Origin of the sequence: Comamonas aquatica (assembly GCF_018064205.1) — a bacterium.
In the GTDB taxonomy this organism is placed as follows: Bacteria; Pseudomonadota; Gammaproteobacteria; order Burkholderiales; family Burkholderiaceae_C; genus Comamonas; species Comamonas aquatica.
This window is the reverse complement of record NZ_CP072916.1, coordinates 1,017,604-1,073,417: the sequence shown is the minus strand read 5'-3', so window position 1 is coordinate 1,073,417 and position 55,814 is coordinate 1,017,604. Positions and strand designations below refer to the sequence as shown.

The following is a 55,814-nucleotide window of genomic DNA, read 5'->3' as shown; positions in this document are numbered from 1 at the left end:
TATGTCCGCGTTGGGCCAGCCTGTGAGCCGTGTGAATGCCGGATTGGCCGTGGTCACCCGCCCCTCAGGGTCGAGAATCAGAATGGCATCGGCCGCCGACTCGAACACCACCGCCGCCTGGCGCAAGGCTTCTTCACGCTCCACCTCGCGCGTCACATCCCGGCAGACCCCCACCACTGCCTGCTCGCTGACCACATAGCCCGCATGCACTTCCATCCAGCCCAACTGCTCCTCTCCATCATTGCGCCGCCAGCGCGTCAGCAAGTGCAGGTCTTCACCGTCTTCCAGCAGCTTGTGCACTTTGTTCTGGGAATCAGCAGTGAGGTGTTGCAGGAACTGCTCCACCCCCATCCGCAGCCCGCGCAGCGCCTTGTCGGCAATCGGCGGGAAGTGCCCATCGATTTCCACCAGGTCCGCCCCCTCTGTCAGCGTGACCACCCCCATGCGCGCGTTGTCGAGCGCCAGGCGCAGCCGCCGCTCGGCCTGCAGCCGCTCGCGCGATGCGCGCACCCGCGCCAGCGCCATCTGCACCGTGGCATTCAACTCTCGCTGCTGCACCGGTTTGACCAAGTACCCGTAAGGCGCGACGGCGCTGGCGCGGCGCAAGATTTCATTGTCGGCATACGCGGTCAGGAAGATCACCGGCACATCGGCAAAACGTGTCAGCTCGACGGCCGCATTGATGCCATCGCCCCCAGCTTCGAGGTTGATGTCCATCAGCACCAGATCCGGGCGGTATGACATCGCCATGCGGACCGCATCGGCCTCGGTGGCCACGGTGGACACCACTTCAAAGCCCAAGGCTTCAAGCGTCAGCTTGAGGTCCAGTGCAACGATCCGCTCATCCTCCACGATCAAGAGCCGGGCGGTAGGGCTCAGATAGGATGCGTTCGGGATGCTGTTCATCGTAGGGGGGCACGCAATGGCAGTTGAAGCGTGAAAGTGGCGCCCGGAGCGCCGGATGGGGGCCACTGGATGGTGGCTTGCAACTGCTCGGTCAGCAGGCCAATCAGGCTGAAGCCAGGCTGGAAATCGTGCCCTGGCTGGCGCCATCCGGCAGCCCAACGCCCGTGTCCGAGACGGTAATCGTGATCTGGCCCGCCGCCTCACGCGCACTCACCACCACCTCGCCGGCGCGGCCAGCCGGAAAGCCGTGCTTGAGCGCATTGGTCAGCAACTCATTGACCACCAGGGCCACGGGCACGGCCTGTTGCAAGTCAATGCTGATGCCCGAATCGGGGACGTCCGCACGCATTTGCACACGCCGCAGCAGATCTCCGTGCGCATCGCGCAGGCTGCCCAACAACCGTTTCAGGTACGGGCCGAGCTCCAGGGACGAGTAATCGTTGCGCTCGTACAGGAGCTGGTGCGTCAAAGACATCGCCACGACACGGTTCTGGCTGTCCTGCAAGGCTTGCTGCACTTCGGGCACTGCGGTGCGCGACTGCAGGCGCAGCAGGCTCGCGATGATCTGCAGGTTGTTCTTCACCCGGTGGTGCACTTCCTGCAGCAGCACCGTGCGCTCGCGCAGTGCGGCCTCGATGCGATGCTGATCGGCCAGGCGATCCGAGATGTCGATCGCGGAAGCGATCAGGTGAGTGATGACTTCTTGGTCGTTGCGCATCGGCACCATCATGAAGTCCAGGGTCATGCGCGTATCACCGACCATGCGCACCGTCACATCTTCGCGGACCACCTGGCCCTGCGCGACCCGGTTGATCGCGTTGCGCAGCCAATCCTGTATGTCCGTCGAATAGTTCCACCAAAAAGTGTCCCAGAATGGCCGTCCCAGTACGTCCTGCGCCTGAATGCCCGCGGCATCCAGCGGCGCACGGTTGGCTTCAACCAGGGTGCCGTCCGGCTGCATCACCCCCACGAAGGCAAACAGGCTGTCAAGCACACGGCGCAGGTGCTTTTCGCTGTTGGACAGCGCACGCTCGGCACGCAGCTTGGCGGTCAGATTGACCGCTTGCACATACACCCCGCCCACACTGCCGTCGGGCAAAAAAATGGGCGAATAGCTGGCCTCCCACTCACTCAATCCGCCGGGGGAGTTGGGAGTCTCCACGCTCACATGCAGATTGCCATGCACCACCACTTGATCGAGCACCGTGCGCAACAACGGCTCCAGGGTGGGGAAGGCGTCGGGGAGTACCTCCTGGACAGTGCTACCTATGTGCGACTGTGCCGAGCGCCCGTTGAAATCGGCCAGGGTCTGGTTGATGAAGACGTAGCGCAAATCCCTGTCGAGGACGGCCTTGCCCACGGGCGACTCAGCGCTGAACATGGCACACATGGACGCAAGCCAAAGCGGGTTCGACGCATCAAGTGGTAGCACATATTCACCTGAGTTTTCAATGCTGATGTACTCAGTATGTGTCAAAAATCAAGCGCACCTACAGCGCGTGCGACCAACGGTCAGAGCCGTGAATCCAGGGTTTTCACGGGATTCTCGCGCGGCACCAATCCTGCTTTAAGCCCACCTGCAGACGCTTCGTTTTCTTGTGTCACGGGCCCAGGTTTGGTGGGAGCGAAAACGGCATGTCTGCAGGTTGCAAGACTGACCGTCTCGTGCCCGGCGGAACGGCAGGCCCATGGATAGTGCAGCTTGCTGGCCCCACCCTTTGGATGCGGATGCACGCCACATGCAGCAAGCGCTGCAGCCAGCCGGACTCATCCGCGTTCAAGCGGTCAGTCGGATGATCTCTCTCCCCACCAACGCTTCAGGGCTTAAGCCATGACGTTGATCCACCCTCGAGACGATGGGAGGGTTGCAGCCAATGGCACCATCGACGTGTGCCACGAAAGCGCAAACACGTGCTGCAACAGAGAGCACTGCCGTCAACCATAAAGCCCTGCTTCAGCTGCCCAACACCTCAAACCAGCACGCCGAAGTGCCGAACGCCTGGAAGGGGACTGCGTGCGCTGCGAGCTGCAGCAAGCCATGGCGAAACGCATGGCCAGGATGACAATGGCGACGTTGGCACCACCGACTGGCATGTGCCCCATTTAACACCTACACAAGGCAATCCTCCATGTGTGCAGCGGCATGCCAACGGCGTTGACCACACTGCTCAACCTTTCAGCCACGCACGAATCAGCACAACGTGTCGGCATCCCATGTGCATCTGTTGTGATGCGGTCCCCCCTGCACGCACCCAACAGCTGAACAAACCACCTGCGCACCCAGTGGCACCGCGACACACACAGGCCCAGCACGAACTACCCTTTTTGGACACGCGCGCGACACCAGTAACACTTTGTCGTTGTCACACAGATTTCACACACGTAGTCAACCATTTGCGGACAGAAAACGTTGGATAGAGACGCAGCCCCCCTAACGACTTGAAAGGAAAAGCCATGACTTTCTTCCACTCCGTTATCGAGCTCCAGTCCGCGCAGTATGAAGCCGCGCCGCCCCCCGAGCCGCGCGCGCCTGAAGAGGTGATCAGCCTGCTGACCCAGGAAGCCCCGTTGGGCGAATACAGCGTTGACGCACTTTGATCCTTGCCGCCCACCACCAACCGCCCACTGAGGCGGTTTTTTGTTGCCTGGAAAATGCCCTTAGGGCTGGGGCGGTCCACTTGGATTGCCTCTGACCCACATCGTGCGCAGCCGTACACCGCCCCGGATGCTGTGGGCTCAATGGGCACATGGCCATGCTGTTGTTACAAATATTTGTTTCAGTTTGAAACAAAATGGTCGACAAATGGTAGGTACCCGCCGAAATCAAGGAGACACCCATGAAGCGATGCATCATCAAAGTGGCAGGGGCGTACTACACCGCCCTGTTCCCCAGTACGTTCGCTGCGCTGGAAGATGCCATGAAGCGTTTCCCCAAAGCCGCCGCCATCAGCGTGCGTGCTGCCCGGTACTGCCCAGACGCCCGATAGGCGATTCAGCAGCCCAGCGCCGATGTTGCTGCGGCATTGGTGGCTGACTGCACAACCTGACCAAGCCCGCCTTGCGCGGGCTTTTTCACCCATGCCAGCGCAGCCCCAATTGCTGGATACCGGTCTGGGTATCCAGCGAACGTTTGTAACGGTCTGGTCTGTCACCCTCTAGGTCAGAACGCACGGCGAACTGGCGCCCAGGCTGGCCGAACAGACACCGCGATGCTCTACCCGACCTCCCCGACACTCCCTGGAAGAGTGCCCCAGGCCCCACCCACCGCGTGAGAAAGCCCTGTGACTGATGGATTCGCAAGAATGACTCAAGGATGGATTGCTGCAGTGAACTATGAAGAACATAGCACGCTGCGCCTGCAAATAGATGGTTTTCATTAGAAAACACCATCAAAGCCTTTTTGAATCAACGTCAGATGCTCACGAAATTACCCCAACCCAACATGGAGTTGCGCTGTTGATGCCGCAATCATTGGCCTCGCCAACCCAAAGCCCAGCAGATCTACCGGGCAGGCGGGAGGATCGCAGGCAGACTTAACGAAACAGCCCGTTGAACAGCAGCCACAGCGAGAAACCATAGAGCGTCAGCGCTGCCAGGCGCTGAAACAGGCGTGGCTCCAACCAACGGACTTTGCCCCCCATCAAGGCTGCACCGAATGCTATCCACAGCCCGCCAATGCTGGCCACCAGAATGATGAAACTGCCTATGACACCTGCGTAGTTGGACACGCTCAGCCAGGTTTGGACCGGAAACAACGCCATCGCAAAGATGACGGCCTTGGGGTTGAGCAAGGTGGCCAAAAACAGCTGGGGTGGCCGTACCGACGGCAACTGTGCATCCTCCGGACTCAAGGCCATCTGGTGCCAGAGGTTCCAGCCCAGTCGGGCGATGTACAGGCCGCTGATGATTTTGATGCCATTGATGACGACCGGGTAATCGTCGACCACGGTGTTGAGCACCAGCCCCCAGAGACTGGTGGCACACAGGTAGCCCAGGCACTCAAAAGGCAGCAGGGAAACGGAGCGACGCAGGCCTGCACTGATGCCTGCGGAGGCAAGCAGCGTGTTGGTTGGGCCAGGGGTGAGCAAGATGGTCGAGATGACGAAGAGGAAAGACCAGTCGTTGACGGGCATCCGTATTTTTGATGCTGTGCTTGCGCTACGCAAGCACACAAGTTGTGAAGTGAGGCGCAGGATAACAAATCACTTCCAGCATCTATTTGTCGCCAAAATGTTATTCATTGACACAACCAACGACATCCCTTAACCAAGCTCCGGCATGCCCCTGCGGCGTCCGCCAGCACGGGATCAAGCAATCTGAATGATTTGCACCAGATTGTTTCTTCGCTTCAGAAGCCATTCCTGCGCGCCAGTACAGCCGCAGCGTCAAGCCGAAAGCAGTGCCACCCCAGGGCATGGCGTTTTGCGTGGAAGGCTCCGCAGGGTGTGGCATGGCCGCAGAGCATCCGGCGACTTGACCCCCGATGCCGGCGGCCCATCGTGCTTGCGGCGATCTGCTTGCAACAGACCGAGACAAAGCGCGCAACCCCTGTTGCACACCCCAATTTGCACGCCATCAAGCGTGCGGCTGATAGTCACTAGGGCCGATGTGCACCCGGCCTAGCACGCGCGGCAGGCCACCAACCAAGAACCGCAAACAACACATGCACAGACGCATGCCGAGGATTTCTGAAGGGGGATGGCTTTGCACTGCACGCATTGCCACCGCAGACAGCGCGATGGGCGTGGGGAACCTGCGATTCAGTGCAATGGCCTTGCCCAGCACAGCGGCTGGGCGCAGACAGACAAAAGGGGTTAGCCCGCATGGGCTAACCCCTAGATCCAATGGTCGGAGCGGCGGGATTCGAACTCGCGACCCTCTGCTCCCAAAGCAGATGCGCTACCAGACTGCGCTACGCTCCGACAAGTCTCAGATTATAAGCCCTATTTTTGATGACTTTGACAAAAAATCAGGCTTTGGCGAATCAACGCGATGTGGTCGGCGCAGGCCCGCGGTTGGGCAAGTGGCGGAAGGTGATGCGACCCTTGGTCAGATCGTAGGGCGACATTTCCAGCGAAACCTTGTCGCCCGCAAGAATGCGGATGTGGTGCTTGCGCATCTTGCCGCCGGTATATGCAATCAACTGGTGACCGTTGTCCAGCGTCACGCGAAAACGCGAGTCTGGCAACACTTCGGTCACAGAGCCTTGCATCTCAATCAATTCTTCTTTTGCCATGTTCAATCACTGTGTATCAATAGGAGTCTGTTTGCCGCGCCTTTGTTTCAAACCTGCGTTGACAGGGGCACCCAATCAACGCTGCTGAATGAAAGCTTGCGCACCGCGCAAACTGAACAGAGGGCCAACGGAACCAAAAGCAGCAGGTACGCCGCAAAAAATAGCGCCCAATTGTAGCTGCTGCGGCCTATTTCCATTGCAAACGCTGGTTCTTGTACTTTGGGTCGCACTGCGCGTCAGGCCGGCTGCGCGGTGGGTACGCTGATGGCGGCACTCAAGGCACGGATCAAATCGGTCTGGGTCACGATGCCAACCAGTTTGCGTTGCGTGCTCACCACCGGCAAATGGTGGCAGCCGCCTGCAGAGAACATGGGCACCAAGTCCACCAGCAGGCAATCCTCCTGCACCACGGGCGTGTCCGCATCCATCAAGTCTTCCACGCGGGATTTGCCGGAGCTGCGCCCGGTCACCAGGTGCCGCAGTCGCTGCCCGATGCTCTCCGGTGCATCCAGGGTGGCTTGGCGCACGAAGTCGCTCATGCTCACCATGCCCACCACCATCCCCTCCAGATTCACCACGGGCAGGGCCTTGACGTGCTCCTGGCGCATCAGCGCCCAGGCTTCCTTGTGCGAGACGCCAGGCTCCACCGCGAACACGGGGTGGGACATGATGTCCGCACAGCGCAAATTGCCGAAGCTGCGATTGAAGGCGGCCCGCCCAGCCATGTGCAGCAAGCCTTCCAGATCCGCGCGGCTGATATCCAGGACCTGGTTGTAGTGCTGCAGCGCGGCATCTAGGTCCTCCGCAGCAAACAGGCCCTGCCCTTCGCTGGCAAAGCCAGGTCGCAAACTGTGCTGGGGATGCGGATAGCGCCGTCCCGTGATGGCGTTGTAGATGACCGCACACACCAGCAGCACCGCGACATTGAAAAGGATGGGAAAGAGGACCAGGGTCACGCCATTGATGTGCTCCAGCACCACATAGGCCGCAAACCCCGCGCCCGGCGGATGCATGCAGCGCAAGGGCACCATCAGCATCACCGACAGCCCCACAGCCACGGCACAGGCCACCGCAGTGTCGGGAATCAAGGCCTGGCATGCCGCCCCCACCAGTGCTGACAGCACCGTACCCCCGACCACCGGCCAAGGCTGGGCCAGCGGGCTGGCGGGCATGCCGAACAGCAGCACGGCACTCGCACCCAGGGAGGAAACCATCCACATCGTGGCCGGCACGTCGGCCCACCAGCGCGACAGGATGCCGGTGATCAAGATACCCAGCGCCACACCCACCGACATGCGCAAGGCTTCGGCATAACCGATCCGCACCGAGGCCGGCAGAAAGTTGCGCAACCACAAGCTCCAGCGGCTCAGCGGGGTGCGGCTGGCTTCCAGGGTGGTGGGAGGGGAGTTTTTCAGGGAATCAGGCATGGCACACTTTGGCACGGTCGGCAACAGCCGCCCACACAGAACGCCTCGCCATTGTGCCGGCAGCCTGCGGCACTTGGTGTCACTCCCCATCATTACCGCAGCACTGGCCGATAGAATCCCCCTCTTTCCCCTCTTTATGGTTGCCTGTGTCTGATCGCCTCTCGGTTCTCCCCCAATACCTTCTGCCCAAACAGGCACTCACGCAATTGATGGGGCGCCTCGCCAACCTGCAAGGCGGTACAACCACCACATCCGTGATCCGCTGGTTCATCAAGCGCTACAACGTTGACATGTCCGAGGCGCTCGACCCCAATCCGGCCGCCTACCCCAGCTTCAACGCCTTCTTCACACGGGCGCTCAAGCCAGATGCCCGCCCCCTGGCGACTGCAGACTGGATCTGCCCGGTGGATGGCGCCATCAGCCAGCTGGGCCAGATTGCCGGTGACCAGATCTTCCAGGCCAAGGGCCACCACTATTCGACGCAGGCCCTGGTTGGCGGCGATGCACAGCTGGCAGCGCAATTCCAGGATGGCCATTTCGCCACCATCTACCTGAGCCCCAAAGACTACCACCGCATCCACATGCCGTGTGCCGGCCGGTTGCTGCGCATGATCCACGTCCCGGGCGATTTGTTTTCCGTGAACCCCACCACGGCGCGCGGGGTTCCGGGGCTGTTTGCCCGCAACGAACGCGTGGTCTGCGTGTTTGACGGAGCCTTCGGCCCCTTCGTCATGGTGCTGGTGGGTGCCACCATCGTCGGCAGCATGGCCACCACCTGGCATGGCGTGGTCAACCCCCCGCGCCCAGGAAAGATTCGTGAATGGCGCTATGAGGACCAGAACATCCAACTGGCGCAGGGCGCGGAGATGGGCCGCTTCCTGCTGGGGTCCACGATTGTGCTACTGACCCCGAAAAGCACGCTGGAGTTCAACCCTGCATGGCAGGCTGCGAGCCCCGTGCGCCTGGGACAGGTCATGGCCACGCAAGCGGCATAAAAAAAGCTCCCCTGAGGGAGCTTTTTTTATGCCTGCCGCTTACAGATACCAGCTGAGGGTTTCGGGGCGGCGCGTCGTGGTGAACCACGTCGGCGTCAGACTCAGGCGCTCGGGCTTCACGGGTTCTTCGTGCCCGATCAGGTAGACCATCATTTCACGGCGCCGCAGCACCACGTGACTCACGGTTTCCTCGCGCCCCGCCCGCAGCACGCGCGTTCCAGGCTTGAACACAGGCATCTGAAAGGTGCAGGAGCGGGCTTCGGGTTGCGCATGGGCAGAACCTGCAGAACTGGGGCTTACTAGCAACATAGACCATGCCTTTAAAAATACGAACAAGTTTCTCTTCGGCAGCTGCCGCAGAAAGTTGAGCAATTTTTTCCAAGCTCACACGTTTTGTAGTTTTACTCCAGGAAAGCTCGATGGCCTCGGTGTCAGCACGCTGCACCCGTTCGCGCCGGCCAATTCATCACCCACCAATGCAGCACGCGGTGAATACGGACCGGCTCACGTCCTGGAGGGGCGATCGCGAAAGCCTTCACCACAGGCAGGTGCCCTCAAAGCAACCCACCAATCTAACCGCCACCAAGACAGCCGCACAACCTTTGATCCATCAGGCACCGATTAGCCAGAATTTCATCCCTCCCCACTTCATCCAACCGCTGCAGTCTCTTAGCATGGGCATGCACTTTGTGCACATATTTCATCTCTAACTGTTGAGGGAGACACCCCATGCTTAAAAAGTTGCTCACCTTCTTTCTGGCAGCCTACACAGCACTGGCGTTTGCAGCCGTCGATGCCAACAAGGCCACATCGGCCGAGCTGACGGAGGTCAAGGGCATAGGCCCCGCCACAGCCACCCGCATCATCGACGCCCGCAAGCAAGGGCCGTTCAAGAACTGGGACGACCTGATCGCGCGTGTCAAAGGGATAGCACCCACTTCGGCCGGCAAGCTTTCTGAAGGCGGGCTCACCGTCAACGGGCAGACCTTCAAGTCATCGGCCAACCAAAGCGCCACCAAAGCCAAAGCCACCGCCCCGGATCCATCCCCAGCAAAGCCCGCACAAACTACAGGCAAAAAAACAGAAAAGATGTGAATTTCTCATTTATGCTTAAAAAACGCCCGCCAATGGCGGGCTTTTTTGTTGCTGTACGCTATCAGGCATTGGCCTTTCAAGCTCAGATTTCCATAGCACCCGAGACCATCGAACCCCACAACAAGAATTCATGCCCCTGATCTCGCTCATCCTTCTGCCCTTCATTGGAAGCCTGCTCGCCGCCGTGCTGCCTGCAAATGCGCGCAACACGGAGTCCACGCTGGCCGGCATCATTGCCTTGGCGTGCGCCATCCAGGCCGCCTTGTTCTTTCCGGAGATTGCAGATGGCGGCGTGATACGCCAGGAACTGACCTGGTTGCCTGCACTGGGCTTGAATTTCGTGGTGCGCATGGACGGGTTTGCCTGGATCTTCAGCATGCTGGTCCTGGGGATTGGCTCGCTGGTGGTGCTGTATGCGCGCTACTACATGTCGCCGGCCGACCCGGTGCCGCGCTTTTTCTCCTTCCTGCTGGCCTTCATGGGCGCCATGTCGGGCGTCGTACTCTCGGGCAACATCATCCAGCTGGTCTTCTTCTGGGAACTGACCAGCCTGTTTTCCTTCCTGCTGATCGGCTACTGGCACCACCGCCAGGATGCACGCCGTGGCGCCCGCATGGCCCTGACGGTCACCGGCACCGGCGGCCTGTGCATGTTTGCCGGCATGCTGATCCTGGGGCACATCGTCGGCAGCTATGACCTGGAGAACGTCCTGGCCGCGGGCGCGCAGGTGCGCGCCCACGATCTGTACACACCCATGCTGCTGCTGATCTTGCTGGGCACACTGACCAAGAGCGCACAGTTCCCCTTCCATTTCTGGCTGCCGCATGCCATGGCCGCGCCCACGCCCGTGTCGTCCTACCTGCATTCGGCCACGATGGTGAAGGCGGGTGTCTTCCTGATGGCGCGGCTGTGGCCCGTGCTGTCCGGCACCGACCAGTGGTTCTGGCTGGTGGGGGGCTCCGGCGTCACCACCTTGCTGATTGGTGGGTTCCTGGCCATGTTCCAGCGCGACCTCAAGGGGCTGCTGGCCTATTCCACCATCTCGCACCTGGGCCTGATCACCTTGCTGCTGGGCCTGAACAGCCCGCTGGCGGCCGTGGCGGCCGTGTTCCACATCATGAACCACGCTACCTTCAAGGCGTCCCTGTTCATGGCGGCCGGCATCGTCGACCATGAAAGCGGCAGCCGGGACATGGACCGCCTGTCGGGCTTGCGCAAGATGATGCCCGTGACCGCCACTCTGGCCTGCGTGGCCAGCGCGGCGATGGCCGGGGTGCCGCTGCTCAATGGCTTCCTGTCCAAGGAAATGTTCTTCGCGGAGACCGTGTTCGTCGATGCAGACCACTGGGTCAGCATCGCCCTGCCGCTGGCCGCAACGATCGCCGGCATGTTCAGCGTGGCCTATTCCCTGTGCTTCACCGCCGATGTGTTCTTCGGCCCCAAGGCCCAGGACCTGCCGCGCAAACCGCACGAGCCCCCACACTGGATGCGCGTGCCCGTCGAACTGCTGGTGCTGATCTGCCTGCTGGTCGGCATCTTCCCGGCCTGGATCGTCGGTGACTTCCTGAATGCCGCTGCGCTGCCCGTGGTCGGGGGCAACCTTCCGGCATTCAGCCTGGCGGTCTGGCACGGCATCAACACCCCGCTGGTGATGAGCATCGTGGCCCTGATCGGCGGCATCGCGCTGTACGCCAGCCTGCGCTGGCTGCGCCTGCAGGGGGCGCTCCAGTACGACGCACCGCTGCTGCAGCAACTAAATGGCAAGCGCATGTTCGAGAACGTCATCGCCCGCCTGACCCTGCTGGCGCGCAACACGCGGCGTCTGCTCAGCACGCACCACCTGCAGTGGCAAATGCTGTGGCTGGTGCTGGTGGCCCTGGCCACCGGTGTGCTGCCGCTGTGGATCCGCGGTCTGGAACTGGGCCACCGTGCCAACCTGCCGCTGTCCCCCGCCTTCGTCGTGCTCTGGCTGATCGGTGGCCTGTGTGCCCTGGGCGCAGCCTGGAAGGCCAAGTACCACCGGATGGCGGCACTGATCATGCTGGGCGGTGCGGGGCTGTGCACCTGCATCACCTTCCTGTGGTTCTCCGCACCTGACCTGGCACTGACACAGCTGGTGGTCGAAGTGGTCACCACGGTGCTGATCCTGCTGGGCCTGCGCTGGCTGCCCAAGCGCGACAAGAACCTGCGCATTCCCGCGCTGTCGACCGAACTGCGCGCCCGCGCACGCCGCCTCCGCGATCTGCTGATTGCCCTGGCCGCCGGCGGTGGCGTGGGCTGGCTGGCCTTCACCATGATGAGCCGCCCCTTCCCCGAGAGCACCTCGACCTTCTTCCTGGAACGCGCGCTCACCGAGGGCGGTGGCACCAACGTGGTGAACGTGATGCTGGTCGACTTCCGGGGGTTTGACACTTTTGGCGAGATCGTGGTGCTAGGCATCGTCGCCCTGACGGTCTATGCCCTGCTGCGCCGCTTCCGCCCGGCCCGTGAAACCATGGACATCCCCGAGCAGCAGCGCTACCTGCCCGGCGACCTGCAGACCGACCTGATCAACCCGCGCCATGCGGGGGACACGGCCGTCGGCTACCTGATGGTGCCTGCGGTGCTGGTGCGCCTGCTGCTGCCGTTTGCCACCATGGTCTCGGTCTACCTGTTCATCCGGGGCCACAACGAGCCTGGCGGCGGTTTTGTCGCCGGTCTGGTGTTCTCGGTGGCCCTGCTGCTGCAGTACATCATCTCCGGCACACACTGGGTGGAAGCGCACATGCCGCTGTATCCACGCCGTTGGATCGGCTTCGGTCTGCTGTTCGCCATCCTGACCGGCCTGGGTTCCATCGCGGCAGGCTACCCCTTCATGACCAGCCACACCTTCCATTTCAGTCTGCCCTGGTTGGGTCAGATCCACCTGGCCAGCGCCACCTTCTTCGACATAGGAGTTTTCACCTTGGTTGTGGGTTCCACCCTGCTCATCTTGACGGCCATTGCCCACCAATCGGTACGCGGCCACCGCTACCACGACCGCATGCAACAAGAAGCGCAAGCCGCGCAGGAAGGAGGCCGCTGATGGAAACCGTCTTGGCGATTGCCATCGGCGTGCTCGCCGGCTCGGGCGTGTGGCTGCTGCTGCGGCCCCGTACCTTCCAGGTCATCGTGGGCCTGTCCCTGCTCTCCTACGCCGTCAACCTGTTCATCTTCAGCATGGGCCGCCAAGGGCTGGCGATCGACAAGGAGCCCGTGCTGCGCCCCGGCCTGCCTGAAACCCTGGCCCACTACGCCGACCCCATGCCCCAGGCCCTGGTGCTCACGGCCATCGTGATCGGCTTTGCCATGACCGCGCTGTTCCTGGTGGTGCTGCTGGCCTCGCGCGGCATGACCGGCACCGACCATGTGGACGGTGTCCGCTCGCGCGATGTGCAGGAGATGCCATGAGCCTGATTCTGGATTGGCTGGCATCGCTGATGCCGCACCTCATGCTGGCCCCCATCATCCTGCCGATGTTGATGGCTGCGCTCATGCTGCTCCTGAAGGAAGAGCAACAGAGCATCAAGGTAGTACTCAACATCGGTGCCACAGCCCTGGGCCTGCTGGTGGCCATCGCCCTGCTGGTGTGGGCCGACCAAGCCGGCTCCAGCACCACCCTGGGGGTCTACCTGCCGGGCAACTGGCAGGCCCCGTTCGGCATCGTCCTGGCCCTGGACCGTCTGACCGCCCTGATGCTGGTGCTGACCAGCAGCATTGCCCTGGCAGCCAGCGTGTTTGCCGCGGCCCGCTGGCACAAGGCCGGCGTGCACTTCCACCCGCTGTTCCAGCTGCAGCTGATGGGCCTGTCGGGCGCCTTCCTGACGGCCGACCTGTTCAACCTGTTCGTGTTCTTCGAGATCATGCTGGCCGCCTCGTACGGCCTGCTGCTGCACGGCTCGGGGCGCCTGCGCGTGCAGGCCGGCCTGCACTACATCGCCATCAATCTGGCGGCGTCCTCGCTGTTCCTGATCGGCGTGTCCATGCTGTATGGCATCACCGGCACGCTGAACATGGCCGACCTGGCCCAGGCCATCCCGAATGTCTCCAGCGCCGACCGTGGCCTGCTGCACACCGCTGCCGGCATCCTGGCCACGGCCTTCCTGATCAAGGCCGCGCTGTGGCCGCTGAACTTCTGGCTGGTGCCGGCCTACAGCGCCGCGACCGCCCCGGTCGGCGCGCTGTTCGCGCTGATGACCAAGGTGGGTATCTACACCATCCTGCGCCTGTGGACGCTGATGTTCTCCAGCGAGGCCGGTGAATCGGCCGCGTTTGGCTCGATGTGGCTGATTGCCGGCGGCATGGTCACCATGGTGTTTGGCGGCATCGGCACCCTGGCGGCCACGCGCCTCACGCACCTCGCAGGCTATGCCGCCATCCTGTCTTCGGGCACGCTGCTGGCCGCCATCGGCTTCGGCCAGAACATGCTGACCGCCGGACTGCTGTACTACCTGCCCAGCTCCACCCTGGCCGTGGCCATCCTGTTCATGCTGGCTGACATCATGGACCGCTGGCGCAACGATGGCTCGCTGACCGACTTCGAAGACGAGGAAGCCCCCTTCCTGAGCGCCGAGCTGGTGCCGACCCAGGGCCTGAACCTGGACGAAAACGAGCGGGTGCTGATCGGCCGCGCCATCCCGGCTTCGGCCGCCTTCCTGGGCCTGGCCTTCATCATGTGCACCCTGGTGGTCGCCGGCCTGCCCCCGCTGTCCGGCTTCATCGGCAAGTTCGCCATGCTGACCAACCTGATCAACCCCATGGGCCTGGGTCAGTCCGCTGGCTACCAGGCAGGCCAATGGGGCTGGGTGCTGCTGACGCTGATGATCAGCACTGGGCTGTTTGCCCTGATCGCGCTGACGCGTGCCGGCATCCGCCACTTCTGGGCCACCCATGAACGCGGCACGCCCGAGCTGCGCGTGGCCGAAGGCCTGCCGATCGCCGCACTGATGGCCTTGTGCATCGTGCTGACCGTCAAGGCCGACCATGTGATGCAGTACACCCAGAACGCCGCAAATGCCCTGCATGCGCCAGGCACCTACATCCAGGCCGTGATGGCCACCAAACCGATCCCCAATCCCGGCCAGATCGTGCCCAACACCAACCTGCGGGAGTCACAGCCATGATGAAGCTCCTGTTTCCTGCGCCCCTGCTGTCGGTGGCCCTGTTCCTGCTGTGGCTGCTGCTGAATCACTCAGTCAGCGCCGGCCACCTGGTGCTAGGCGGCATCCTGGGCCTGCTGATCCCGGTGGTGACACGCGGCCTGCGCCCCCTGCCGGTGCGGGTGCGCAGCCCCTGGACCATCCTCAAGCTGGCCGCCAACGCCGTGGTGGACACCTCGATCTCCAACTTCAACGTGGTGCGCTTTCTGGCCTTCCCCTCGATGCGCAAGCACCCGGCCGCCTTTGTGCACATTCCGCTGGAGCTGCGCGACCCGAATGGCCTGGCGGTGCTGGCCATGATCACCTGCATGACACCGGGCACCTCGTGGGCCGAGATCTCGCGCGACCGCTCGGTGATGCTGCTGCACGTGCTGGAGGTCGGCGATCCGCAAGAGATCATCGACCACGTCAAAACCAAGTACGAGCGCCCGTTGATGGAGATTTTCGAATGAGCCAATGGTTGGTATGGGTTCTGTCCCTGGCCCTGTTCCTGCTGGTGCTGGCGATGGCCTGCACGCTGACGCGCCTGCTCAAGGGCCCGTCCGCACAAGACCGCGTGCTGGCACTGGACTGCATGTACCTCAACGGCATGCTGGCCATGCTGGTGCTGGGGATTCTGTACAGCTCGTCCATGTACTTCGAGGCGGCGCTGCTGATCGCCCTGTTCGGCTGCGTCAGCTCGACCGCCATGGCCAAGTTCCTGCTGCGCGGGGAGGTGATTGAATGAACGAAGTCCCACTGCCCCTGTGGGCCGAGGTGCTGATCGCCGCCCTGGTGCTGGGCGGTGCCACGATTGCACTGCTGGGCTCGCTGGGCCTGGTGCGCCTGAAAAGCTACTTCGAGCGGGTTCACGCCCCCTCCATCATCGCCACCATGGGCTGCTGGCTCATCATGTGGGCCACCTTCGTCTTCTTCACCGCCACAGGCCAGGGCCTGGCCTTGCACGCCCTGCTGATTGCGGTGTTCATCGCGGTGACCGTGCCCATCACCACCATCTTCCTGATGCGTGCCGCCCTGTTCCGCGCCCGCCGCGCCGGCCGCGACGTGCCGCCCAGCGTCAGCCGCATCGTGCCCAACGAGCCCCAGCACGAAGCACCCGAAGAAGCCCCTAAAAACTGAGCATTCTGCGCTTACCCAACAAGGGCTGGATGCCAATTTCATACCCCACCACACCATGCTGCATGTGATTGCCATCTGCACCGGCGCCTGCCTGGGGGCCTTGCTGCGCTGGCGCCTGGGCCTGTGGCTCAGTGCCCCCGGCGGCCTGCCCTGGGGCACCTTGCTGGCGAATGCCATCGGGGGCTACGGCATCGGGCTGGCCGTGGGCTGGCTGGATGCCCTGCCCCAGCTGGATCCGGTCTGGCGCCTGGCCATCGTCACCGGTTTCCTGGGCGCGCTCACCACCTTCTCCAGCTTCTCGGCCGAAGTCGTGGGCATGCTCCAGGCCCAGCGCTGGGGCCTGGCCCTGGCCTGGACCGTGTCGCACCTGACCGCCTCGCTGGCGCTGACCATTGCCGGCCTGGCCACGGTGCAGGCCCTGCGCTGACGCAGGACCACCCAGCCCTTCCCTCCGTCCAAGGCATGGGCCCTGCTGCGCCCATGTCCAGGCGACCGGCTGGGCAACAGCAACATGGACAGATCGCCCCGAACCGGGGGCAGCCACTGTAAATCCACAAAGCCAGCATTCATCTTGGTCGCTGGGGGCCTGCAATCTGCGAAGATCAGGCCTTGTTCCCGTGACAGTGCAATTGGAGATTTATGGACGCGATGACTTCCCTGCATGAGCGCTCGCTGGCCGAAGAGCTGGCACCGCTGGATGCGCCCGCCGCCGTGCGCGACAGCGTGGTGGCCGACCCCATGTTGCCCGACGCCTACCGCCTGGCCTTTGCCGACCCCGAGTTCATGGCGCGCCGCGAGGCACGGGGCATCCGCTTCCAGCTGGAACTGCTCAAACCCGACCTGGGCCACCAGGCCCACGGCATTGAACACACGGTCGTCGTCTACGGCAGCGCCCGCTTTGTGGATGCGGCCACGGCGCAGGAACGCCTGGCCCTGGCGCAGGCCAGCGGCGACGCGGCCCAGATCCGCACCGCCGAGCGCGACGTGCGCAATGCCCAGCGCTACGAAAGCGCGCGCGCCTTCGCCCACCTGGTGGCCGAACACAGCCAGCGCCAGCCCAAGGAGCAGCGCATCTACATCTGCACCGGCGGGGGCCCCGGCATCATGGAAGCCGCCAACCGCGGCGCGTACGAAGCCGGCGCTGCCAACGTGGGGCTGAACATCCTGCTGCCACACGAGCAGCAGGGCAACCGCTACATCACGCCGGAGCTGTGCTTCAAGTTCCACTACTTCGCGCTGCGCAAGATGCATTTCATGATGCGTGCCAAGGCGCTGGTGGCCTTCCCCGGCGGCTTCGGCACCATGGACGAGCTGTTCGAGGTGCTGACCCTGGTGCAGACCACCAAGGTCAAGCCCGTGCCCATCATCCTGTTCGACCGCGCGTTCTGGCAGAAGCTGTTCAACTTCGACCTGCTGATCGAGGAAGGCATGATCTCCCCGCAGGACGTGGACCTGTTCCACTTCGTGGACACGCCCGAAGCGGCCTGGGCCATCATCAAGGACTTCTACAGCCTGCCGGACTGAGTGCGTGCTGCACTGGGCGCAGCCCAGTCGGCCCTCACACCAGCAAAAAGCGACCCCATGGGGTCGCTTTTTTGATGCCGGCGTCCGGCCTCAATCGCCGTGGCGCTCGGGCTGCGGCGGCAGGTGCTCGGGCTTCAGGTCGTGCTGCCCCATCAGCCAGGGCAGGCGCGCCGCGCTGCCCACGATGGCCCCCACGGCCCAGAACAGGGCCGACACCCCGACCACGGTGCCAATCGAGCCAAACAGCACCGGCATCACCACGCTGGAGCCGTTGATGGCCATCATGCGCAGGCCCAGGGCCTCACCCTGGCGGTGCGCCGGGGTGATCTGGTGGATCATGCTCATCACCATGGGCTGCACCGAACCCAGCACCAGGCCCAGCACGATGGAGCAGCCCATCATGGACCAGGCGCCCGGCATGAAGGGGTAGGCGATGAAGAGCGCGCAGGCACAGACCATGGCGCCCAGCACCACCTTCCATTCGCTCAGGTGCTCGGACAGCAGCGGGATCAGCACGCGGATGGCGGCCGCCGCAATCGCAAACGCGCCCAGGATGGTGCCGATCACCGAGGCCGACAGGCCGCGCTCATGCCCCAGGATGGGCACGACAAAGGTGTGCACGTCCCAGCACGACGACAGGGCCCAGTTCATCAGCAGCAGGCGGCGAAAGCCCTGGTGCTGCAGCATGTCCCAGGCCGTGCCGGAGCGCGGCGAGCTGGGGGGTGGCTCGCTGGCGTGTTCTGGCACCGTGCGCACCCACAGCCAGGCACTCAGCGGCAGCAGCGCCATCAGCAGGAAGGCCGCACGAAAGCCCGTGGTGCTGGCCGCCTCGCCGCCCGCATAGTCGATCAGCAGACCGGCCATGAACGGCCCCAGGAAGTTGGAGACCGCCGGGCCAATTGCCAGCCAGCTGAAGACCTTGCGCAGCGTGACCTTGTCGTGCGCCTCGCGCCCCACATGGCGCTGCAGGGCGATGATGGCGGCACCCGATGCCCCGCCGCTGAGCAGCGCCGCCAGGCACAGCACCGGGTACATGGGGAAGATCACCGCCAGCCCGGCGCCCAGGCTGGCCGCCACCACGCTGATGGCCAGCGGGCGCTTGAGCCCATGGCGGTCCGCATAGCGGCCGGCGGGCAGCGACAAAAACACCTGGGTCAGCGCAAACAGTGCCAGTAGCACGCCGACCGCCGCCGGGCTGTAGCCCTCGCGCAAGGCCAGCAGCGGGGTCGCCATGCGCATGCCCGTCATGCAGGCATGGATGGAGATTTGCGCCAGGATCAGGCGCAGCAAGGATCCATTCACAAGATTCATTCGTCCTCAGAATCCGCCACGCCCCCCAGGGACGGTGACGGTGCACGGCCTTGCGGCAGTGCGGCAGGCGATGCGGCCGCCAGCGCTGCCGCATCGGGCAGCTCCTGCACGTCGCGCAGCTTGCGCTGGATGGCGCGGGTGCGCACGTCGACCTGCTCGAACTTCTTGGCCGCCGCATCGATGGATTTGCGCGTCGCCTCGACCACCTCGCCAAACTTGGCGAACTCGGTCTTGACCTGGCCCAGCACCCCCCAGACTTCGGAGGAACGCTGCTCGATCGCCAGCGTCTTGAAGCCCATCTGCAGGCTGTTGAGCATGGCGGCCAGATTGGCCGGCCCGGTGATGACCACGCGGCACTCATTTTGCACCGCTTCCACCAGGCCGGGGCGGCGCATCACCTCGGCAAACAGGCCTTCAGTGGGCAGGTACATGATCGCGAAATCCGTGGTGTGCGGCGGCGCCACGTACTTGGCGGCAATCTTGCGCGCCTCGCCGCGGATGGAGCTTTCCAGTGCCTGGCCCGCCGCGGCCATGCCGGCCTTGTCGGCCTCGTCCATGGCGTTCTGCAGGCGCTGGTAGTGCTCCACCGGGTACTTGGCGTCGATGGGCAGCCACACCGGCTGCGCACCGTCGCGCCCGGGCAGGCGGATGGCGAATTCCACCAGCTCGTTGCTGTCCGGCACGGTCTTGACGTTCTTGGCGTACTGGTCGGGCGTCAGCACGTTGTCGATGATGGCGCCCAGCTGCACCTCGCCCCAGGTGCCGCGCGTCTTCACATTCGTCATCACGCGCTTGAGGTCGCCCACGCTGCTGGCCAGGGACTGCATCTCGCCCAGGCCCTTGTGCACCTGCTCCAGCCGGTCGCTGACCAGCTTGAAGGATTCGCCCAGGCGCTGCTCCAGCGTGGCGTGCAGCTTCTCGTCCACGGTGCGCCGCATTTCCTCCAGCTTGGCCGCGTTGTCGGCCTGGATGGTCGCCAGCCGCTCGTTGAGCGTGCCGCGCAGCTGCTCGGCCGACTGGTGGCTGTCCTGGTTCAGGCGCTGCAGCTGCTGGCCCAGGGCCTGCTGCAGCTGCGTGAAGTGCTGCTGCAGCTCCTGCCGGCTGTGGCGCGCCTCCTGCAACTGGCGCTGCATGTGGGCGTCCACCAACTGGCGCAGGCTGTCGGCCGCCGTGGTCTGGTTCTGGCCCAGGCTGTGCACCAGGCCTTGCACCTGCTGGCCCAGGCCGGTCAGTGCGCCCTCGCTTTTGGCCACGGCCATCTGCGCCAGCTGCTGGGCACGCTCCAGGTGTTCCAGGCGCTCCAGCAGGTCCAGGTCGGCCGGCTGGGGGCGCGGCTGGAACCAGTGCAGCAATTGCAGCAGCACCACCGCCAGCAGCAGCGCCAGCAACACCCAGGGCATCCAGTCCACGTGCATTCCTTTATAAAAACAGAGCTGGCAGCGCAAGCGAACACTTGCATTCAGGCACTTTCATACCTGAAAAGCAGGATGGACGCGCGCCACCAGCTCCTATTTTTTCACACTGCCCAGCGCACAGCGCGCGCGGTGGCATCCGGCGCGTTCACCGGGGTCAGCGGCGCCTGGCCGCCCAGCACGGCCACCAGGTTGTCGGCCGCCAGCCGGCCCATGGCGCGGCGCGTGGCCACGGTGGCGCTGGCGATGTGCGGGGTCAGCACCACATTCGGCACCGTCAGCAGCGCGGGATGGACCGAGGGCTCGCCCTCGAACACGTCCAGGCCGGCGGCGGCAATCTGGCCAGCCTTCAGGGCCTGGGCCAGGGCGGCGTCGTCCACAATCCCACCGCGCGCGATGTTGATCAGCGTGGCCGTGGGCTGCATCTGCGCCAGCTCGGCCGCGCCGATGGTGTGGTGGTTCTCGGCCGTGTACGGCAGCACCAGCACCACGTGGTCGGCTGTGCGCAGCAGTTCGTCCTTGCTCACATACCGCGCCTTGCATTCGGCCTCCAGCGCGGGCGACAGGCGCGAGCGGTTGTGATAGACCACGTTCATGCCAAAGCCGTGCGCGCCGCGCTTGGCAATGCCCTGGCCGATGCGCCCCATGCCGATGATGCCCAGCGTGCTGCCGTGCACCTCGGCCCCGGCAAACATGTCGTAGCTCCATTTGGTCCACCGGCCGGCGCGCAGGTAGTGCTCGCTCTCCGTCACGCGCCGGGCCGTGGCCATCAGCAGGGCAAAGCCGAAGTCGGCCGTGGTCTCGGTCAGCACATCGGGCGCGTTCGTGCCCTGCACCCCGGCCTGGGCCATGGCGGCCACGTCGAAGTTGTTGAAGCCCACGGCCATGTTGGCCACCACCTTGAGCTGCGGGCAGGCGGCCAGCAGGGCCGCATCGATGCGCTCGGAGCCGGTGGTCAGCACGCCGTCCTGGCCCTGCAGCTGGGCGGCCAGCTGCGCGGGCGACCAGACGGTGTCCGCCGCGTTGGTCGTGACGTCAAAGTGCTGCTGCAAGAAGGCCACGACCTGGGGGTCGATGGCGCGGGCGATGAGGATTTTGCGACGCGACATGGCTTAGAGGAACCAGATGTAAGTCATCACCACGAACAGCGGGATCAGGATGGCCGTGGACCACAGCATGTAGCCGAAGAAGCTGGGCATGCGCACCCCGCGGTCTTCGGCAATCGCCTTGACCATGAGGTTGGGCGCATTGCCGATGTAGGAGTTGGCCCCCATGAACACGGCCCCCGCCGAGATGGCCACCAGCGTCGGCGCCAGGGCCGTCATCAGCGCGGCCGGATCGCCGCCGGCGGTGTTGAAGAACACCAGGTAGGTCGGCGCGTTGTCCAGGAACGACGACAGCGCCCCCGTGGCCCAGAAGTACATGGCGGTGTTGGGCGTGCCGTCGGGGTTGGTCACCGCGCGCACGATGGCACCGAACGGACCGTCCACCCCGGCCTTGAGCATGGCGATGACGGGGATGATGGTCAGGAAGATGCCGGCGAACAACTTGGCCACCTCCTGCATGGGGCCCCAGCCGAACTGGTTGTCGGCATGCACCTGCTTGGGCGTCAGCACCAGCGACAGCAGTGCCACCCCGATCAGGCCGATATCGCGCACCAGGCCGGGCAGGCCCACTTCGGTGCCCAGGATGTCGAAGGCCACCGCGCTTTTCCACATGCCGCTCAGCAGCACCAGGCCGACCACGGCGCCCAGCAGGGCAAAGTTCAGCTTGCCGTCGAAGCCCAAGGGGGCGCGCGCAGTCTCCGCAGGCTGCGCCACGGCGCCGTCGCCGCGTGCCATCCAGCAGTCCAGCACAAAGAACACCGCCAGCAGCATGCCGATCAGGAACAGCGCCTGGGGCCAGATGTGCAGCAGGGTCCAGCTGAAGTCCACGCCCTTCAGAAAGCCCAGGAACAACGGCGGATCGCCCAGGGGCGTCAGCGAGCCGCCCGCATTCGAGACGATGAAGATGAAGAACACCACGATGTGCACCACCTTGCTGCGGTGGGCATTGGCGCGGATCAGCGGGCGAATCAGCAGCATGGAGGCGCCCGTCGTGCCCATGAAGCTGGCCAGCACCGCGCCCAACGCCAGGATGGCCGTGTTCAGCACCGGCGTGCCCGTCAGGCTGCCGCGGATATATATGCCACCGGCCACCACGTACAGCGCCGTCAGCAGGATCACGAACGGCAGGTACTCCGCCAGCAGCGCATGCGCAAAGCTGACTGCGGCCGCCCCGGCCCCATGCGTGAGCACCAGGGGCACCAGGAACGCCAGGGCCCACGCGGCGGTGATCTTGCCGAAATGGTGGTGCCAGATGCTGGGCAGCAGCAAGGGCATCAGGGCAATCGACAGCAGCAGGCCGGCAAACGGCACGGCCCACCACAGGGCCAGGCTGGCGCCGTCCAGTTCGGCCGCCTGGGCCAGGGCGGGCAAGGCCGCCATAGAGCCTGCCACGAGGGCAGCGCGCGCATATTTCATTCTTTGGTCTCCTCGGGAATCTCGAACACCTGGCGCAGATAGGCCAGGTATTTCTTGTCTTCGCACATGCTCTTGCCCGGCGTGTCGGACAGCTTGGCCACCGGCTGGCCGTTGCAGCGCGTCATCTTGATGACCACCTGCAGCGGCGCATAACCCAGGTCGTTGGTCAGGTTGGTGCCGATGCCGAAAGCCAGCTGGCAGCGGCCATGGAAGCGCTGGTACAGCTCGATGGTGCGCGGCACGGTCAGCGCATCGCTGAAGATCAGCGTCTTGTTCAGCGGATCGACGCGGTGGTTGCGGTAGTGCTGCAGCAAACGCTCGCCCCAGGCGAACGGGTCGCCGCTGTCATGGCGCGCGCCATCGAACAGCTTGCAGAAATACAGGTCAAAGTCGCGCAGGAAGGCGCTCATGCCATACACGTCGGACAAGGCGATTCCCAGATCGCCCCGGTACTCCTTGGCCCAGGACTCGAAGCCGAAGACCTGGCTGTCGCGCAGGCGCGGGCCCAGGGCCTGGCAGGCCTGCAAGAACTCGTGCGCCATGGTGCCCAGCGGGGTGATGCCCAGGCGCATGGCATACAGCACGTTGCTGGTGCCCGCAAACTGCCCGGGGCCATGGCCCGGAGCCGGGCGCTGGCTGCCCGTGCCCAGCTTGCCGCACAGCACGCGCAGCACCTCTTCGTGCCAGGCGCGGCTGAAGCGCCGGCGCGTGCCGTAGTCGGCAATCTTCAACCCCTCCAGGCCGTCACCCCGCAGCAGGCAGATCTTTTCATCGAGGCGGCGGCGCCCCTCCAGAAATTCGGGCACGGGCTGGGTGTTGCGGAAGTACACCTCGTTGACGATGGCCAGCACCGGGATCTCGAACGGAATCACGTGCAGCCACGGGCCGCGGATGGCGATGTCAATCTCGCCATTGCTTTGCGGGGTGATGGTGATGTACTTCTCGTTCAGCTTGAACAGGCTGAGGAAGTCGACAAAGTCGCTCTTGATGAAGCGCAGCGAGCGCAGGTAGGCCAGCTCGGCATCCTGGAAGCGCAGCTGGCACAGGGCCCGGATCTCATCCCGGATTTCCTGCACATAGGGCGCCAGTTGCACCCCGGGATTGCGGCACTTGAACTTGTACTCCACCTGGGCACCGGGAAACTGGTGCAGCACCGCCTGCATCATGGTGAACTTATACAGGTCGGTATCAAGCAGACTGGTAATGATCATGGCATGCAGCCCAAGGGCGAAAGCCACAGTGTAGGCCAATCCCTGGCATGGCTGCGGCAGAACATCTGCACCCAAACCCACCCTTGCCCTTGATGCACAGGCGCAGACTGCTATCGAATTCAAGGATGCTGGCAGCGCGCCTAGGCGGCCAGCGGCTCCAGGGCGGCGCGCAAGGCGGCAGGCAAGGCGCAAGGCCGCCGCGAGGCCTTGTCCACGTACACGTGCACAAAATGCCCCACGGCCGCGGCCATCTCCTCCCCCTGGGCGAACAGACCGATTTCATAGCGCACGCTGCTGTTGCCCAGCTGGCTGACACGCAGCCCGGCTTGCACAGTCTGCGGAAAGGCCAGCGGGGCAAAGTAGTTGCACTGGGTCTCGATCACCAAGCCGATTGTGCTGCCGTGGTGGATGTCCAGCGCCCCCTGCTCGATGAGGTAGGCGTTCACGGCGGTATCGAACCAGCTGTAATACACCACGTTGTTGACATGGCCGTACACGTCGTTGTCCGACCACCGGGTGGGGATGTCGCGAAAGACCCGGAACGCCGTGCGGGGCAAGGGCGCGGGCCGAGGGAGTTGGGGCTTGCTGGTCATAGACCGTGATTGTGCAAACGCCCGGCCCCGGCAGCCGCCCTGGGGGTGACAGACTCGGGTAAACACCCAGAAAAACAGCCAGTTACAGGAAAGGCGGCCGTTCATACATTTTTTTTGCTGCATTGCACAAAAAAGTGCTTGCACCAATGTGAAGCTTGCTTAAGAATACATCCATGCTGCGCTGCAACATAGAGTTTGAAGTTTCAGGTGCAGCTGCACTCCCCCTTTTCATCAGTAAGGAGATCACCATGGCACTCACACCTGAGCAACTCATCGCTACCCACAAGGCCAACCTGGAAACCCTGTTCGGCCTGACCACCAAAGCCTTCGAAGGCGTGGAAAAGATTGTGGAACTGAACGTGGCCGCTTCGCGCGCCGCCCTGACCGAAGCCGCCAACCACACCCAGGCCCTGCTGAACGTCAAGGACGCACAAGAGCTGCTGGCGCTGCAAAGCAGCCTGTTCCAGCCCCTGGCCGAAAAGACCGCGGCCTACAACCGCCACCTGTACAACATCGCCACCAGCACCAGCACCGAACTGAGCAAGACGCTGGAAGCCAAGGCCGGCGAGTTCCAGCAAGGCTTTAACAACCTGGTGGAATCGACCGCCAAGAACGCCCCTGCCGGTTCCGAAACCGCCGTGGCCGTGATGAAGAGCGCCGTGTCTGCCGCCAACAACGCCTTCGAAAGCGTGCAAAAAGCGGTCAAGCAAGCCTCCGATCTGGCCGAAGCCAACCTGAAGGCCGTGTCCGCCACCGCCGCTTCGGCCACGCAGGCCGCCGCGACCAGCAGCCGTAAAAGCTGATTTGCAAAGACTTTGATCAATCATCTAGACAAAGTCTAGGGTTTACCCTAAAATACACACATTGACCTGTTCTTAAGGTCCCCAGTTGTCTCCTTGGATCCTCTCGAAACCCCCGTTTCTTGGATCCCTTCAAGCCCGGTTTTTGACCGGGCTTTTTTTTACCCCTGCATTTGCGCATCGCGACCGATGTCCCTCCACGCACCTTGGGTGCTGGTATTTCGCTGTCACCGCTCTCATAATTGACGTTTACGTCAACGAAATACAAGGAGCACACATGGACATCCAAGGCAAGGTCTTCATCGTCACGGGGGGCGCGTCCGGCTTGGGGGAAGGTACGGCACGCATGCTGGCCGCCCATGGCGCCAAGGTGGTGGTGGCCGATATGCAGGCCGACAAGGGCCAGGCCGTCGCTGCAGAGATCAACGGCCGCTTCGTGCGCTGCGACGTCAGCAGCGAGGCCGACGGCCAAGCAGTGGTGCAGCAAGCCACGACCCTGGGCAAGCTGATGGGCCTGGTGAACTGTGCAGGCATCGCTCCCGCCGAAAAGACCGTGGGCAAGCACGGCGCCCACAGCCTGGCGCTGTATCAGAAGGTGATCACGGTGAATCTGGTGGGCAGCTTCAACATGATCCGCCTGGCTGCAGAGGCCATGAGCCAGAATGAACCCGAAGCCACGGGCGAGCGCGGCGTGCTGATCTCGACCGCCAGCGTGGCCGCCTATGACGGGCAGATCGGTCAAGCGGCATACGCGGCATCCAAAGGCGGTGTGGTCGGCATGACGCTGCCGATTGCACGCGATCTGGCACGCAGCGGCATCCGCAACATGACGATTGCCCCAGGCATTTTTGGCACCCCCATGCTGTTCGGCATGCCCCAGGAAGTCCAGGATGCCCTGGCTGCAGGCGTCCCCTTCCCCAGCCGCCTAGGCACCCCGCAAGACTACGCCAAGTTGGTGAAACACATCATTGAAAACGACATGCTCAATGGCGAAGTGATTCGCCTGGACGGCGCGATTCGCCTGGCTCCACGCTAATCGGCGCAAAGCGACAACCCCAAAGCCTCTTGTATGAGGTTTGGGTTGCCCAAAAATCGGCATCTCAGCTACAAAGCAAAAAGCCGCATTTATCGAAATAAATGCGGCTTTGGTATTTATATGGCGGAGTGGACGGGACTCGAACCCGCGACCCCCGGCGTGACAGGCCGGTATTCTAACCAACTGAACTACCACTCCTGGCAGGAAGCTTTGCGACTGCTTTTTAGCAACATCAAGTGCTTCAAACTTGGCGACCCTACGGGGATTCGAACCCCGGTACTCACCGTGAAAGGGTGATGTCCTAGGCCTCTAGACGATAGGGTCAAAACCTGGAATCGTTACCGATTAAAAAAGCGCCTTTAGTAAAAAGGCGCTTTTTTAATCAAGCGACTGACTGCAACTGGCGGAGTGGACGGGACTCGAACCCGCGACCCCCGGCGTGACAGGCCGGTATTCTAACCAACTGAACTACCACTCCTGGCAGGAAGCTTTGCAACTGCTTTCGCAGGTCAAGTGCCTCAAACTTGGCGACCCTACGGGGATTCGAACCCCGGTACTCACCGTGAAAGGGTGATGTCCTAGGCCTCTAGACGATAGGGTCAATTCCTAGAACTTCTGGCTTTGCAGCCAGCCGTCAAAATTTGGTGGAGGTAAACGGGATCGAACCGATGACCTCTTGCATGCCATGCAAGCGCTCTCCCAGCTGAGCTATACCCCCAAGGGAATCTGTGGCGGAGTGGACGGGACTCGAACCCGCGACCCCCGGCGTGACAGGCCGGTATTCTAACCAACTGAACTACCACTCCTGGCAGGAAGCTTTGCTATTTTTTAGATAGCTACCAGCGCTTCAAACTTGGCGACCCTACGGGGATTCGAACCCCGGTACTCACCGTGAAAGGGTGATGTCCTAGGCCTCTAGACGATAGGGTCAATTCCTAGAACTTCTGGCTTTGCAGCCAGCCGTCAAAATTTGGTGGAGGTAAACGGGATCGAACCGATGACCTCTTGCATGCCATGCAAGCGCTCTCCCAGCTGAGCTATACCCCCAAGGGAATCTGTGGCGGAGTGGACGGGACTCGAACCCGCGACCCCCGGCGTGACAGGCCGGTATTCTAACCAACTGAACTACCACTCCTGGCAGGAAGCTTTGCTATTTTTTAGATAGCTACCAGCGCTTCAAACTTGGCGACCCTACGGGGATTCGAACCCCGGTACTCACCGTGAAAGGGTGATGTCCTAGGCCTCTAGACGATAGGGTCAATTCCTAGAACTTCTGGCTTTGCAGCCAGCCGTCAAAATTTGGTGGAGGTAAACGGGATCGAACCGATGACCTCTTGCATGCCATGCAAGCGCTCTCCCAGCTGAGCTATACCCCCAAGGGAATCTGTGGCGGAGTGGACGGGACTCGAACCCGCGACCCCCGGCGTGACAGGCCGGTATTCTAACCAACTGAACTACCACTCCTGGCAGGAAGCTTTGCTATTTTTTAGATAGCTACCAGCGCTTCAAACTTGGCGACCCTACGGGGATTCGAACCCCGGTACTCACCGTGAAAGGGTGATGTCCTAGGCCTCTAGACGATAGGGTCAATTCCTAGAACTTCTGGCTTTGCAGCCAGCCGTCAAAATTTGGTGGAGGTAAACGGGATCGAACCGATGACCTCTTGCATGCCATGCAAGCGCTCTCCCAGCTGAGCTATACCCCCTCTTGACAACACAACATTAATATGTCGCGTTGTGCAGAGCCTCGAATTATAGACAGGTTTTTAGCGGTTTTTCAAACGCGAAAGAATTTTTTCGCGACCCAGCAATTCCAGCACCGCATCCACCGAGGGTGTGTGGGCCGTACCCACGGTCAACACGCGCACCGGCATGGCCAATACGGGCATTTTCACCCCCTGGGCCTTGAGCACGTCCTTGATCGCCGCCGCAATCGCGTCCTTGTTCCATTCCACGGTTTCCATGGCTGCCGCGAAAGCATCGAGCACCGGCACCACCGCTTCGGTCACGTGCTTGGCGTAATCCTCGGCATTGCGGTCGACGGCGTCCACATAGAAGACCTTGGCCCAGTGGGCCAGGTCCACCAGGGTCTCGCAGCGGTCCTTGAACAAGGCAGCGATGCGCACCAGGCGATCGTCGGCATCGAGCACCGCCTCCGACACACCGGCTTGAATTACAAAAGGCTTGACCTTGGCTGACAGCGCCGTGTCATCCATGGCCTTCAGGTGCTGGGCATTCACCCAGCGCAGCTTGGCTTCGTCGAACTGGCCGGCGCTGCGCCCCAGATGATCCAGGTTGAACCATTCCAGGAACTGCTGGCGGGAGAAGATCTCGTCGTCGCCGTGGCTCCAGCCCAGGCGGGCCAGGTAGTTGACCATGGCATCGGGCAGGTAGCCTTCGTCGCGGTACTGCGTCACGGGCTTGGCGCCGTTGCGCTTGCTCATCTTCTCACCCTGCTCGTTCAGCACGGTGGGCAGGTGGGCGAACACGGGCACGGTCGCACCCAGGGCTTCGAAGATGTGGATCTGGCGTGGGGTGTTGTTGACGTGGTCATCGCCGCGGATCACATGGGTGATGCGCATGTCCATGTCGTCCACGCAGACGCAGAAGTTGTACGTGGGCGTGCCGTCGGGGCGGGCGATCACCAGATCGTCCAGCTCGCTGTTCTGGAACTCGATGCGGCCCTTGCACTTGTCCTCCCAGGCCACAACGCCACCCTGCGGTGTTTTGAAACGCAGCACGGGCTTCACACCGTCGGGGATGGCCGGCAGCACCTTGCCGGGTTCGGGGCGCCAGGTACCGTCGTAACGGGGCTTTTCCTTGGCGGCCATCTGCTTTTCGCGCAGGGCGTCCAGCTCTTCCATGCTCATGTAGCAGGGATAGACGTGGCCGGCGGCCTGCAACTGCGCCAGCACTTCCTTGTAGCGGTCCATGCGCTGCATTTGATAGAACGGACCCTCATCATGGGTCAGCTCCAGCCACTGCATGCCTTCCAGGATCACATCCACGGACGCCTGGGTCGAACGCTCCAGGTCGGTGTCCTCGATGCGCAGGATGAAGTCGCCACCGTTGGCGCGCGCGAAGGCCCAGGGGTACAGGGCCGAGCGGATGTTGCCCAGGTGGATGAAACCGGTGGGCGAAGGGGCAAAACGGGTACGTATTGTTTGTGTCATTGGTAGGTATCCAGTCCGCGGGACAGGTCGGCCTTGAGGTCGTCCAGGTGCTCCAACCCCACGGAAATGCGAATGAGGCCCTGGCCGATGCCGGCTGCCTGGCGCTGCTCTTCGGTCAGGCGGCCGTGCGAGGTGCTGGCCGGATGGGTGATGGTGGTCTTCACGTCGCCCAGGTTGGCCGTAATGCTACACACCTGGGTATGGTCGACCACATGGAAGGCGTTCTTGCGCAGGGCCTCGGCGCCCTGCCCGTGCACGTCGAACGACAGCACGGCGCCACCGAGGCCATTTTGCTGGCGCATGGCCAGGGCGTGCTGGGGATGGCTTTGCAGCCCCGGGTAGTACACCCGCGCCACCTGGGGATGGGCCTCGAGCCAGGTGGCCAGCTCCAGCGCGGCGGCACTTTGCGCCTTGACGCGCAAGGACAGGGTTTCCAGGCCCTTCATCACGGTCCAGGCGTTGTACGGCGCGGCATTCAACCCGCCGCTGCGCAGGAAGGTGCCCATCACCTTGTCCACCAGCGCCACCGAGCCACACACCGCCCCGACCATGGTGCGCCCTTGGCCGTCCAGGAACTTGGTGCCTGCGTGCACGACGATGTCGGCACCCAGCTTGGCGGGTTGCTGCAGGATGGGCGTGGCAAAGCTGTTGTCCACCGCCAGCAGCGCCCCATTGGCATGCGCCAGCTGCGCCAGCGCGGCGATGTCACACAGGTCGGTCAGCGGATTGGTTGGGGTTTCGGCGAAGAACAAGCGGGTGTTGGGCCGAATGGCGGCCTGCCACGCGGCCACATCGGTCTGCGCGACAAAGCTGGTCTCGACGCCGAAACGCGCCATTTCCGTGCCCAGCAGCTTGATGGTGGAGCCGAACATCGAGCGCGAGCAGATCACATGGTCACCCGCCTTCAGCGTGGTCAGCGCCACCAGCAGGATGGCCGACATGCCGGTGCTGGTGGCCACGGCGCATTCCGTACCCTCCATCGCGGCCAGGCGCTTTTCAAAGCTGGTCACCGTGGGGTTGCTGGTGCGGCTGTAGGTAAAGCCGTCTTCCTGGGCGGCAAAGCGGCGGGCCGCGGTTTCACAGTCGGGCTGCACGAAGCTGCTGGTCATGTACAGCGCCTCGCAGTGCTCGCCCCACTGGCTGCGGGGCAGCGCCTCGCGCACCGCCAATGTGTCGGGATGCAAGCCTTCGGGAAGTGTTCGATGGTTCACGGTGACGATTCCTTGTTCTTGTCGTGGCGGCAGATCCATGCCGCATGCTGCGCATCATTCGAAAAAAGGAGCAGCTTGCGCTGATCAAACAAGCACTTCAAATATGAAACCATTTGAAATGCTTGCAGAACCTGCGCCAGCAGCTCCTTTTTTTATTGTGCACCCGGACTTATCACGCCCGGGCATTTGCTTACTGCTCCTGGGCGTTAGGCAGCGACAGGCGCGAGGTGTCTTCGGATTCTTCCTGGGCACCGGTGTTGCGGCCTTCGTTCAGCGCGGTCACCTCGGCTTCCGAGATATCGCCCGTCACATACACACCGTCAAAGCACGACGCCTCAAAGCCCTTGACCGCCGGGTTGATCTTGCCCACTGCCTGCTTCATCGCTTCCACGTCCTGGTAGATCAGCGCGTCGCAGCCGATGACCTGGCGGATCTCTTCCACCGTGCGGCCATGGGCCACCAGCTCGGACTTGGTGGGCATGTCGATGCCGTAGACGTTGGGGTAGCGCACCGGTGGCGCGGCCGAAGCCAGGTACACCTTGTTGGCGCCGGCATCGCGTGCCATCTGCACGATTTCCTTGGAGGTCGTGCCGCGCACGATGGAATCATCCACCAGCAGCACGTTGCGGCCCTTGAACTCGCTGCCGATGGCATTGAGTTTCTGGCGCACCGACTTCTTGCGTGCGCCCTGGCCCGGCATGATGAAGGTGCGGCCCACGTAGCGGTTCTTGACGAAGCCTTCGCGGTAGGGAATGCCCAGCAGCTGCGCCAGCTGCATGGCGCTGGGGCGGCTGGATTCGGGGATCGGGATGATGGCGTCGATCTCGCTGGGCGGCACGGTGGAGATCACGCGCTTGGCCAAGGTCTCACCCATGTTCAGGCGGGCCTGGTAGACCGAGATGCCATCCATGGTGGAGTCCGGGCGCGCCAGGTACACGTACTCGAACACGCAGGGGTGCAGCTCGCTCTTGGCCGCGCACTGCTCGGTGTGCAGTTGGCCGTCGTTGGTGATGAACACCGCCTCGCCGGGCGCAATGTCGCGCTCGAACTGGTGCAGCGTGCCTTCCAGCGCCACCGATTCGCTGGCCAGCAGGTAGGTGCCATCCGCCGACTTGCCCAGGCACAGCGGGCGGATACCAAAGGGGTCGCGGAAGGCCAGCAGGCCGTAGCCAGCAATCAGCGCGATCACGGCGTACGAGCCCTTGATGCGCTGGTGCACGGCACGCACGGCCTTGAACACCTCGTCGGGCGTCAGCGGCGCGCCACTGGTGGCACGGCCGATTTCGTGCGCCAGCACGTTGAGCAGCACTTCGGAGTCGCTCTCGGTGTTGGTGTGGCGGTGGTCGGTCTCAGCCAGTTCCTGGCGCAGTTGCTTGGCGTTCGTCAGGTTGCCGTTGTGCACCATCACGATGCCAAAGGGCGCATTCACGTAAAACGGCTGGGCCTCTTCCTCGCTGGCCGCATTGCCCGCGGTGGGATAACGCACCTGGCCCAGCCCCACATTGCCGGGCAGCGCCCGCATGTTGCGCGTGCGAAACACGTCGCGCACCATGCCCTTGGCCTTGTGCATGAAGAACTTGCGTTCTTGCTGGGTGACGATACCGGCAGCATCCTGGCCGCGGTGCTGCAACAGCAGCAAGGCGTCATAGATCAGTTGATTCACAGGCGCGGTGCTGACTACACCAACGATTCCACACATAGTCGCGTTCCATCTATCTGCGGGATTGCTCCCGCGGTCTTTGCTTGCAGGTGGACGCCGCCATCGGCGCCACCCTCACTCATTCACGTTCCCGGCAGCAGGTGGTCCCACTGCAGATCGAGCGCCGGCAGTATGCTGGCAACCGCATCGCCCAACCAGGGCGCGGCCACCGACTGCGTCCACCAGTCCTGGGTGCGCAGCGAGGTGGACACCACCACCACCGCCAGCACCAGGATCAGCACCACCGCACGCAGCAGCCCGAAAACGGCCCCCAGGGTGCGGTCCACCGGACGCAGGCCAGCCACCTCAATCAACTTCTTGGCCAACGCACTCAGCAGACCCCAGACAAACACCGCCACCACGAACGTCAGCACAAAGCCCACGCCATAGCGCACCGTGTCGCCCCAGCTCTCCAGTGGCAGCCAGGCCGCCACGTCAGGGGCAAACAGCCGGGCAATAAAAAAGCCTGCCACCCAGCCGACCAGGGAAAACAGCTCAAACACCAGGCCCCGCCAGGCGCCCAGCAGCATGGACACCAGCAGGATGCCCAGCAACACTCCGTCCAGAACAGCCATCCGCCTGATCAGCTCCGCGTGTGCGTGATGGCCGGCATCACAAGGTCAGCACCGAAGCCGCCAGGCCCAGGCCCTTGATGCGCGCGGCGGCCTTGTCGGCATCGCCACGCTGCTCGTACGGCCCCACCCGCACGCGGGTGCGCTTGCCATCCTTGGTGTCCACCGTCTGGGTGTAGGTCTTCAGCCCCGAGCGCTCCAGCTTGCTGCGCACCTCGTTGGCCTTAGTCGCATCGGCAAAGGCCCCGACCTGGACGATGAAGCGCCCCTGCTTGGCCGCATCAGCCTTGGGCGCCTCGGCCACAGGGCTGCGGCCTTCCAGCAGCGCACGGGCACGCTCGGCATCGCTCGTCGCCGGTTTGGGCGCGGGCTTGGGCTCCGGCTCAGGTTTGGGGGTGGGCTTAGGCTCGGGCTTGGGCTCAGGTTTCGGTTCTGGCTTGGGCTCGGGCTTGTGTTCAGGTTTGGGCTTGGCCACTGGTTCAGGCACAGGGGCCAGACGTGGTGGCTCGGGCGGCTTGGGCATGGCCAGCGGTGCGGGTTCGTTGACCACCAGTTCCTCGCCCTCGCTCAGCGCATTGCCTTGCACAGGCGCCTGGGCCACGGTCGTCTTGGCATCCGTTTGCGCCTGGCTGCCAGGCACCATCAGCGGTGCCACCTGGTTGCGGTCGGGAATCTCGATCGGCACGTCCACGGGAATGGGGCGCGGCTGGGTGTCGAACAACAGGGGAAATCCGATGACCCCCAGCACCACCAGCACCGCCGCACCAATCAGGCGGTGGCGCGCACGGCGGCGCATGTCGTCCACACTTTCAGCCTGCGCTGCGCGGGACCGCCGCATGGGCGCCTGCTCGCGTTCGTCTTTCTGACCAGGCCAACGGAATTTGAAAAGTGCCATGAAGATGCGTCGCGTAGCGGACCTTATTCGCCCAAATGTTTGGCATGCAGGCGAGGTGGCCCATCTTTCAAAACCTCACCGACCGTGTAGAACGAGCCAAAGACCACAATTCTATCAGCCGGGTCTGCGGCCTGTACGGCGGCGGTCAATGCCGCCTGCGGGCTGGTATACAAGCTGGTCGGCACCTCGCGGCGTGTGCCGCCCGCCACCATCTGCAGGGCGTTCCACTTCTGCTGCAGGTGCACAGCGCTTTCGGCGCGCTCCGTCGGCAGGTCGGTGAAATACCAGCGGTCGATCAACGGCCCCACCTTCAGCAGCATGGGCGCCAGATCCTTGTCGGCCATGGCGCCAAACACGGCATGCGTCGTCGGGTAATAGCCCATGGCATCCAGGTTGGCGGTCAGGGCCGCCACCGAGTGGGGGTTGTGCGCCACATCCAGCACCAGCGTGGGCTGACCCGGGATGATCTGGAAGCGCCCGGGCAGCTCCACCATGGCCAGCCCCGTGCGCACGGCCTGCGCCGTCACGGGCACGCGGTCGCGCAAGGCCTCGTAGGCGGCCAGCACACCCGAGGCATTCATCAGCTGGTTGGCACCGCGCAGTGCGGGGTAGGACAGGCCGGCATAGCGCCGGCCACGACCGGCCCAGCCCCACTGCTGCTTGTCGCCCTCGTAGTTGAAGTCCTTGCCAAAGCGCCACAGGTCGGCGCCGATCTCGGCGGCGTAGTCGATCACGCTTTGCGGAGGCACCGGGTCGCTGACGATCACCGGGCGGCCCGCGCGCATGATGCCCGCCTTCTCGCGGCCGATGGTCTCGCGGTCGTTGCCCAGCAAGGCCGTGTGGTCGATGTCCACACTGGTGATGATGGCGCAATCGGTGTCGATGATGTTGGTGGCATCCAGGCGGCCACCCAGGCCCACCTCCAGGATCGCCACATCCAGCTTGGCCGTGCTCAGCATGCGCAGGATGGCCAGGGTGGTGAACTCGAAATACGTCAGCAGCACTGCTTCGCCTTGCAGGCGGGCGGCCTCGACCGCCTCGAAGTGCGGCAGGAAATCCTGCGCCTTGGCGATCTCTCCGTGAATCCGGCAGCGCTCTTCAAAATGCACCAGGTGCGGCGAGGTGTAGACCCCGGGCTTGTAGCCCGATTGCAGGGCCACGGCCTCCAGCATGGCGCAGGTCGAACCCTTGCCGTTGGTGCCCGCCACGGTGATGACGGGGCAGTCAAACTTCAGCTGCATGCGCTGGGCCACTTCGCGCACACGCTCAAGGCCCATGGAGATGGTTTGCGGATGGATGTGCTCGCAGTGCGCAAGCCATTCGGGAAGGGTGGAGAAAGTGCTGTGCATACGGGGCATGATTGTCGCGCACCCAGGCTTGCAGCATCATCTACACCATGAGTACCACCAAGATTATTCGTGTTTACGGCATCCCGAACTGTGACACTGTGAAAAAAGCGCGCGCCTGGCTGAACGCACACGGCCTGGACCATGTCTTCCACGACTTCAAGAAACAGGGCGTGCCGGCCGACCGGCTGCTGCCGTGGATGCAGGCCGTCGGCTGGGAGAAGCTGACCAACCGCCAAGGCACCACCTGGCGCAAGCTGGATCCGGCCGTCCAGGCCAGCGTGATCGACGAGGACTCTGCCGCCGCAGTGCTACAGGCCCATGTCAGCGTGATCAAGCGCCCGGTCGTTGAATGGGCAGATGGGCGCATCACCGTCGGTTTCCAGGCCGACGCCTGGGCCACCGCACTGGCCCTGTAAGCAGCCCAGCGCCTGAGGCGGCATTGACCGGCCCGTGAGCAGGCATTCACCCGCCAGGCCTACACTGCAGGCAGCGCACCACCACCGGTGACAGGTATCGCAAGGAGCAAGTTATGGCACTCACACATTGGTTCATCTGCACAGCGGCGGCCGGCCTGGCCTGCGGCAGCGCCATGGCCCAAGAGCGCGCCCGCGTGCTGTCTGCCGTGCCCGTCGTCCAGCAGGTCGGCATTCCCCAGCAGTTTTGCGAAGATGCCCAGGTCTACAGCGGCGCCCGCACCACCGGCACGGGCGCCGTGGTGGGCGCCATCGTCGGCGGCGTGGCAGGCAATGCCCTGGGCCACGGGGATCGCTACGGCCCGCGCGGCCACTACCAGGGCTCCAACCGGGGCGCTACCACGGCCGTGGGAGCGATAGCCGGCGGCCTGATCGGCCACCAGGTGGAAAGCGCCAACAGCCCGCCCGACTACCAGACCGTGCGCCGCTGCACCAACGAGACGGTGTATCAAAACCGTACCCTGGGCTACGACGTGACCTATGAATATGCGGGCCGCCGCTACACCACGCGGCTGGACCACGACCCCGGCCCCTGGATGCCCATCAGCGTGCAACCCCAGGGCCGCTACAGCAGCAACCCGGCCGGCGCCGCGCAGTTTGTGGGCCCCAACGGGACCTACCAGTCCGCACCGGCGGGCGGCGTGGTGACGGAAAGCATCACCTACAGCTCGCCGCAACCAGCGATCCCGGTCATCGTGGACATCGGCGGCTACCCGCAGCGCCCGCCGCACGGACACCGCCCACCACCGCCTCCGCCCTACTACTGGCGCTGAGGCATGCACACCAAGCCCCTGATCCAGGGACTTGTTTGCAGGCGGGCGCCAAAACCCCAAGCGCCCCACAGCTGGCCTAAAATGCCCGGCTTCGATCCCAACTTCCGCGACTGCGCATTTCCCATGACCACCGAGCAATTTTCTGGCGTCACCCTGACCACCAAAGCCAATGTTTACTTTGACGGCAAGTGCGTCAGCCACAGCTTCACCCTGGCCGATGGCACCAAGAAGTCGGTGGGCGTGGTGCTGCCCGCCACATTGACCTTTGGCACGGCCGCAGCAGAAATCATGGAATGCGTGGGCGGCGCCTGCGAATACAAGCTCGACGGCAGCGACGAGTGGAAGCAATCCTCGGCCGGCGAGAGCTTCCACATTCCCGCGAACTCCAAGTTCGACATCCGCGTGACCGAGGCTTACCACTACATCTGCCACTACGCCTGAGCCCCGGGCGTCCGGCCGATCTGAATTTCAAGCCTTTTTAGCCCCTGGCCCTTATTCATCAAGCGCTGGCAGCTATTCATTTAGAGAGAATCTCATGGAAACCATTCTGCAATCCGTACCCGTCGGCCAAAAGGTCGGCATCGCCTTCTCCGGCGGTTTGGACACCTCCGCGGCCCTGCGCTGGATGAAGAACAAGGGTGCCCTGCCCTACGCCTACACCGCCAACCTGGGCCAGCCCGACGAAGCCGACTACGACGAAATTCCCCGCAAGGCGATGGAATACGGCGCAGAAAAGGCCCGCCTGATCGACTGCCGCCCCCAGCTGGCCAACGAAGGCATTGCCGCCATCCAGGCCGGCGCCTTCCACATCTCCACCGGCGGCATCACCTACTTCAACACCACCCCCCTGGGCCGCGCCGTGACCGGCACCATGCTGGTGGCCGCCATGAAGGAAGACGACGTCCACATCTGGGGCGACGGCTCGACCTTCAAGGGCAACGACATCGAGCGCTTCTACCGCTACGGCCTGCTGACCAACCCCGCACTGAAGATCTACAAGCCCTGGCTGGACAACACCTTCATCGACGAGCTGGGCGGCCGCGCCGAAATGTCGGCCTTCATGACCAAGGAAGGCTTCGGCTACAAGATGTCGGCCGAGAAGGCCTACTCCACCGACTCCAACATGCTGGGCGCCACCCACGAGGCCAAGGACCTGGAGCACCTGAACAGCGGCATCCGCATCGTCAACCCCATCATGGGCGTGGCCTTCTGGAAGCCTGAAGTGGAAGTCAAGGCCGAGGAAGTCTCGATCACCTTCGACGAAGGCCGCCCCGTGGCCGTCAACGGCCAGGAAATCGCCGACCCCGTGGCCATGTTCCTGGAACTGAACCGCATCGGCGGCCGCCACGGCCTGGGCATGAGCGACCAGATCGAGAACCGCATCATCGAAGCCAAGAGCCGCGGCATCTACGAAGCCCCCGGCATGGCCCTGCTGCACATCGCCTACGAGCGCCTGGTGACCGGCATCCACAACGAAGACACCATCGAGCAGTACCGCATCAACGGCCTGAAGCTGGGCCGCCTGCTGTACCAGGGCCGCTGGTTCGACCCCCAGGCCATCATGCTGCGCGAAGCCTCGCAGCGCTGGGTGGCCCGCGCCGTGACCGGCACCGTGACGCTGGAGCTGCGCCGCGGCAACGACTACTCCATCCTGAACACCGAGTCGCCCAACCTGACCTACGCGCCCGAGCGCCTGTCGATGGAAAAGGTCGAGGACGCACCGTTCAGCCCCACAGACCGCATCGGCCAGCTGACCATGCGCAACCTGGACCTGATCGACACCCGCGAGAAGCTGGCCATCTACTCCAAGGCCGGCCTGCTGAGCGTGAGCAGCGCCAACGCCCTGCCACAACTGGGCAACGACAAGCAGTAATTGCCCTAGCATCGGCTTGGCGTTCGCGCCAAGTCTCCGCCAAGCCGCTGTTACCAGCGGCTTTTTTGTGCCTGAATGCCTGGCACGGCGTCACATATCTGCCGCAAACCCGCAACATTCGCAAAGAAACTCCGGATTGCGGGCAATCGCGCCTCCTAAAATGCTCTGCACCTTGGCATGCATCGTGCAATGACCAAGCACTCATCCCTCACAGACAAGGAAGACTGGTATGGCAAAGAAGTTTCTGGGCTTGGCCTTGCTGGCCGCATGTGCGACGGTGGCGCAGGCCGCCGACCTGAAGGTCGCCATCGACCCGACCTACGAACCGTTCACCTACAAGACCCCCGACGGCAAGCCCACGGGCTTTGACGTGGACGTGGCCAACGCCATCTGCGCCGAACTCAAGCGCAACTGCGTGTTCGTCGAACAGGTGTGGGACAGCATGATCCCCGGCCTGCAGGCCCGCAAGTACGACGTGATTGTCAGCTCGCTGTCCATCACGGAAGAGCGCAAGCGCGTGATCGACTTCTCCGACCGCTACTACAAGACCCCCAGCGCCATCGTGGTGAAGAAGGGCACGCCCTATACCGGCCCCGCCTCGCTCAAGGGCAAGCGCATCGGCGTGCTCAAGGGCAGCACCCAGGAAAAGTGGGCCATGGGTGAGCTCAAGCCCGCCGGCGTGACCGTGGTGCCTTACGAAGCCCAGGACCAGGTCTACCTGGACATCAACGCCGGCCGCCTCGATGGCACCGTGGCCGACAAGGTGGAAGTGCATGGCGGCTTCCTGCGCAAGCCCGAGGGCAAGGACTACGGCTACGTCGGCCATGACCAGTACGAAACCAAGTACTATGGCGACGGCATCGGCATTGGCATGCGCAAGGGCCAGAAGGACCTGAAGGAGCAGATCAATGCGGCCATCAAGACGATCCGCAGCAATGGCACCTACAACACCATTGCCAAGAAGTACTTCGACTTCGACCCCTACGGCAACTAAGCGTTGAAGCTGCCACTGCCCGCTGTCCGGCCATGCCGGCGGCGGGCAGTGTTGTTTAGGAAAAGCGTCCGCACGCATGAGCGATTACTACCTATCCATCCTGCAAGGGGCCCTGCTCACCGTGGCCGTGTCCCTGGCCTCCCTGGCCGTCTCGACCGTGCTGGGACTGCTGGGCGCCACGGCCAAGCTGTCCGGCAAGCCGCCCCTGGTCTGGATTTCGACGGTCTACACCACCGTGGTGCGCGGCATCCCGGAACTGGTGCTGATGCTGCTGATTTTTTACGGTGCCGCGATCGGCATCAACAGCTTCTTTGAGTCCATCGGCTCGGACTTCACCCTGGACCTGAACCCCTTCGTCGCCGGCGTGGCCACCCTGGGTTTCATCTACGGTGCCTACATGACCGAAACCTTCCGCGGCGCCATCCTGTCGATTCCCCGCGGCCAGATGGAGGCCGCCTGGGCATTTGGCATGACGCCGCTGCAGACCTTTGTGCGCATCACGCTGCCACAGATGGTGCGCTACGCCCTGCCCGGCTTCACCAACAACTGGCTGGTCCTGATCAAGGCCACGGCCCTGGTCAGCCTGATCGGACTGCACGACATGACCTACCTGGCCAAACAAGCCAGCGCTGCCACGCGCGAACCCTTTGCCTTCCTGCTGTTTGCGGCCGGTCTGTACCTTGTCTTCACCAGCATCTCGCTGTGGGTGCTCAAGCGCCTGAATGCCCGCTACAGCCTGGGCACGGAAAAGGTGCAGTTATGAGCTGGGACATCATCTTCCAACCCGAGCACCTGGCGATGTACGGCCAGGGCCTGCTGACCACGCTGTGGCTGCTGCTGTCCAGCCTGGGCATTGGCTGCGTGCTGGCCCTGCTGGGCGCCCTGGCGCTGACCAGCGGCAACCTGGTGCTGGAAAAGCTGGTGGGCGCCTTCACCTACTTTGTGCGCGGCACCCCCCTGCTGATCCAGGTCTACCTGATCTACTACGGGCTGGCGCAGCTCGAATGGATCCAGGCACGCTGGGACGATGTCTGGCCCTGGACGCACTTCAAGGAGCCGTTCTTCTGCGCCCTGCTGGCGTTCGCACTGAACACGGCCGGCTACACAGCCGAAATGCTGGCCGGCGCCATCCGCGAAACCAATCCCGGCGAGGTCGAGGCCGCGCGCGCCATGGGCATGAGCCGCTGGCAGATCATGCACCGCATCGTGCTGCCCAGCGCCCTGCGCCGCACGCTGCCGCCGTACTGCAACGAGGCCGTGATGATGCTGCACTCCACCAGCCTGGCCAGTGTGGTGCCGGCGCTGACCGATGTGACCGCCGTGGCCAGCCGCATCTACTCCGACTACTACCTGCCGTTCGAGGCCTACCTGGCCGCCGCCGCCATCTACCTGTGCGTGACCTTTGCGCTGATCGGCTTCTTCCGCCTGCTGGAAAAGCGCTTTCTGGCCTATCTCGCGCCCCGCACGCACTGACCACGCACACGCTTTGCACCCATGACATCCACTGCATACAAACTTCAAGCCGAAGGTATCCACAAGAGCTATGGCAGCAACCATGTGCTCAAGGGCGTGACGCTGACGGCCAAGGCCGGTGACGTCATCAGCCTGATCGGCAGCTCCGGCTCGGGCAAATCCACGCTGCTGCGCTGCATCAACCTGCTGGAAAAACCCCAGCAGGGCCGGATCGTTGTCGCCGGCGAGGAGCTGCAGCTCAAGCCCGGCCGCAACGGCGAGCTGGAGCCCGTCAATCCCAAGCAGCTGCAGATGATGCGCACCAAGCTGGCCATGGTGTTCCAGCACTTCAACCTGTGGGCGCACAAGACCGTGCTGCAGAACATCATCGAGGCCCCGGTGCACGTGCTCGGCATTTCCAAGGACGAAGCCGTGGAGCGCGCCCGTAAGTACCTGAAGCTGGTGGGCCTGGAAAACCGCGAGGACACCTGGCCCAACCACATGAGCGGCGGCCAGCAGCAGCGCGTGGCGATCGCCCGCGCCTTGGCGGTCGAGCCCGAGGTGATGCTATTCGACGAACCCACCAGCGCGCTCGACCCCGAACTGGTGGGTGAGGTGCTGCGGGTGATGCAGGTGCTGGCCCAGGAAGGCCGCACCATGGTGGTGGTGACCCACGAAATCGGTTTTGCCCGCGAGGTCTCCAACCACGTGGTCTTCCTGCACCAGGGCTTGATCGAAGAACAGGGCGACCCGCGCAGCGTGCTCAGCAACCCGCAGAGCGAGCGCCTGGCGAAGTTCCTCTCCGGCAGCTTGAAGTAGCCGGCAGGCGTCGCCTGTGCGATGCGATGGCATGCAGGCTTCCCCCGATTCTTGATGTACCACACAAAAAACGGGGAACATTTTTTGCTTGTCACGCTCTATCCCTATCATGTACACACGCACTTGCGTATGGATATGACACCAAGAAGGGAGAGACAAAATGTCGAACATTCCAACACACCCCTCGCACACCATCACGATGGACCGCTTCACCTTCGAGCCCAAGGCCCTGCCGGAAGCCGATGGTCGCTTTCACGCCCAATTGACGGTGGACAGCGGGGAGGGCACCAGCCGCACCCAGCGTTTTTTCACCTTCACCCCCCTGTTCCAGTCGGCAGACCGGGCCATCGCCTATGCCGCGCAACAGGCCTGCGAGTGGATGAAGCAAAAATCACTGGCCTGAGCTCAGGCCCTGTGCCTGCTCAGAGGCACCCGCAAAAAAGCGCTGCATCTGCAGCGCTTTTTTTGTGGGCGCAGACAGCCGCCCTCACACCACCACGGGCTCGGCCTCCAGGCGGATGCCGAAGCGCTCGTAGACACTGGTCTGGATAGCGCGCGCCAGGGTCATGACCTCACCGCCGGTGACGCTGGTGGCCCCGGTGCCGCGGTTCACCAGCACCAGCGCCTGCTTGTCGTACACCCCGGCGTTGCCCACGGCCTTGCCCTTCCAGCCACAGGCATCGATCATCCAGCCGGCGGCCAGCTTGATGCTGCCGTCGGGCATGGGGTAGTGCACGATCTTGGGTTCGCGCGCGATGATGTCGCGGCACTGGTCTTCCGTGACCGTGGGGTTCTTGAAGAAACTGCCCGCATTGCCGACCACGGCCGGGTCCGGCAGCTTGGCGCGGCGGATGGCACACACCCAATCGAAGATCTGCTGGGCACTGGGGTGCTCCACCCCTTCTTCGGCCTGCTTGCGCTGCAGGTCCAGATAACCCAGCTCGGGCTTCCAGTGCTTGGACAGGGCAAAGCGCACCGCCGTGATCACGGCGCGCCCGGCCAGCCCCAGGCCCTGGGCCTTGGCCACCGGCGTGCCCGCCGGAGCGGCCGGCGGGTGCTTGAAGATGGAATCGCGGTAGCCAAAGGCGCACTGCGCCGCATTCAAGGTGAAGGTCTGGGCCTGCACCAGGTCCACGGCGTCCAGCTCGTGAAAGCGATCCTGCAGCTCCACCCCGTAGGCGCCGATGTTCTGCACCGGCGCAGCGCCCACCGTGCCGGGCACCAGGGCCAGGTTTTCCAGCCCGGGGTAGCCGTGGGCAATGGTCCACGCCACCAGGTCGTGCCAGCGCACGCCGGCGCCGGCTTCGATGATCCAGTGGCTGTCGGTCTCCGCGGCCAGGGCGATGCCGGGCACCTCCATCTTCAGCACCACGGCGTCCACCACATCCCCGGTCAGGACAATATTGCTACCCCCACCCAGGACGAAGACCTTGCGGCCACGGTAGAGGTCGCTGCGCACGAACTCCAGCACATCTGCGGTGCTGCGAATGCGCACCAGGGTGTCCGCGCTGGCCACGATGCCGAAGGTGTTGCAGTCCTGCAGGGGGGTATTTTTCTCGACTAACATCCCCGAGATTGTCGCACTGTGCCCCCGCACCTGCCTGCCGGGCACTGCAAGTGCTTTGCCAACACCCCGTTTTAGAAAGATACGCCATGCCATCGTTTGACACCGTGCTGGAAGCCGATTTCGTCGAAGTCAAGAACGCCGTCGACAACACCGCCAAGGAAATTGGCACCCGCTTCGACTTCAAGGGCACCTCGGCCGGCATCGAACTCAAGGACAAGGAAATCACCCTGTTCGGCGATGCCGACTTCCAGCTGCAGCAGGTCGAGGACATCCTGCGCAACAAGCTGACCAAGCGCAACGTGGACGTGCGCTTCATGGACATGCAGCCCAGCCAGAAGATCGGCGGCGACAAGGTCAAACAGACCGTGAAAATCAAAAACGGCATCGAGGCCGAACTGGCCAAGAAGCTGCAAAAGCTCATCAAGGACAGCAAGCTGAAGGTGCAGGCCGCCATCCAGGGCGATGCCGTGCGCGTCACCGGCGCCAAGCGCGACGACCTGCAAGCCGCCATGGCCCTGATCCGCAAGGATCTGGCGGATCACCCGCTGTCTTTTAACAACTTCCGCGACTGAGCGGTGCTCCGTTAGACTGAGGCTCCTTCTGCGCAGTCTGACCGATCACTATGCTGACCCTTCGCTTTCTGCCCACGGCCCTGGCCTTGCTGGCGGCCTCCCAGACCCTGGTGGGTCATGCGCAGTCCGTGGCCCTGACCGGGGTGATGGGCAGCAAGGCACTGCTCATCATCAACGGCGCCCCACCCAAGGCCCTGGGGCCGAATGACAGCCTGCAGGGCGTGCGCGTGGTGCAGGTGCTCAGCGACAGCGCCGTGGTGGAAGTGCAGGGCCAGCGCCAGACCCTACACTTGGGCGCCTCGCCGGTCAGCGTGGGCCAGGGCCTGCCCACCGGCAACCGCAAGGTCGTACTGCGCGCCGACAGCCGCGGCCACTTCCGCGACAGCGGCTTCATCAACAACAAGCCCATGCAGTACATGGTGGACACCGGGGCCACCGCCATCGGCATTGGCCAGGCCGATGCCGAGCGCCTGGGGCTGAACTTCGAAAAAGGCCGCCCGGTCATGGTCCGCACCGCCAACGGCAACACCCAGGGCTGGCACATCCGCCTGGACACAGTGCGCGTGGGCGACATCACCGTCTACGGCGTGGATGCCGTGGTCAGCCCCCAGCCCATGCCGTTCGTGCTGCTGGGCAACAGCTTTCTGTCCCAGCTGCACATGACGCGCCAGGGCAATGAAATGGTGCTGGAGCAACGCTGAGCCATGCCCACCGTGCCACCCTTTGTGCCCTCCCCCCTGCCGCTGAACAGCCGGGTGGAGGACGAAGCCCCCTACCAGGACCTGCTGGGCCTGTGGTCCGACCTCGAAGCGGCCCTGGGCCTGCTGCTGGCGCGCCCGGCGCTGATCCAGCAGTTGCCGCACAAGATCGCCCAGCTCGACACCTGGCTGCAGGAGCTGATCGCCCACGACAGCGACAGCGCGCTGTACCTGATGTTCCAGCTGGCTGGCAGCTCCACCGTCGGCTACAGCGCATCGCACGCCCTGGTCTGCGCCACCCTGGGCCACATCCTGGCCCACGAGTTCCAACTGCCGCCGCACGAGCGCAACGCGCTGGTCCAGGCGGCCTTCACCATGAACGTCGGCATGACCGCGCTGCAGGACCAGCTGGCCCTGCAGCGCGAGCGGCCCAGCGTGGCCCAGCAGGAATCCATCCGCCTGCACCCCAGCGAGGGGCGCCGCCTGCTGGAGGAGCTGGGCGTGGCCGATCCGCTGTGGCTGGATGTGGTCGGCCTGCACCACATCAACACCAGCGCCCGCGAACCGCTGGAGCAGCAACCGCCGGCCGAGCGGCTGGCGCGCATCCTGGCCACCTGCGACCGCTATGCGGCCATGATCAGCCCGCGCCGCAACCGCGCAGGCCGCAGCGTGGCCGAATCGGTGCAGGCCGTGACCGGCCCGCAGTCCAAGCTGTACGAGCAAGCCGGGGAGGCGCTGATCCGCAGCGTGGGCCTGTTCCCGCCGGGCGTCTACGTGGCCCTGTCCACGGGGGAGACCGCCGTGGTGCTGCGCCGCACCCCGCAGGTGGGCCAGCCCTTGGTGGCCAAGCTGCTGGATGCGCGCAAGGTGGCCCTGCGCCAGCCAGAGCTGCTGGCCCTGGACGGCCAGGCCTTGCGCATCAGCCATGCCCTGCCCTCGACCGAGGTGACGCTGCAGATCGACCACCGCACCCTGGTGCGCCTGGGCATGTATGCCGCCCGCTTCAGCGACGGCATGCAGCAGCTGGTGACCATGCCGGGCATGCGCTGAAGGGCACGCCGGGCCCACAAAAAAAGCCGCACGGGGTGCGGCTTTTTATTTGAAATTAGATAGCTGTCAGCGCTGAATGGACAAGGGCTGAAGGCCAATTTCATGCATATCAATGCTTGCGCTTGGATTTGGAGGCCGGGGCAGCGGGCGCCGTGGCGGCCTTGTCCTTCTTGCTGCCGATCTTGCTTTCCTGGCCCTTGAGCAGGCGGCCGATGTTCTGCGCATGGCGCCACAGCAGCAGGGCCGACATGGCGATCACTGCCAGCAGCACCGGCTTGTCATAGGTCCACAGGCTGCCGCCCAGCAGGATGTAGTAGACGGGCGCCAGCACCGCCGCCACCAGGGCCGACAGCGACGAGTAGCGCGTGGTGAAGGCCACCGCCAGCCAGGTCAGCAGCACGAACAGGCCCAGCCAGCCGCTGAGGCCCAGCAGCACGCCCAGCGCCGTCGCCACGCCCTTGCCGCCCTTGAACTTGAAGAACACCGGGAACAAATGGCCCAGGAAGGCGGCGATGGCCACCAGGGCCAGTGTGCCCTCGTGCAGGCCATGGTCGGGGCCCAGCAGCCGGACCAGCAGCACGGGCACCAGGCCCTTGACCGCATCCAGCAGCAGGGTCAGCGCCGCAGCGGCCTTGCTGCCGGAGCGCAGCACGTTCGTGGCACCGGGGTTGCCGCTGCCGTAGGTGCGCGGATCGTTCAGGCCCATGAGCGAGCTGACGATCACCGCAAACGACAGCGAGCCAATCAGATAAGCCGCAACAGCGGCCACAACGGGAAGTAAGGCGTTCAAGACTGCAATCCTTGCCTGCGGGTCGGCAGGCCTTGTGGTGTCGGTGGGTTACGCACGTGCGTGCGGAACCGGCAAAGGCGCTATTGTGCCAGCGCGCATTGCACGGGCTGGGCGCCCAGCAGCTCCACACAAACCCGGGGATCGAGCTGCACCAGAAAGCCGCGGCGCCCGCCATTGATGGCAATGCGCGGCAAATCCAGGATGCTCTGCTCGATGTAGACCGGCAGGGCCTTGCGCGTGCCGAACGGCGACGTGCCGCCCACCTGGTAGCCGCTGTGGCGGTTGGCCACCTCGGGCTTGCACGGCTCCACACTCTTGGCGCCGATCTGGCGCGCCAGGTTCTTGGTCGAGACCGTGCAGTCGCCGTGCATCAGCACGATCAGCGGCTTGGCGTCCTGGTCCTGCATGACCAGGGTCTTGACCACGGTGTGCTCGTCCAGGCCCAGCTGGCGTGCGGATTCCGTGGTGCCACCGTGCTCCACGTAGTCATACGGGTGCTCGGTGAAAGCCACTCGGTGGGCCTTGAGCCACTGGGTGGCCGGGGTTTCACTCACATGGACTTTGTCTTTTTTGGCCATGGCTAGCTCAGCAATGCAAGAAACAACGCAGCGGCGCGCCTGGCACGCCGCCGACCCGCGCTGGTGCGGGCCCGGACCTGCCGGGCCGCACACCCGGCTCACTGGCCCGGGTCGCGGTACTTCCAGCGGTACAGGTCGATCTGCTCCAGCAGTTCGGGGGTCAGCGTCACGCTCCAGGCGTCGAGGTTGTCCTCGAGCTGGGCCAGGCTGGTCACACCGATGATGGTGCTGGCCACGCGCCAGTTGCGGTAGCAGAAGGCCAGCGCCAGTTGCGTGGGCGTCAGGCCGTGCGTGCGCGCCAGGTGGTTGTAGACGCGGGCGGCGTCCAGCGCCTCGGGCCGGCCCCAGCGCTGCTTTTGCACCGAGGGGTAGGACAGGCGGGTGCCCTGGGGCGCACGCGGGCCGGTGGTGCCACCGGCGTCGTACTTGCCGGTCAGCAGGCCGATGCCCAGCGGCGAATAGGCCAGCAGGCCCACGTCCAGGCGGTGGCAGCTTTCGTCCATGCCGTTTTCCCAGCTGCGGTTGATCAGGCAGTACGGGTTCTGCACGCTGGCCACGCGCGGCAGGCCATATTGCTCGGCCAGGCGCACGAACTCGTGCACACCATACGGGGTTTCGTTGGACAGGCCGATCGCACGCACCTTGCCCTGCTGAACCAGCTTGGCCAGGGTCTCCAGCTGCGTGTGGATGGAGGTCTGCGTGACTTCCTTGGCCGGGTCGTAGTACAGGTTGCCGAAGGCCGGCACATGGCGCTCGGGCCAGTGGATCTGGTAGAGGTCGATCACCTCGGTCTGCAGGCGGCGCAGGCTGCCCTCGCAGGAAGCGACGATGTCCGCCGCCGTCATGCCCTGGCCGTCGCGGATCCACGGCATGCCGCGCGAGGGGCCTGCCACCTTGCTGGCCAGCACCACCTGCTGGCGGGCGCCGGGGCGCGCCTGGAACCAGCGGCCGATGATGCGCTCGGTCGCGCCATAGGTCTCCTGGCGTGCCGGCACGGCGTACATCTCGACCGTGTCCCAAAAGTTCACGCCGCGCTCCAGCGCGCGGTCCATGATGGCGAAGGCATCGGCCTCGCTCACCTGTTCGCCAAAGGTCATGGTGCCCAGGCAGATCGGACTGACCATCAGGTCGCTGCGGCCCAGCCGCACGGGGTTCATCGCTGCAGTGTTCATGGCTGCAAAGTGTAGTGCGCCCCGTCGCGACCTTGACTGCGGTCACGCGGCAAGCCCCCAATAATTGGGCCATGTACACCGTTTTGCGCCCCGCCACCCCCATCGACCTGCCCCTGCGCCACCTGCGCTACCGCGTGCGCACCTGGGGACAGCCCCAGGCCGGCGTGCCGCCGCTGGTGCTGCTGCACGGCTGGATGGACGTGGGCGCGTCCTACCAGTTCGTGGTCGACGCCTTCAGCGCCGATTTCTACCGCGGCCGCCACATCATCGCGCCGGATTGGCGCGGCTTCGGCCACAGCCTGCCGCCCGCACCCTGCGACCACTACAGCTTTGCCGACTACCTGGGCGACCTGGACGCGTTGCTGGAGCACTACGCCCCGGACGGCCAGGCCGTGGACCTAGTCGGCCACAGCATGGGCGGCAACGTGGCCATGCTGTACGCGGGCGCCCGGCCGGCGCGCATCCGCCGCCTGGTGAACCTGGAAGGCTTCGGGCTGCCGGCCACGCGCCCGCAACAGGCCCCGGGCCGCATGGGCCAGTGGCTGGACGAGTTGCAGCAGTTGCGCGCCGGCACCATCCAGCTCAAGACCTACGACAGCATCCAGGACGTGGCCGCGCGCCTGCGCAAGACCAACCGCCGCCTGGATGCCAACAAGGCCCTGTGGCTGGCGCACGAATGGGCCGCCCCCGATGCACAGGGGCGCTGGGCCATCCTGGGCGATGCCGCGCACAAGGTGGTCAACCCCCTGCTGTTCCGCGTGGACGAGGTGCTGGCGCACTACGCCGCCATCACCGCGCCGGTGCTGGCCCTGGAAGCCAGCGACGACAGCCTGGGCCAGTGGTGGAAGGACCGCTTCGACCTGGCCGAATACCACGGCCGCCTGCAGTCCGTGCCGCGCTGCGAGATCGGCCGCATCGAGGATGCCGGCCACATGCTGCACCATGACCAGCCGCAGCAGGTGGCCCGGCGCATCGAGGACTTCTGCCGCGCCTGAAGCCAGGGTGGCCAGGGCAGTCGCTGCGGGCGACGCCCCCCGCCCGCAGATGCCCTGGCGGGGCCTTATCGCAGGGACCTGCTGCCCGATGCTGCGCGCTGCGTCCCGGCCGTCCATCTCCCATGGGTTGGGTCACACCACTGGCTCTAAATCAGAAGCTGCCTGCGCTGGCATTTCAAGGCTTTACGGTACATTTATGCCCAGAATCCTTGATCCGCATGCGCAAGCCGCTCTTGTTTTTGCGTGTGCCTTCCCTGAAAGCCTGCTGCCATGTGGCTCACTGACCTGTTGCGCAAACTCACCAAAGGCCCGGACGTGGGCGAAACCTTCCGCGACTACATCGGCTGCTATGTCTACGGCACCGAAGTCAGCGGCTCCGGCCAGCCGCAGTACGTGGGCGCGCCCACCACGGTGGCGCAGCTGGAGACCGAGGTACGCGCCTACCTGCAGGACTTCCTCAGCACCCAGCAGCAGCTGGACAGCCCCGACGCACGCATCGTGCAAGCCCTGCTGGCCGCGCTGCCCCAGCGCCTGGCCGCCCACCTGGGTGGCGACATGCAGCAGCCCTTCATCGTGCTGGGCGGGGTGGAGATGTTCGTGCGCAAGGGCGTGCGCCAGCGCCACAAGGAACACGGAAAGTTTGTCGAATAAGCCCCGGCGCGCCCGCTGGCGCGGCCTATAGTTCCAGCTTTGCCACGACCGCCCGTTCCGCGCCCCGTTTGCCCATGACCGAGACCGCGCAGCCCACTGCCTCCCCTGCCCCGCTGGACCCGCGCCAGTTGCTCCTGCCCGCCATGGCCGCCATGGCCAGCGACGTGGCGCAGCTGCTGCCCCCAGCCGATGCCATGCAGGCGATGCAAGCCCAGCAGGTGCTGCAGCAGCTGGGCAATGCCTCCCGGGTGCTGGGCCTGCAGGGCCTGGCGGCCTTCATGCAGGGTCTGCGGGCACCGCTGCAGCAGCTATCTGCTGGCGGCGAGCCCCTGCCCGGCAAGACCGGGGAACTGCTGGCCCTGGCGGCCCGCGATGCGCAGCGCTTCGTGCAGGCCCTGGAGAACGCCGAGCCCACGTCCCCCCACACCCTGTTTCCCAGCTACCGTGCGCTGATCAAGCTGGGCGGCAAAGACACGGCCCACCCGGCCGACCTCTGGGATGACCCCTGGCCCCAGACCTCGCTGCCCGCGCCCGAGGACGTGCCCGCCGTGGCCCCCAGCGTGGCGGTGCGCGCCGTCTGGGACCAGCACACGCTGGCCCTGCTGCAGGCCTCCAGCCTGTCCAGCTGCCAGCCGTTGCGGGCCGCCAGCCTGGGCCTGGCCGCCCACGCGCTGGACGGCACCGTCTGGCAACTGGCGGCCGCCTGGCTGGAGAGCCTGGAGCAGGAGCTGCTGGAGCTGGACATCTACGCCAAGCGCCTGGCCTCGCGGCTGCTGTCGCACTACGCCAGCTACGCCAAGGGCCAGTCCGCGCCGCCGCCGGCGCTGCTGCGCGATCTGCAGTTCTTCTGCGCCCAGGCCCTGGCCCGTGCCACGCAGCGCGGCGCCAGCCTGCCGCCCACGCTGGCCCGGGTGCAGCAGCACTGCGCCCCGGGGGCCGAAGCGCCCCCGCCGGACACCGATACCGCCAGCGCCGACACACCGGCCAGCCCGCCCCCAGCACCGGCCCCTGTGGCGCCACCACCGCCCAGCCTGCCGGCCTTCCAGGCCGCCCCGGAAATCCTGCCCACGGCCTCGCTGGGCCAAGGCCTGGCCAGCACCGCGCAGATCGAGCCCGATCTGGCCTTCCTGCAAGAGGCCGAGCTGTTGTCGCAAGAGCTGGAAGCCCGCATCACCGCCTGGCGCGCCGACCCGGCCAGCGCGCTGCACCCCGACACCGACGCCCTGGCCCAGGCCCTGTCCCACTTGGCCTGGTCCTCGGGCTGCACCGAAATCGCCTCGCTCGCGCACCTGCTGCAGCGCTGCCTGCAGCGCATGCCCGCACAGGCCAGCCCGGCCCAGCGGCAAAGCTGCCAGCACGCCAGCGACGAAATGCGCCGCCTGCTGCACCAGTTCGCGGCTGGCTTTCTGCGCCGCGCCCACCCGCAGGTGATGGAGGCCTTGCACCAGTTGTACGCCAGCCTGCCCGTGCCCAGCACGCCACAGGACGCCCTGCCGACTGCTGTGGACACCGCACCGGACGCACAGGCGCAGGACGACACCACCGCTGCTGCGGACACGCACACCCCGTCACCGGCCTCCGCCGCAGCCGACGCCCTGGCCGAGCCGGCCGTGGAAGCGGCCAGTGCCGCCCCCGTGCTCGATTCCATGCATTTCTCCGTTTTTGAAGAGGAAATGCTGGCCGTCTGGCCACGGCTGCAGGCGGCACTCAAGCAGTGGCTGCAGACCCCCACCGACAGCGCGGCGCGCCAGACCGTGCTGCGCTGCCTGCACACCCTCAAGGGCAGTGCCCGCCTGGCAGGAGCCATGGCCTGGGCCAGCCAGGTGCATGCGCTGGAGGGCCTGGCCCTGGAGGTGCAGTCCGAGGCCGGCCCGCGCGGCCCGGCTTCGCTGCAGCCGCCGCTGGAGGCCTTGCGCATCACCTTTGTCGCCCTGCAGCAGGAGATGGCCGACCGCCACCCCGAGCGCCTTGCCCAACGCTGGCAGCACAACCCGCTGGACACCGTCACCCGCCACGCCCAGGCGCTGTGGGCCACGCACGACGCGGGCAGCAGCGCCCTGGCCGCCCGCCAGCTGAGCCTCCACGCGCTGGCCAGTGGCCTGCAACAGCTGCGCCACCACATCAAGGACTGCGCCGCCTGGGCCGACACCTTGGTGCTGCACGGCGACCTGGAGCTGCCCTACGAGTGGCACGAAGAACTGCATGCCCTGGTACAGGCCCTGGACCGCAGCACCGACGACGCGGACACCGTGCACCAGCAACTGCAGCACAGCCTGGCCGACACCCACAACGCGCTGAACACCCAGGGCGGCCACCTGCGGGCCTTGCAGCACACACTGCTGTACGCCCGCCTGGTGCCGCTGAGCCACTGGCAGGAGCGCCTGGACAGCTGCGTGCAGCTGGCCGCACAGGACACCGCCAAGGCCGTGGAACTGGTCTGGCAGGACGGTGAGGCGCTGCTGGAGCGCAGCGTGGCCGACGCCCTGACCCCGGCGCTGGAGCACCTGCTGCGCAACTGCGTGGCCCACGGCCTGGAAACACCCGCACAGCGCAGCGCCGCCGGCAAGCCGGAGACCGGGCGCATCCAGCTCAGCGTGCACACCCAGGGCACGCAGCAGATCCTGCGCCTGCAGGACGACGGCCGCGGCCTGGATGTGCCCGCCATCCGCAGCAAGGCCCAGGCCCTGGGCCTGCTGCCCGCCGACGCGGTGGTGGACAACGACCGGGCCGCCGCCCTGATCCTGCACCCGGGCCTGAGCACCGCCACGGCCGTCACCGAGCTGGCGGGCCGTGGCATTGGCATGGACGTGGTCGCCGACACCATCGCCCAACTGGGCGGCAGCCTGCGCATCAGCAGCACCGCGGGGCAGGGCTGCTGCTTTGACATCTGCCTGCCCGCGCCCCCCCAGGTGGAGCAGGTGCTGGCCCTGCGTGCCGGCAGCTGGCGCGTGGCCCTTCCGGCGCGTGCCCTGGAAAGCGTGCGCCGCGTGCCGGCCGCCGTGGCCGAACAGGCGCTGGCGCAGGGCATGCTGAACGATGAGGCCACCGGCCCGCTGCCTCTGTACTGGGCCGGGGCCGTCTGGCAGCAATCTGCGCGCAGCCTGGAGCCTGCCCTCGACGGCACGCGCAGCCTGCTGATCGTGCGTAGCGACACCGCGCGCTGGGGCTTGCTGGTGGACGAAATCCTGGGCACGCAGGATGTCACCCTGCAGGCGCCGGCAGAGCTGGCCGTGCCGGTGCCCGGTCTGCTGGGGATTGCCGCGCAGCCCAGCGGCCAGGTGCTGCAGGTCTACGACCCGGCCGCGGTGCTGGGGGCCCATGAGGCGCGCCAGCTGGCGCAGCAAGGCCACGCCGCGCCGCCGTCCAGCGCGGCCGAACCGCTGCGCCCCCTGGTGCTGCTGGCCGATGACTCGCTGAGCGTGCGCCGCCTGGCCCAGCACCTGCTGCAGTCCAGCGGCTACCGCGTGGAAACCGCCGAGGACGGCCTGCAGGCTTTGCACACGCTGGAAAACGGCGAAGTGCCAGCACTGCTGATTGCCGACATCGAGATGCCGGACATGGACGGCCTGGAACTGCTGCGCCGCCTGCGCGCGACCGAACGCTTCCAGCGCCTGCCCGTGGTCATGCTGACTGCCCACAGCGCCGGCCCTGTCAGCCACCAGGCGATCGACCTGGGGGCGCAGGCGTTTCTGACCAAACCCTATTCCCCCAACGAGCTGCTGGCCGTGGTGCGCCGCTTCGTCCAGGCCCCCTGATTCGCCACCACAGGCCGCGGCCCTGCGCCCGTTCGTCACAAAAAATACAACACTTTACAAACAGCGGTTGCCTCCTACAGTTCGCGCCAGGCGGCGTGACTACGCTCCCGTTCCATCTGCCTGTCGCGCAGTAGCTGCCAGCCACCACCTCCGGTGGGCGGTCCGGAAGGCAGCCCCCCGCTCGCGCCCCATGCAGTTCCTAGGAGCTACGGATGCGCAACAACCAGCCTGTGTCACAGAACGAGTTTGTGATTGCGGACCACGCGACGCTGATGTCCACCACCGACCCGCAAAGCCGCATCAACTACGCCAATGCGGCATTCATCCACGCCAGCGGCTTCACGCAGGAGGAGCTGGACCACCAGCCCCACAACCTGGTGCGCCACCCCGACATGCCGCCCGAGGCCTTCGCTGACCTGTGGGCCACGCTGAAGGCCGGCGAGCCCTGGAGCGCCCTGGTCAAGAACCGCCGCAAGAACGGCGATTTCTACTGGGTCCGTGCGAATGCCGTGCCCATCGTGCGCGACGGCGTGACCAAGGGCTACATGTCGGTGCGCACCAAGGCCGACCGGCAGCAGATCGAGCAGGCCGAGGCCTTGTACAGCGCCATGCGCCAGGGCCAGGCCAAGGGGGTGCGCCTGCACAAGGGCATCCTGGTGCGCACCGGCCTGGGCGCGCTGCTGTCACTGGGCCAGCTGATGTCCGTGCGCACCCGGGTGCGCCTGAACATGCTGGGACTGTGCGCGCTGAGCCTGCTGGGGCTGGCGCTGCTGGAAGGTGTGCACCCCTTCAACTGGCCCATGGCCGGCATGCTGGTGGCCGTCTGTGCCCTGGGCTGCGTGCTGCTGGAGTTCCAGTTCGCACGCCCCATCGAGCAGTTGCGCCAGCAGGCGCTGGATGTGGCCACGGGCAACAACCGCAACGCCCTGCCCGTGGACCGGGTCGATGAGATCGGCATGACCATGCGCACCATCAGCCAGCTGGGATTGATGTTCCGCTGGCTGATCGATGACGTCAGCCAGCAGGTGATCAACGTGCGCTCGGCGGTGGAGGAAATTGCCAAGGGCAATATGGACCTGAGCGAGCGGACCGAGCGCTCGGCCGCCAGCGTGCAGCAGACGGCATCGTTCATGGAGCAGATGACCAGCACCGTAGAGCAGAACGCCGGCACCTCGGCACAGGCCGCCCAGCTGGCCCAGCAATCCACCCAGACGGCGCACCAGGGCGGCGATGCCATGCACAAGGTGACGGATGTGATGGCCGAGATCGCCAGCAGCTCCAGCCGCATGAACGACATCATCGGCACCATCGACTCGATCGCCTTTCAGACCAACATCCTGGCACTGAATGCCGCCGTCGAAGCGGCCCGCGCCGGCGACCAGGGGCGGGGCTTTGCCGTGGTGGCGGCCGAGGTCCGGGCCCTGGCCCAGCGCAGCGCCACGGCCGCCAAGGAGATCAAGGTGCTGATCACGGCCTGCGTCGACAAGATGCAAAGCGGGGGCCACATGGTGGCCGCCACCCAGACCGAGATCGAGACCATGGTGCAGCAGGTTCAGCAGGTGTCCACCCTGATCGCCGACATCAGCGCGGCCACGCGCGAGCAGCGCGACGGCATCATGCAGGCCAGCGAGGCCGTGGGGCAGATGGACTCGGCCACCCAACAGAATGCCGCCCTGGTCGAGCAAAGTGCCGCCGCCGCGCAGAGCCTGGAGACGCAGACCCAGCGCCTGGTCGAGGCGGTCCGCGTCTTCCATTGAGCACGGCCCGCCGCCGGCGGGCCTTGTGCCTCAGCCGTGCGGCACCAGCAGGGGGTACAGCGACAGCAGCAGCAAGGCCGCCATCACGCCGTTGAACACCTGCAGCGCGCGCGGCGACTGCATCCAGCGGCCGATCACCGTGCCAAACAGCGTCCACACGCTGATGCACGGAAAATTCACCACCAGCATCACCAGCGTGCCGAGCAACAGGCTGGGCCAGTAGCTGCTGGGGGTGGTGTAGGCCGCCACCACGCCCACGGACATCAGCCACGCCTTGGGGTTGACCCACTGGAACGCCGCCGCCTGCCAGAAACCGAAGGGCTTGCCCTTGGCATCGGCCGTGCCCGCCTGGCCCGATGTGGCGATCTTCCAGGCCAGCCAGACCAGGTAGGCCGCGCCCAGGTACTGCAGCACCGTGTACAGCTGCGGCAGCTGCTCGAACAGCGCGCCCAGACCAGCGCCCACCAGGAACAGCATCAGCGAACACCCGACGGTGATCCCCAGCATGTGCGGCATGCTGCGCTGGTAGCCGAAGTTGGCCCCCGAAGCGGTCAGCATCACATTGTTGGGGCCCGGCGTGATG

General features: G+C 64.7%; 53 protein-coding genes and 15 tRNA genes (2 of these 68 only partly in view). 30 read left to right on the top strand and 38 right to left on the bottom strand.

What is annotated here, in order from left to right; all coding sequences use genetic code 11:
• Both KAQ61_RS05105 and KAQ61_RS05100 read right to left on the bottom strand, forming a co-directional pair.
• On the bottom strand, positions 1–906 hold the beginning of the coding sequence (locus tag KAQ61_RS05105) for a two-component system response regulator (RefSeq protein ID WP_210930693.1). Its footprint begins 1,560 nt before the window's first position; the window shows 906 of its 2,466 coding nt (coding positions 1–906); the start codon lies at positions 904–906; the stop codon falls past the left edge of the window.
• Positions 907–1,009: 103 nt separating this feature from the next.
• Positions 1,010–2,287 carry a sensor histidine kinase gene (locus KAQ61_RS05100; RefSeq protein ID WP_210930692.1) on the bottom strand — a complete coding sequence of 426 codons (1,278 nt, stop codon included), beginning with the start codon at positions 2,285–2,287 and terminating at the stop codon, positions 1,010–1,012.
• Positions 2,288–3,360: 1,073 nt separating this feature from the next.
• On the opposite strand from KAQ61_RS05100, the gene KAQ61_RS05095 reads away from it, so the two are divergent.
• Together KAQ61_RS05095 and KAQ61_RS05090 are read left to right on the top strand one after the other, a co-directional pair.
• Positions 3,361–3,504 carry a hypothetical protein gene (locus KAQ61_RS05095; protein ID WP_210930691.1) on the top strand — a complete coding sequence of 48 codons (144 nt, stop codon included), beginning with the start codon at positions 3,361–3,363 and terminating at the stop codon, positions 3,502–3,504.
• Positions 3,505–3,743: 239 nt separating this feature from the next.
• Positions 3,744–3,893 (top strand): hypothetical protein, encoded by a 150-nt coding sequence (locus tag KAQ61_RS05090; RefSeq protein ID WP_183301792.1) that lies wholly within the window; start codon positions 3,744–3,746, stop codon positions 3,891–3,893.
• Positions 3,894–4,439: 546 nt separating this feature from the next.
• Here KAQ61_RS05090 and KAQ61_RS05085 read toward each other — a convergent pair.
• From KAQ61_RS05085 to KAQ61_RS05070, 4 genes are all read right to left on the bottom strand, one after another.
• The gene (locus KAQ61_RS05085; protein ID WP_210930690.1) at positions 4,440–5,039 is read right to left on the bottom strand and encodes a LysE family translocator; all 600 of its coding nucleotides are present in this window, start codon (positions 5,037–5,039) and stop codon (positions 4,440–4,442) included.
• Positions 5,040–5,751: 712 nt separating this feature from the next.
• A tRNA-Pro gene (locus tag KAQ61_RS05080) sits at positions 5,752–5,828 on the bottom strand.
• Positions 5,829–5,890: 62 nt separating this feature from the next.
• Positions 5,891–6,142, bottom strand: a complete 252-nt coding sequence (infA, locus tag KAQ61_RS05075) for a translation initiation factor IF-1 (RefSeq protein WP_042417215.1) — start codon at positions 6,140–6,142, stop codon at positions 5,891–5,893.
• 236 nt (positions 6,143–6,378) lie between these two features.
• The gene (locus tag KAQ61_RS05070) at positions 6,379–7,569 is read right to left on the bottom strand and encodes an HPP family protein (RefSeq protein ID WP_210930689.1); all 1,191 of its coding nucleotides are present in this window, start codon (positions 7,567–7,569) and stop codon (positions 6,379–6,381) included.
• A gap of 146 nt (positions 7,570–7,715) precedes the next feature.
• Between KAQ61_RS05070 and asd the strand changes: the two genes are divergently transcribed.
• Positions 7,716–8,564 carry an archaetidylserine decarboxylase gene (gene asd / locus KAQ61_RS05065; RefSeq protein WP_244982983.1) on the top strand — a complete coding sequence of 283 codons (849 nt, stop codon included), beginning with the start codon at positions 7,716–7,718 and terminating at the stop codon, positions 8,562–8,564.
• A 39-nt stretch (positions 8,565–8,603) separates the two neighbouring features.
• Here the strand turns inward: asd and KAQ61_RS05060 are convergent, their stop codons facing one another.
• A complete protein-coding gene (locus tag KAQ61_RS05060; protein WP_042417134.1) occupies positions 8,604–8,873 on the bottom strand; it encodes a hypothetical protein in 270 nt (89 codons plus the stop codon).
• 432 nt (positions 8,874–9,305) lie between these two features.
• On the opposite strand from KAQ61_RS05060, the gene KAQ61_RS05055 reads away from it, so the two are divergent.
• The 9 genes from KAQ61_RS05055 to KAQ61_RS05015 all read left to right on the top strand — a co-directional run bounded on the left by KAQ61_RS05055 (position 9,306) and on the right by KAQ61_RS05015 (position 17,479).
• Positions 9,306–9,659, top strand: a complete 354-nt coding sequence (locus KAQ61_RS05055) for a ComEA family DNA-binding protein (protein ID WP_244982982.1) — start codon at positions 9,306–9,308, stop codon at positions 9,657–9,659.
• A gap of 130 nt (positions 9,660–9,789) precedes the next feature.
• On the top strand, positions 9,790–12,723 hold the full coding sequence (locus KAQ61_RS05050) for a monovalent cation/H+ antiporter subunit A (RefSeq protein ID WP_210930686.1): 2,934 nt from the start codon (positions 9,790–9,792) through the stop codon (positions 12,721–12,723).
• Entirely contained in the window at positions 12,723–13,088 is a 366-nt protein-coding gene (locus KAQ61_RS05045) for a Na+/H+ antiporter subunit C (protein ID WP_042417147.1), read from the top strand. The genes KAQ61_RS05050 and KAQ61_RS05045 overlap by 1 nt, the downstream gene beginning before the upstream one ends.
• Positions 13,085–14,800, top strand: coding sequence for a monovalent cation/H+ antiporter subunit D (locus KAQ61_RS05040; RefSeq protein WP_183301798.1), 1,716 nt, complete (start codon positions 13,085–13,087; stop codon positions 14,798–14,800). The genes KAQ61_RS05045 and KAQ61_RS05040 overlap by 4 nt, the downstream gene beginning before the upstream one ends.
• Entirely contained in the window at positions 14,797–15,288 is a 492-nt protein-coding gene (locus tag KAQ61_RS05035; protein ID WP_210930685.1) for a Na+/H+ antiporter subunit E, read from the top strand. The genes KAQ61_RS05040 and KAQ61_RS05035 overlap by 4 nt, the downstream gene beginning before the upstream one ends.
• On the top strand, positions 15,285–15,563 hold the full coding sequence (locus KAQ61_RS05030; protein WP_183301800.1) for a K+/H+ antiporter subunit F: 279 nt from the start codon (positions 15,285–15,287) through the stop codon (positions 15,561–15,563). Before KAQ61_RS05035 ends, KAQ61_RS05030 begins: the two co-directional genes overlap by 4 nt.
• Positions 15,560–15,955: a monovalent cation/H(+) antiporter subunit G gene (gene mnhG, locus KAQ61_RS05025; protein WP_210930684.1), complete on the top strand. Its 396-nt coding sequence runs from the start codon at positions 15,560–15,562 to the stop codon at positions 15,953–15,955. The genes KAQ61_RS05030 and mnhG overlap by 4 nt, the downstream gene beginning before the upstream one ends.
• Positions 15,956–16,010: 55 nt before the next feature.
• The gene (crcB, locus tag KAQ61_RS05020) at positions 16,011–16,382 is read left to right on the top strand and encodes a fluoride efflux transporter CrcB (RefSeq protein WP_042417157.1); all 372 of its coding nucleotides are present in this window, start codon (positions 16,011–16,013) and stop codon (positions 16,380–16,382) included.
• A 212-nt stretch (positions 16,383–16,594) separates the two neighbouring features.
• Positions 16,595–17,479, top strand: a complete 885-nt coding sequence (locus KAQ61_RS05015) for an LOG family protein (protein ID WP_042417163.1) — start codon at positions 16,595–16,597, stop codon at positions 17,477–17,479.
• 90 nt (positions 17,480–17,569) lie between these two features.
• Here the strand turns inward: KAQ61_RS05015 and KAQ61_RS05010 are convergent, their stop codons facing one another.
• From KAQ61_RS05010 to KAQ61_RS04985, 6 genes are all read right to left on the bottom strand, one after another.
• Complete coding sequence (locus KAQ61_RS05010; protein WP_210931719.1) at positions 17,570–18,781, bottom strand: MFS transporter; 1,212 nt, start codon at positions 18,779–18,781, stop codon at positions 17,570–17,572.
• Positions 18,782–18,786: 5 nt separating this feature from the next.
• A complete protein-coding gene (locus KAQ61_RS05005; protein WP_210930683.1) occupies positions 18,787–20,205 on the bottom strand; it encodes a DNA recombination protein RmuC in 1,419 nt (472 codons plus the stop codon).
• Between the two features lie 101 nt (positions 20,206–20,306).
• Positions 20,307–21,311, bottom strand: coding sequence for a 2-hydroxyacid dehydrogenase (locus KAQ61_RS05000; protein WP_045266591.1), 1,005 nt, complete (start codon positions 21,309–21,311; stop codon positions 20,307–20,309).
• 3 nt (positions 21,312–21,314) lie between these two features.
• Positions 21,315–22,724, bottom strand: coding sequence for a sodium:proton antiporter (locus KAQ61_RS04995; RefSeq protein ID WP_210930682.1), 1,410 nt, complete (start codon positions 22,722–22,724; stop codon positions 21,315–21,317).
• Entirely contained in the window at positions 22,721–23,935 is a 1,215-nt protein-coding gene (gene pncB / locus KAQ61_RS04990; protein ID WP_210930681.1) for a nicotinate phosphoribosyltransferase, read from the bottom strand. Before pncB ends, KAQ61_RS04995 begins: the two co-directional genes overlap by 4 nt.
• A gap of 140 nt (positions 23,936–24,075) precedes the next feature.
• A complete protein-coding gene (locus KAQ61_RS04985) occupies positions 24,076–24,528 on the bottom strand; it encodes an acyl-CoA thioesterase (protein ID WP_154162583.1) in 453 nt (150 codons plus the stop codon).
• A 248-nt stretch (positions 24,529–24,776) separates the two neighbouring features.
• Between KAQ61_RS04985 and KAQ61_RS04980 the strand changes: the two genes are divergently transcribed.
• Entirely contained in the window at positions 24,777–25,331 is a 555-nt protein-coding gene (locus tag KAQ61_RS04980; protein ID WP_042417177.1) for a phasin family protein, read from the top strand.
• A 274-nt stretch (positions 25,332–25,605) separates the two neighbouring features.
• Complete coding sequence (locus tag KAQ61_RS04975; RefSeq protein WP_210930680.1) at positions 25,606–26,364, top strand: 3-hydroxyacyl-CoA dehydrogenase; 759 nt, start codon at positions 25,606–25,608, stop codon at positions 26,362–26,364.
• Between the two features lie 121 nt (positions 26,365–26,485).
• Here the strand turns inward: KAQ61_RS04975 and KAQ61_RS04970 are convergent.
• The 20 genes from KAQ61_RS04970 to folC form a co-directional block, all read right to left on the bottom strand.
• Positions 26,486–26,562 (bottom strand) — tRNA-Asp (locus tag KAQ61_RS04970).
• 50 nt (positions 26,563–26,612) lie between these two features.
• A tRNA-Glu gene (locus KAQ61_RS04965) sits at positions 26,613–26,688 on the bottom strand.
• Between the two features lie 77 nt (positions 26,689–26,765).
• A tRNA-Asp gene (locus KAQ61_RS04960) sits at positions 26,766–26,842 on the bottom strand.
• Positions 26,843–26,889: 47 nt separating this feature from the next.
• Positions 26,890–26,965, bottom strand: a tRNA-Glu gene (locus KAQ61_RS04955).
• Between the two features lie 41 nt (positions 26,966–27,006).
• Positions 27,007–27,082, bottom strand: a tRNA-Ala gene (locus tag KAQ61_RS04950).
• Between the two features lie 11 nt (positions 27,083–27,093).
• Positions 27,094–27,170, bottom strand: a tRNA-Asp gene (locus KAQ61_RS04945).
• A gap of 48 nt (positions 27,171–27,218) precedes the next feature.
• Positions 27,219–27,294, bottom strand: a tRNA-Glu gene (locus KAQ61_RS04940).
• A 41-nt stretch (positions 27,295–27,335) separates the two neighbouring features.
• Positions 27,336–27,411, bottom strand: a tRNA-Ala gene (locus KAQ61_RS04935).
• An 11-nt stretch (positions 27,412–27,422) separates the two neighbouring features.
• Positions 27,423–27,499, bottom strand: a tRNA-Asp gene (locus KAQ61_RS04930).
• 48 nt (positions 27,500–27,547) lie between these two features.
• Positions 27,548–27,623: transfer RNA gene (locus KAQ61_RS04925), tRNA-Glu, on the bottom strand.
• 41 nt (positions 27,624–27,664) lie between these two features.
• Positions 27,665–27,740, bottom strand: a tRNA-Ala gene (locus tag KAQ61_RS04920).
• An 11-nt stretch (positions 27,741–27,751) separates the two neighbouring features.
• Positions 27,752–27,828: transfer RNA gene (locus KAQ61_RS04915), tRNA-Asp, on the bottom strand.
• 48 nt (positions 27,829–27,876) lie between these two features.
• A tRNA-Glu gene (locus KAQ61_RS04910) sits at positions 27,877–27,952 on the bottom strand.
• A gap of 41 nt (positions 27,953–27,993) precedes the next feature.
• Positions 27,994–28,069: transfer RNA gene (locus KAQ61_RS04905), tRNA-Ala, on the bottom strand.
• Between the two features lie 60 nt (positions 28,070–28,129).
• On the bottom strand, positions 28,130–29,536 hold the full coding sequence (gltX, locus tag KAQ61_RS04900) for a glutamate--tRNA ligase (protein WP_210930679.1): 1,407 nt from the start codon (positions 29,534–29,536) through the stop codon (positions 28,130–28,132).
• Complete coding sequence (locus KAQ61_RS04895) at positions 29,533–30,747, bottom strand: O-succinylhomoserine sulfhydrylase (RefSeq protein WP_210930678.1); 1,215 nt, start codon at positions 30,745–30,747, stop codon at positions 29,533–29,535. Before KAQ61_RS04895 ends, gltX begins: the two co-directional genes overlap by 4 nt.
• A gap of 190 nt (positions 30,748–30,937) precedes the next feature.
• Positions 30,938–32,446, bottom strand: coding sequence for an amidophosphoribosyltransferase (purF, locus tag KAQ61_RS04890; protein ID WP_210930677.1), 1,509 nt, complete (start codon positions 32,444–32,446; stop codon positions 30,938–30,940).
• 83 nt (positions 32,447–32,529) lie between these two features.
• The gene (locus KAQ61_RS04885) at positions 32,530–33,021 is read right to left on the bottom strand and encodes a CvpA family protein (protein WP_210930676.1); all 492 of its coding nucleotides are present in this window, start codon (positions 33,019–33,021) and stop codon (positions 32,530–32,532) included.
• 37 nt (positions 33,022–33,058) lie between these two features.
• On the bottom strand, positions 33,059–33,913 hold the full coding sequence (locus tag KAQ61_RS04880) for an SPOR domain-containing protein (RefSeq protein ID WP_210930675.1): 855 nt from the start codon (positions 33,911–33,913) through the stop codon (positions 33,059–33,061).
• Between the two features lie 23 nt (positions 33,914–33,936).
• Complete coding sequence (gene folC / locus KAQ61_RS04875; protein ID WP_042413128.1) at positions 33,937–35,262, bottom strand: bifunctional tetrahydrofolate synthase/dihydrofolate synthase; 1,326 nt, start codon at positions 35,260–35,262, stop codon at positions 33,937–33,939.
• A gap of 47 nt (positions 35,263–35,309) precedes the next feature.
• On the opposite strand from folC, the gene KAQ61_RS04870 reads away from it, so the two are divergent.
• The 9 genes from KAQ61_RS04870 to KAQ61_RS04830 all read left to right on the top strand — a co-directional run bounded on the left by KAQ61_RS04870 (position 35,310) and on the right by KAQ61_RS04830 (position 42,049).
• Positions 35,310–35,678: an arsenate reductase gene (locus tag KAQ61_RS04870; protein ID WP_210930674.1), complete on the top strand. Its 369-nt coding sequence runs from the start codon at positions 35,310–35,312 to the stop codon at positions 35,676–35,678.
• 113 nt (positions 35,679–35,791) lie between these two features.
• The gene (locus tag KAQ61_RS04865; protein ID WP_210930673.1) at positions 35,792–36,508 is read left to right on the top strand and encodes a glycine zipper 2TM domain-containing protein; all 717 of its coding nucleotides are present in this window, start codon (positions 35,792–35,794) and stop codon (positions 36,506–36,508) included.
• A 123-nt stretch (positions 36,509–36,631) separates the two neighbouring features.
• On the top strand, positions 36,632–36,949 hold the full coding sequence (gene ppnP, locus KAQ61_RS04860; RefSeq protein ID WP_042413154.1) for a pyrimidine/purine nucleoside phosphorylase: 318 nt from the start codon (positions 36,632–36,634) through the stop codon (positions 36,947–36,949).
• Between the two features lie 94 nt (positions 36,950–37,043).
• On the top strand, positions 37,044–38,381 hold the full coding sequence (gene argG, locus KAQ61_RS04855; RefSeq protein ID WP_045266581.1) for an argininosuccinate synthase: 1,338 nt from the start codon (positions 37,044–37,046) through the stop codon (positions 38,379–38,381).
• A 229-nt stretch (positions 38,382–38,610) separates the two neighbouring features.
• Entirely contained in the window at positions 38,611–39,375 is a 765-nt protein-coding gene (locus KAQ61_RS04850) for a transporter substrate-binding domain-containing protein (protein WP_210930672.1), read from the top strand.
• Between the two features lie 76 nt (positions 39,376–39,451).
• Positions 39,452–40,138 carry an ABC transporter permease gene (locus KAQ61_RS04845; protein WP_210930671.1) on the top strand — a complete coding sequence of 229 codons (687 nt, stop codon included), beginning with the start codon at positions 39,452–39,454 and terminating at the stop codon, positions 40,136–40,138.
• Entirely contained in the window at positions 40,135–40,848 is a 714-nt protein-coding gene (locus tag KAQ61_RS04840; protein WP_210930670.1) for an ABC transporter permease, read from the top strand. The genes KAQ61_RS04845 and KAQ61_RS04840 overlap by 4 nt, the downstream gene beginning before the upstream one ends.
• 21 nt (positions 40,849–40,869) lie before the next feature.
• Entirely contained in the window at positions 40,870–41,646 is a 777-nt protein-coding gene (locus tag KAQ61_RS04835; RefSeq protein ID WP_042413137.1) for an ABC transporter ATP-binding protein, read from the top strand.
• 160 nt (positions 41,647–41,806) lie between these two features.
• Positions 41,807–42,049, top strand: coding sequence for a hypothetical protein (locus KAQ61_RS04830; RefSeq protein ID WP_210930669.1), 243 nt, complete (start codon positions 41,807–41,809; stop codon positions 42,047–42,049).
• 84 nt (positions 42,050–42,133) lie between these two features.
• Here the strand turns inward: KAQ61_RS04830 and murB are convergent, their stop codons facing one another.
• On the bottom strand, positions 42,134–43,213 hold the full coding sequence (gene murB / locus KAQ61_RS04825; protein WP_043386140.1) for a UDP-N-acetylmuramate dehydrogenase: 1,080 nt from the start codon (positions 43,211–43,213) through the stop codon (positions 42,134–42,136).
• A gap of 86 nt (positions 43,214–43,299) precedes the next feature.
• Between murB and KAQ61_RS04820 the strand changes: the two genes are divergently transcribed.
• Genes KAQ61_RS04820 through KAQ61_RS04810 form a run of 3 tightly spaced genes read left to right on the top strand, consistent with a single transcriptional unit; the run spans position 43,300 to position 45,533 of the window.
• Positions 43,300–43,785, top strand: a complete 486-nt coding sequence (locus KAQ61_RS04820) for a YajQ family cyclic di-GMP-binding protein (RefSeq protein ID WP_210930668.1) — start codon at positions 43,300–43,302, stop codon at positions 43,783–43,785.
• Between the two features lie 50 nt (positions 43,786–43,835).
• A complete protein-coding gene (locus KAQ61_RS04815) occupies positions 43,836–44,486 on the top strand; it encodes a retropepsin-like aspartic protease family protein (protein ID WP_210930667.1) in 651 nt (216 codons plus the stop codon).
• Between the two features lie 3 nt (positions 44,487–44,489).
• Positions 44,490–45,533: an HD-GYP domain-containing protein gene (locus tag KAQ61_RS04810; RefSeq protein WP_210930666.1), complete on the top strand. Its 1,044-nt coding sequence runs from the start codon at positions 44,490–44,492 to the stop codon at positions 45,531–45,533.
• A gap of 109 nt (positions 45,534–45,642) precedes the next feature.
• On the opposite strand, the gene plsY is transcribed toward KAQ61_RS04810, so the two are convergent.
• The 3 genes from plsY to KAQ61_RS04795 all read right to left on the bottom strand — a co-directional run bounded on the left by plsY (position 45,643) and on the right by KAQ61_RS04795 (position 48,058).
• Positions 45,643–46,323, bottom strand: a complete 681-nt coding sequence (gene plsY / locus KAQ61_RS04805; protein WP_045266576.1) for a glycerol-3-phosphate 1-O-acyltransferase PlsY — start codon at positions 46,321–46,323, stop codon at positions 45,643–45,645.
• An 80-nt stretch (positions 46,324–46,403) separates the two neighbouring features.
• Positions 46,404–46,901 carry a Cys-tRNA(Pro) deacylase gene (gene ybaK, locus KAQ61_RS04800; protein WP_210930665.1) on the bottom strand — a complete coding sequence of 166 codons (498 nt, stop codon included), beginning with the start codon at positions 46,899–46,901 and terminating at the stop codon, positions 46,404–46,406.
• Between the two features lie 98 nt (positions 46,902–46,999).
• Positions 47,000–48,058, bottom strand: a complete 1,059-nt coding sequence (locus KAQ61_RS04795) for an aldo/keto reductase (RefSeq protein WP_210931717.1) — start codon at positions 48,056–48,058, stop codon at positions 47,000–47,002.
• Positions 48,059–48,144: 86 nt separating this feature from the next.
• Here KAQ61_RS04795 and KAQ61_RS04790 point away from each other — a divergent pair, with 86 nt between their 5' ends.
• The 4 genes from KAQ61_RS04790 to KAQ61_RS04775 all read left to right on the top strand — a co-directional run bounded on the left by KAQ61_RS04790 (position 48,145) and on the right by KAQ61_RS04775 (position 55,231).
• Entirely contained in the window at positions 48,145–49,068 is a 924-nt protein-coding gene (locus KAQ61_RS04790) for an alpha/beta fold hydrolase (RefSeq protein WP_210930664.1), read from the top strand.
• Positions 49,069–49,338: 270 nt separating this feature from the next.
• Positions 49,339–49,719, top strand: a complete 381-nt coding sequence (locus tag KAQ61_RS04785; protein WP_210930663.1) for a hypothetical protein — start codon at positions 49,339–49,341, stop codon at positions 49,717–49,719.
• A gap of 74 nt (positions 49,720–49,793) precedes the next feature.
• Positions 49,794–53,474, top strand: coding sequence for a hybrid sensor histidine kinase/response regulator (locus KAQ61_RS04780; protein ID WP_210930662.1), 3,681 nt, complete (start codon positions 49,794–49,796; stop codon positions 53,472–53,474).
• Positions 53,475–53,686: 212 nt separating this feature from the next.
• Positions 53,687–55,231, top strand: a complete 1,545-nt coding sequence (locus tag KAQ61_RS04775) for a methyl-accepting chemotaxis protein (RefSeq protein ID WP_210930661.1) — start codon at positions 53,687–53,689, stop codon at positions 55,229–55,231.
• Positions 55,232–55,261: 30 nt separating this feature from the next.
• Here KAQ61_RS04775 and KAQ61_RS04770 read toward each other — a convergent pair whose 3' ends face one another.
• Positions 55,262–55,814: the 3' portion of a LysE family translocator gene (locus KAQ61_RS04770; protein WP_042413175.1), read on the bottom strand. 71 nt of this gene lie beyond the right edge of the window; 553 of the gene's 624 nt are visible here — the last part of the coding sequence; its start codon lies off the right edge, out of view — the gene reads right to left on this strand; the stop codon is at positions 55,262–55,264.

Coding starts and splice junctions, on each gene's coding strand:
- KAQ61_RS05100 (WP_210930692.1), bottom strand. CDS start 2,287: ATGTTCAGCGCTGAGTCGCCCGTGGGCAAGGCCGTCCTCGACAGGGAT.
- KAQ61_RS05095 (WP_210930691.1), top strand. CDS start 3,361: ATGACTTTCTTCCACTCCGTTATCGAGCTCCAGTCCGCGCAGTATGAA.
- KAQ61_RS05090 (WP_183301792.1), top strand. CDS start 3,744: ATGAAGCGATGCATCATCAAAGTGGCAGGGGCGTACTACACCGCCCTG.
- KAQ61_RS05085 (WP_210930690.1), bottom strand. CDS start 5,039: ATGCCCGTCAACGACTGGTCTTTCCTCTTCGTCATCTCGACCATCTTG.
- infA (WP_042417215.1), bottom strand. CDS start 6,142: ATGGCAAAAGAAGAATTGATTGAGATGCAAGGCTCTGTGACCGAAGTG.
- KAQ61_RS05070 (WP_210930689.1), bottom strand. CDS start 7,569: ATGCCTGATTCCCTGAAAAACTCCCCTCCCACCACCCTGGAAGCCAGC.
- KAQ61_RS05060 (WP_042417134.1), bottom strand. CDS start 8,873: ATGTTGCTAGTAAGCCCCAGTTCTGCAGGTTCTGCCCATGCGCAACCC.
- KAQ61_RS05050 (WP_210930686.1), top strand. CDS start 9,790: ATGCCCCTGATCTCGCTCATCCTTCTGCCCTTCATTGGAAGCCTGCTC.
- KAQ61_RS05045 (WP_042417147.1), top strand. CDS start 12,723: ATGGAAACCGTCTTGGCGATTGCCATCGGCGTGCTCGCCGGCTCGGGC.
- KAQ61_RS05040 (WP_183301798.1), top strand. CDS start 13,085: ATGAGCCTGATTCTGGATTGGCTGGCATCGCTGATGCCGCACCTCATG.
- KAQ61_RS05035 (WP_210930685.1), top strand. CDS start 14,797: ATGATGAAGCTCCTGTTTCCTGCGCCCCTGCTGTCGGTGGCCCTGTTC.
- KAQ61_RS05030 (WP_183301800.1), top strand. CDS start 15,285: ATGAGCCAATGGTTGGTATGGGTTCTGTCCCTGGCCCTGTTCCTGCTG.
- mnhG (WP_210930684.1), top strand. CDS start 15,560: ATGAACGAAGTCCCACTGCCCCTGTGGGCCGAGGTGCTGATCGCCGCC.
- crcB (WP_042417157.1), top strand. CDS start 16,011: ATGCTGCATGTGATTGCCATCTGCACCGGCGCCTGCCTGGGGGCCTTG.
- KAQ61_RS05015 (WP_042417163.1), top strand. CDS start 16,595: ATGGACGCGATGACTTCCCTGCATGAGCGCTCGCTGGCCGAAGAGCTG.
- KAQ61_RS05005 (WP_210930683.1), bottom strand. CDS start 20,205: ATGCACGTGGACTGGATGCCCTGGGTGTTGCTGGCGCTGCTGCTGGCG.
- KAQ61_RS05000 (WP_045266591.1), bottom strand. CDS start 21,311: ATGTCGCGTCGCAAAATCCTCATCGCCCGCGCCATCGACCCCCAGGTC.
- KAQ61_RS04995 (WP_210930682.1), bottom strand. CDS start 22,724: ATGAAATATGCGCGCGCTGCCCTCGTGGCAGGCTCTATGGCGGCCTTG.
- pncB (WP_210930681.1), bottom strand. CDS start 23,935: ATGATCATTACCAGTCTGCTTGATACCGACCTGTATAAGTTCACCATG.
- KAQ61_RS04985 (WP_154162583.1), bottom strand. CDS start 24,528: ATGACCAGCAAGCCCCAACTCCCTCGGCCCGCGCCCTTGCCCCGCACG.
- KAQ61_RS04980 (WP_042417177.1), top strand. CDS start 24,777: ATGGCACTCACACCTGAGCAACTCATCGCTACCCACAAGGCCAACCTG.
- KAQ61_RS04975 (WP_210930680.1), top strand. CDS start 25,606: ATGGACATCCAAGGCAAGGTCTTCATCGTCACGGGGGGCGCGTCCGGC.
- gltX (WP_210930679.1), bottom strand. CDS start 29,536: ATGACACAAACAATACGTACCCGTTTTGCCCCTTCGCCCACCGGTTTC.
- purF (WP_210930677.1), bottom strand. CDS start 32,446: ATGTGTGGAATCGTTGGTGTAGTCAGCACCGCGCCTGTGAATCAACTG.
- KAQ61_RS04885 (WP_210930676.1), bottom strand. CDS start 33,021: ATGGCTGTTCTGGACGGAGTGTTGCTGGGCATCCTGCTGGTGTCCATG.
- KAQ61_RS04880 (WP_210930675.1), bottom strand. CDS start 33,913: ATGGCACTTTTCAAATTCCGTTGGCCTGGTCAGAAAGACGAACGCGAG.
- folC (WP_042413128.1), bottom strand. CDS start 35,262: ATGCACAGCACTTTCTCCACCCTTCCCGAATGGCTTGCGCACTGCGAG.
- KAQ61_RS04870 (WP_210930674.1), top strand. CDS start 35,310: ATGAGTACCACCAAGATTATTCGTGTTTACGGCATCCCGAACTGTGAC.
- KAQ61_RS04865 (WP_210930673.1), top strand. CDS start 35,792: ATGGCACTCACACATTGGTTCATCTGCACAGCGGCGGCCGGCCTGGCC.
- ppnP (WP_042413154.1), top strand. CDS start 36,632: ATGACCACCGAGCAATTTTCTGGCGTCACCCTGACCACCAAAGCCAAT.
- argG (WP_045266581.1), top strand. CDS start 37,044: ATGGAAACCATTCTGCAATCCGTACCCGTCGGCCAAAAGGTCGGCATC.
- KAQ61_RS04850 (WP_210930672.1), top strand. CDS start 38,611: ATGGCAAAGAAGTTTCTGGGCTTGGCCTTGCTGGCCGCATGTGCGACG.
- KAQ61_RS04845 (WP_210930671.1), top strand. CDS start 39,452: ATGAGCGATTACTACCTATCCATCCTGCAAGGGGCCCTGCTCACCGTG.
- KAQ61_RS04840 (WP_210930670.1), top strand. CDS start 40,135: ATGAGCTGGGACATCATCTTCCAACCCGAGCACCTGGCGATGTACGGC.
- KAQ61_RS04835 (WP_042413137.1), top strand. CDS start 40,870: ATGACATCCACTGCATACAAACTTCAAGCCGAAGGTATCCACAAGAGC.
- KAQ61_RS04830 (WP_210930669.1), top strand. CDS start 41,807: ATGTCGAACATTCCAACACACCCCTCGCACACCATCACGATGGACCGC.
- murB (WP_043386140.1), bottom strand. CDS start 43,213: ATGTTAGTCGAGAAAAATACCCCCCTGCAGGACTGCAACACCTTCGGC.
- KAQ61_RS04820 (WP_210930668.1), top strand. CDS start 43,300: ATGCCATCGTTTGACACCGTGCTGGAAGCCGATTTCGTCGAAGTCAAG.
- KAQ61_RS04815 (WP_210930667.1), top strand. CDS start 43,836: ATGCTGACCCTTCGCTTTCTGCCCACGGCCCTGGCCTTGCTGGCGGCC.
- KAQ61_RS04810 (WP_210930666.1), top strand. CDS start 44,490: ATGCCCACCGTGCCACCCTTTGTGCCCTCCCCCCTGCCGCTGAACAGC.
- ybaK (WP_210930665.1), bottom strand. CDS start 46,901: ATGGCCAAAAAAGACAAAGTCCATGTGAGTGAAACCCCGGCCACCCAG.
- KAQ61_RS04795 (WP_210931717.1), bottom strand. CDS start 48,058: ATGAACCCCGTGCGGCTGGGCCGCAGCGACCTGATGGTCAGTCCGATC.
- KAQ61_RS04790 (WP_210930664.1), top strand. CDS start 48,145: ATGTACACCGTTTTGCGCCCCGCCACCCCCATCGACCTGCCCCTGCGC.
- KAQ61_RS04785 (WP_210930663.1), top strand. CDS start 49,339: ATGTGGCTCACTGACCTGTTGCGCAAACTCACCAAAGGCCCGGACGTG.
- KAQ61_RS04780 (WP_210930662.1), top strand. CDS start 49,794: ATGACCGAGACCGCGCAGCCCACTGCCTCCCCTGCCCCGCTGGACCCG.
- KAQ61_RS04775 (WP_210930661.1), top strand. CDS start 53,687: ATGCGCAACAACCAGCCTGTGTCACAGAACGAGTTTGTGATTGCGGAC.